This window comes from Kaistella jeonii, from assembly GCF_000812865.1.
Classification (GTDB): Bacteria; Bacteroidota; Bacteroidia; order Flavobacteriales; family Weeksellaceae; genus Kaistella; species Kaistella jeonii.
The window spans coordinates 173,015-230,685 of the sequence record NZ_JSYL01000004.1 but is presented as its reverse complement, the minus strand read 5'-3'; the positions used below and the strand labels follow the sequence as shown (position 1 = coordinate 230,685).

The window sequence follows — 57,671 nt, the reverse complement described above, 5'->3', positions numbered from 1 at the left end:
CTCATTCTTTTAGACATTAAACCCGGTGATTTTGTAATTTGTCAAAGTCTCACCTTCTCAGCCTCCGCAAATCCTATTATTTATGTTGGTGCAGTTCCTATTTTTGTAGACAGCGAAAAAGATACATGGAATCTCTGTCCAAACGCGGTAGAAGATGCCATCAAATTTGGAATATCAAAAGGCAAAAAGCCCAAAGCAATTATCACGGTAAGTCTATACGGAATGCCTCATAAAGTGGACGAAATTGCAGAGATTTCTGCACGCTACGAAATTCCGATCATCGAAGACAGCGCCGAAGCGTTGGGAAGCACTTATAAAAATCAGAAATGCGGAACTTTTGGCGATCTTTCTGTCATCAGTTTCAATGGAAATAAAATTATTACTACTTCAGGTGGAGGTGCTTTAGTCGTAAAGAATCAGGAATTTAAAAATAAAGCTGTGTTTCTCTCTACACAGGCGAAAGATGATGCTCCTCATTACGAGCATACCAATATAGGTTACAATTACCGCATGAGTAATATTTGTGCCGGAATTGGGAGAGGCCAAATGGAAGTCCTGGAATTGAGGGTGCAGCAGCGAAGACAAAATCATCTTTTTTACAAGGAACTCTTAAAAGATGATCCGCGGTTTATTTTGCATACAGAGCCTAATTCAGATTATTTTTCTAATCACTGGCTCAATTTAATTTATATAGAACCCGGCCAGGATTACAACCGTGAAACGATCAGACAAAAATTTCTAGTCAATAATATCGAAACCAGACCTATCTGGAAACCGATGCACCTGCAACCTATTTTTAAGGGATCCTATTACTTTGGAGCAGATCTGGCGGAGAAACTTTTTCAAAACGGTTTATGTCTTCCTTCCGGTTCCAACATGACAGAAAATGATTTTTACAGAATCTCCTCGACTTATAAGGAACTCGACTATTTAAGGTAATAACAAACCATTACCGCTATTTTTTTTTGTAAATTTGCAGAATATTGAAAATACAAAAATGCCATGCAAAAAGTTGATTTTAACTTCAACGGTCAATTAATCTTCCCTTTATAATGGGTTATCGCAAAAGCTTAAATAGCGTAATTTACGGTGGGGATAATATGGTAAATCTTTCCGATGTAAGATATCTGCCAAGGTGGATTATTTTAATGATCGATATTTTACTCATTTTTAGTGCTACTTTTTTTTCCTGTTATATTATAGAAAAATTAAATTATAATACGAAAGTTTTTTATAATAATGTACACATGTACACTCTGATTATGGGAGTAAATGTAGCGTTCATGTACATTTTTAAAACCTATGCGGGAATCATCCGTCACTCTACATTTATTGATTTATTCAAATTATTGCTTTCTACCTTTTGCAGCACATTTACCGTTGCAGTAATTAGTTACAGTTATTTTTTAATTTCGGGTTTTAAGTTGATCAGCGCGCACGTACCGTTTTTAACGATTTTCTTTGCCTCATCCTTCATGATCTTATTCATGTTCCGACTTTTTGTAAAGGAGTTTTTTCATATTATAAGAGAGTTTAGAAGAAGTACGCTGAAAAAAAGAATTTATGTATTAGGAATTGATGAAACTTCTATTGCAGTAGCAAGAGCGGTTTTAGATAATCCAAATTTACCCTATCAGATTGTGGGTTTTCTTACCCAGAGAAATGACTCTCGCAGAGCTCAACTTTTGGGAAAACCAATTTTCAGTAAAGAAAAGGTTGAAAATAATACAAAAGAGAATTTAGCCTTAGATGGAGTTTTGATCATCAAAGAAATGATGTCGAAAGAAGAAATGAATTGCTGGGTGAACCTTTTTCTGGAAAAAGACCTTCAAATATTTAAATCGCCTTCCGTACAGAAACTTCGGGACAGTGATTTGGTTGGATCCATTAAAAATCTACAGATCGAAGATTTGCTCAACCGCAAGCCTATTAAAATAGAAAGCGTGGAAGTGAGCAGCAGACATCACGGTAAATCAATTTTGATCACGGGTGGAGCGGGCTCTATCGGAAGCGAAATTGTGCGGCAGGTTTCACAGTTCAACCCAGAATTGATTGTGATTTTGGATCAGGCTGAAACGCCACTTTATGAAATAGAAAATGAAATGCGTGATAAATATCCGCATATCAATTTTAAATTTGTTCTTGGTGATATTTCTAACCGCCACCGGATTGAGCCTTTATTTCAGAAATACCAGTTTTCAATGGTTTATCATGCTGCGGCGTACAAACATGTCCCGTTGATTGAAGAAAACCCGCATGAAGCGGTTTTGGTGAATATTCTCGGAAGCAAAAATCTCTCGACATTAGCAAGTAAATATAAAGTGAACCGGTTTGTGATGATCTCGACGGATAAAGCCGTGAAACCGACCAATGTGATGGGGGCTTCTAAAAGAGCTGCGGAGCTTTTCGTACAGGCACTCCAGAATTCGGAAAATAATGTGACCAAATTTATCACCACAAGATTTGGGAATGTGCTTGGTTCGAATGGTTCTGTAATTCCACATTTCAAAAAACAGATCGAAAATGGTGGTCCGGTTACCATTACGCATCCCGATATTGTAAGATATTTTATGACCATTCCAGAAGCCTGCGAACTCGTACTCCATGCAGGAACCATGGGGAATGGTGGTGAAATCTTTGTGTTCGATATGGGGGAACCGGTAAAAATTCTGGATCTTGCTAAAAGGATGATCAAGCTGTCGGGATTTGACTCTGCGACTGATATTAAAATAATATACACAGGTCTTCGTCCCGGGGAGAAACTCTATGAAGAACTTCTAAGCGATGATGCTAAAACACTACCAACTCACAACGAAAAAATAATGATCTCTAAAGATGCTAATATGGAATTTAAGGATATCGAGAAATTTACGAATCATATCATAAGAGCTGCTATAAAAGGAGAGAAAATAGAAGTAGTACAAATTCTAAAAAATATCGTCCCAGAATTCAAAAGCAACAATTCAATTTACGAAATTTTGGATAAGTAATATAGAATTGTATATTTGCAAACTTCTTTTTCTAAATGATTACAATGAATAAAAACATATTCCTCCTAATTCTTGGTGTTCTCTTTTTTTTAAGTTCGTGTAAGACGAAAGAAAAAACGAGCGAACTCAATTATATGCAGAACGTAGAGCAAATTGCTTACGAAGCATCTATCAATAATTCAGTTTCTACGATCCAAAAAGGAGATCAATTGCTTATTTTTGTTTCCGCAAAAGATATGGATGTGGTAAAACCTTTCAATCAAACCTATTATTCTTCGCAAAATAGTATTACCAATTCTGCATCTACACCTTCTTCTGCAGAAAAAACTTATATTGTAAATCCCGAAGGTACTATCGATTTTCCAATTTTAGGGGTTATTCAAATTAGTGGGAAAACATTGGAAATGGTGAAAAGTGAACTTACAGAAAGGGTTTCTGCTTACGTTAAAAAGCCTACAGTGACCGTAAAATTGTCTAATTTCCGAATTACAGTTTTGGGAGAAGTTGATAAACCTGGACAGTATTATGTTTCTGAAGGACAAGGAACACTATTGAATGCATTAGGTTTAGCAGGTGATCTTACTATTTATGGAAAAAGAGATGATATTTTGGTCATTAGAAATGAAAATGGTAAAATCATGAAAGAGCATGTGAACTTAAAGGATGCTAATTTCATTAATTCTCCATTTTATGAACTAAAACAAGGTGATGTAATATATGTTTCTGCAAATAGAACCCAAGATAAAGCATCCCGTTTAGATCCAAGTATGCCGATTTACATCTCAGTTGCAGGTATTGTTGTAACAATATTAGCGTTAGTATTCAAAAAGTAATAAATTTTAAATGAATAATTCTTCTTCAACACCTGAATCGAAGCAATCTGAAATTAGTCTTAATGAAACCATCAAGCCCTATCTACAAAGATGGTTATGGTTCATATTATCTTTGTTTTTGGCAATAGCAGTAGCATTTTTTTATATAAAAAAGTCCACTTCAGTTTACAGTATAAAATCTACCATTTTAATCAAAGATGCAAAGAAATCTGGTGGTGAATTTGCAGTGCTATCTGATCTTTCTGGGCTTAATTCTATGGGGACAAACAGCATAGAAAATGAGATCGAGGTCTTAAAGTCTAAAAAAATGATGCGGGACGTTGTTACAAGACTAGGATTGCAAACAAGTATTTCAGCAAAAGATGGCTTGAAACAAAAAGAATTGTACAAAGAAACCTCGCCCATTATAATTCAGCTTGTAAACGAAAAAAAATATGATGATACCATATTTCCCGTTGAGATTGTAATTAATAATGACAAAATTACGCTCAGTTCAAATAATTTCAAATCTGTGTTGACTTCTTCATTTAACAGAACAATTAATTTACCGTACGCTAATATTATTATTCAAAAGAATCTTAATTATATTCCTTCAAAAAAAGAAGAACTCGAAGATCTTTCTTTCGCTTATAATTCTACCGAAGCCACAGTAAGCAGTTTTCAAAAGATTACAAATATTAAGCTGGTTAATAAGGATGCAACAGTTATTGAATTATCAATGAATTATCCAAATAGGGTAAAAGCGAAAGACGTCATTAACAAACTTGTACAAGTTTACAATGATGATGCAATTAATGATAAAAATTCAGAATCAATGAAAACGAAAAATTTCATTGATGACAGAATTTCTATTATTGCTAATGAATTAGGAGAAGTTGAAGGGCAAAAAGAACGCTTTAAAGTTGCGAATAAAATTACAGACCTCTCTGCGGAAGCTTCTATAAACCTAAGTAATTCAGCCAGCGCAAGAGCTCAACTTTTGGAAATAGAAACACAATTGCAACTTTCAAGTGATCTCGCTTCCTATCTTTCAAAGCAAGGAACAGGTCAAACGTTGCCTTCAAATATTGGACTGAGTAATCAAACTGCAGGATCAAATATAATTACGTACAATCAACTCGTTTTAGAGAGAAATAGACTGTTAGAGAATGCTACAACTCAAAATCCACTTGTAGAAGATTTGACGAAGCAGATTAGTGTTTTAAGAAAATCAATTTCCGATGGGCTTACGAAAAGCAGAGATGCACTTATATTAACGAGAAATCAAATACAAGATCAGCAAAATATCGTTAATGCTAAAATTACGAAAATCCCAACGCAAGAAAAATTGTTCAGAAGTATCGAAAGACAGCAGCAGATTAAAGAAAGTCTTTATCTATTGCTGCTCCAAAAAAGAGAAGAAACTGCAATTGCTTTAGCGGTTACGGCTCCGAAAGCAAAAATTGTAGATTATGCTTTTAGTTCTGATAGTCCGGTATCTCCAAAGAAATTAATGACCTTACTTGTAGCGATGTTTTTCGGTTTAGCCCTTCCTTTTGCCTATATTTATGTTAAAGAATTATTAAGTAATAGAATACGTTCGAAGAAAGATATTGAAAAACTCTCTAATATTTCGATTATCGGTGAGCTACCGAAAATTGGAAGAGGGGATGCAGAATTGGTGGGTAAGAATGATATTTCCTCTATGTCTGAAGCGTTTAGAATATTAATTACCAATATGAATTACATGTTGCCTAAAAAGGACACCAGTAAAATAATTTTCGTAACCTCAACTGTTAAAGGGGAGGGTAAAACTTTTGCTTCCGTTAATTTAGCGCTTACTTTAGCAAATGCCTCTCGAAAAGTAGTAGTAATTGGCTCGGATATTAGAAACCCACAATTGCAGCGGTATGATCCTAGCAAGAAAAGATCAATAGGACTTTCAGAATTTTTGTATGACGACAGTATTAAGTTAGAAGATATTTTGCATTTATCATTTTTTAATGATCACTGTGATGTTATTTATTCGGGAAGTATCCCTCCCAATCCGACAGATCTGCTTATGAACGGAAGATATGAAAAATTGATTGATCAGTTAAAGTTAGATTACGATTATATTATTTTAGATACGGCACCATTGATGTTGGTAACAGACACTTTCCTTATCTCTCAAATGGCAGATGCCACGTTGTATGTAGTGAGATCTGAATTTACAGAAAAGACATTGATTGATTTTGCCAACAAACAAGTTGACGCCAAGAAAATTAAAAATGTAGGATTTGTTTTGAATGATGTAAGTAAAAACAATTTCGGATATGGTAACAAATATGGTTATGGTTATGCTGCCACTGAAAAAAGTTTTTTTCAAAAATTAAAAGATAGGTTTTAATTAATAGTATGAATATTCTTAATCTAATTGGAAGAACAAAAGGCTTATTTGATGAAGATATCCTTACCCACGAAAAGGAAATTAAAGAAATTGTATCCTCCTCTTCCTTCCTTGTTATTGGTGGAGCAGGTTCCATTGGCATGGCAGTAACTAAGGAAATTTTTAAAAGAAATCCAAAGAAGCTTCATGTAATAGATATCAGCGAAAATAATCTTGTTGAGCTGGTACGGGATATAAGAAGTTCCAAAGGATATATTGATGGTGATTTTCGAACGTTTGCCCTGGATATTGGATCAGATCTTTACGACGCCTTTATCAAAAGTGACGGTAAATATGATTATGTTCTCAATTTATCTGCTCTAAAACATGTTCGTTCTGAAAAGGATCCATTTACCTTGATGAGAATGATTGATGTAAATATCTTTAACACCGATAAAACTCTACAGCAATCTATCGAAAACGGGACTAAAAAATACTTTTGTGTTTCTACAGATAAAGCCGCAAATCCCGTAAATATGATGGGAGCTTCAAAAAGAATAATGGAAATGTTCTTGATGAGAAAAAGTTCAGAAATTACAATTTCTACGGCCAGATTTGCAAATGTGGCATTTTCTGATGGTTCTTTACTTCATGGCTTTAACCAGAGAATACAGAAAAGACAACCAATTGTAGCTCCAAATGATATTAAAAGATATTTCGTAACTCCAGAAGAATCTGGTCAGCTTTGTTTAATGTCAACTTTATTTGGGGAAAACAGGGATGTCTTCTTTCCAAAACTAAGTGAGAATTTGCATCTCATTACCTTTGCCGAAATTGCTGAAAAATATTTAGAACAAATAGGGTACAAACCTTATATTTGTGAATCTGAAGACCAAGCCAGAGAAATGGTTGAGGAATTAGCAAAACAAAAAAAGTGGCCGTGTCTTTTTGCGAAAAGTGATACAACAGGAGAAAAAGATTTTGAGGAATTTTTCACAGACACTGAAGTTTTAGATATGGATCGATTTCCTAATTTAGGAATTATAAAAAATGAATTAAATATCGAAACCAATCAAATTCTGTCTTTTGAATCCAAAATCGCCGCAATGCGTTATCAAGGAACATGGGAAAAAGAAGAGATTGTAGAATTATTTAATAAAATGATTCCTAATTTCAGCCACAAAGAAACAGGGAAATATTTAGACTCAAAAATGTAAAATAATGGATATCATTGACAAAACTATTTCGTTTATCCAAAATGTTTTCCAAACCAAAGATTTTATTCCCCTTCATGCCCCTTATTTTGGCGGTAATGAAAAAAAGTATCTGAATGAAACTATTGATTCAACTTTCGTTTCTTCAGTAGGTGCATTTGTAAATAAATTTGAAGAAGATTTTGCCAAATATACTGGCGCCAAATTTGCCATTGCTTGTGTCAATGGAACCAATACGCTTCATATTGCCTTAATCTTGGCTGGAGTAAAATCTGAAGACGAAGTTTTATCCCAAGCGCTTACTTTTATCGCTACTGCAAATGCGATTAGTTACATCGGTGCAAAGTCTGTATTTATTGATGTTGATAAAGATACCATGGGAATGTCTCCGCAATCTTTAAGAATATTTCTCGAAAATTTCGGTGAAAAAAGAGAAGATGGTTTTACGTATAATAAATCTACCGAAAAAAAAATAGCAGCTTGCGTCCCAATGCACACCTTCGGATTTCCGCTCCGAATTGTAGAATTAGCAGAGATTTGTAAAGAGTGGAATATCTTTTTAGTAGAAGATGCCGCAGAATCTTTAGGAAGTTACTACAAAGGGCAACATACCGGAACTTTCGGAAAAATAGGTATTTTTAGTTTCAATGGTAACAAAACCATTACTTGCGGTGGAGGTGGAGCTCTAATCACTGATAATGAAGAGCTTGCAAAAAAAGCAAAACATTTAACCACACAGGCAAAAGTTCCCCATCCCTGGAAATTTACTCATGACGAGATTGGCTATAATTACAGAATGCCCAATCTTAACGCTGCTTTAGCTTGTGCACAATTGGAGCAGCTAGACCAAATTTTAATAAATAAAAGGGAACTGGCCGAGAAATATAAGTCCTTTTTTTCAGGCACTTCTTATCATTTTGTTACAGAACTTACAGATACTAAAGCAAACTATTGGTTAAATGCACTTATCTTACCCAATGAAACGGAAAGAGATGAGTTTTTGACAAGAACCAATGCAAATGGTGTCATGACAAGACCAATTTGGGATCTTATGTCTAGTTTGGCCATGTTTGAAAATTGCCAGAATGACGGACTTGAAAATAGCAAATGGCTTGAAGATAGAGTAGTTAATATTCCAAGTAGCTTCAGACCTTCTAATGAATAAAATCAGAAAAAATATCGTTCTTATTGGTGGTGGAGGTCATTGCAAATCTTGCATTGAGGTCATAGAATCTACTGAAGCTTATAATATTATCGGTATTTTAGATCTTCCTGCAGAATTCGGGAAAAAAGTATTGGATTATCAAGTAATTGGAAATGATGATGACTACGAAAAATTTCATTTAGCGGGTTGCTGTTTTCTGATCACAACAGGACAGATAAAATCTGCTGAAGTAAGAAAGCGAATTTTCAGTCAATTAAATATACTTCATGCAGAAATCGAAACGGTAATTGCTTCCACGGCCACAGTATCTAAATACTCAATAATTGGTAAGGGAACCATTGTAATGCACCATTGTTTTATAAATGCAGGGGCACAAATCGATGAAAACTGTATTATCAATACCGCTTCCGTGATAGAACATGATGTGGTGATAAAAAGTCACTGTCATATTTCTACAAAAACAATTATTAATGGTGATTGTAAAATCGGTTCCGAAACATTTATCGGGAGTAGCAGTTGCGTTTCAAATGGAGTTAATATTACCAATAATGTTATAATAGGAGCAGGAAGCTTGGTCTTAAATAAAATTGAGAAATCAGGCACCTATTTTGGAAACCCTGTTGAAAAAAAATAAAAATGAGCAAAGTTCTGATTATTGCTGAAGCCGGAGTCAACCATAACGGAAGTATCGAAAATGCTTTTAAATTAGTAGATGCAGCAGTGGAAGCTGGTGTAGATTTTGTTAAATTTCAAACATTCAAGGCGGAAAATCTTGTTTCTAAATCTGCTAAAAAAGCAGATTATCAAATTGAGAATACAAAAAATGCAGAAGAATCGCAGTTCGAGATGCTGAAAAAATTAGAATTAAGCCACGAACAACATGAAGAATTGATTCGGTACTGTAATCGTAAAAATATAAATTTTTTTTCAACAGCTTTTGATTTAGAATCTTTACAATATCTTAAAGACATTGGTCTTGAAATCGTTAAAATACCTTCCGGAGAAATTACGAATTTACCTTATTTAAGGAAAGCTGCGAAACTTTTTAAAGAGGTGATCATTTCCACAGGGATGTCAACTTTAAAAGAAGTTGCAGAAGCAGTAGATGTTTTTAAAATAGCAGGAACTTCAGTTAATAATATTACGATTCTGCATTGTAATACTGAATATCCGACGCCTTTTAAAGATGTAAATTTATTGGCAATGCTGCAACTAAAAAAAGAATTTAAGACTGAGGTCGGCTATTCTGATCACACTTTAGGCATCGAGATTCCCATTGCCGCAGTAGCACTTGGAGCCACCATTATTGAAAAGCATTTTACGCTTGATAAAACGATGAAAGGTCCAGATCATGCTGCATCTTTGGAGCCTGCTGAACTTAAAAATATGGTTACAGCCATCAGAAATATAGAATTGGCTATTTCCGGAAATGGATTAAAAGAACCTTCCGCCTCCGAAATCAAAAATATAAATATTGCACGCAAGAGTATTACTACGAAAACAAATATTAAAAAGGGAGATTTATTTACCGAAGATAACATCACGGTGAAAAGACCAGGCCACGGCATTTCACCCATGAGATGGGATGACGTTTTAGGAACAGTTGCAGTACGTGATTTTGAGGAAGATGTTTTAGTAGAATTAGAATGAAAATTACAATAGCAACAGGTACCCGTGCTGAATATGGTTTGCTAAAACCCTTATTGACAGCGATAAAAAAAGAACCAAACTGGCTTCTGCAGATTTTGGTAACAGGGGCCCATCTTTCCCCAGAATTTGGTTTAACCTATAATGAAATTGAGAAAGATGGGTTTGTTATTGACAAAAAAGTAGAAATGCTACTTTCCGCAGATACTCCGGCTTCTGTTGTAAAATCAATGGGACTTGGAATGATCGGTTTTGCAGATGCTTTACAGGATTTAAAACCAGATCTTCTTATTATTTTGGGAGATCGTTATGAAATGCTTTCTCTTGCCTCGGCTGCCCTTATTTTTAATATTCCGATTGTTCATCTTCACGGGGGCGAAATTACAGAAGGTGCGTATGACGACGCAATCCGGCATTCTATTACGAAAATGAGCCATCTGCATTTTGCTTCTACTGATGATTATCAAAACAGAATTATTCAGTTGGGAGAAAATCCTCAAAATGTGTACAATGTTGGAGCAATAGGATTAGACAGTGTTAAAAATTTAGAACTACTGTCTCGGGAATCTCTGGAAAAAGATCTAGATATTCAATTTAAAAAATACAATTATCAAATCACTTTTCATCCTTCAACTTTAGATATTGAAACGCCGGAAAAGCAGTTTGAGATCCTATTAAAAGCGATCGATCAGCAACAAGATAGTTTCTTTATTTTTACAAAGAGTAACGCAGATTCCGGCGGAAGAATTATAAATCAGATGATCGATTCCTATGTCGCAAAAAATAAAGATAAAGCGAAAGCTTTTAGTTCATTAGGGAATTTAAGGTTTTTATCGGTAGTTAAAATGTGTGATGCTATTGTAGGAAATAGTTCTAGTGGAATACTCGAAGCACCTTCGTTACAAACTCCCACCATTAATATTGGCGACAGACAAAAAGGAAGAATTCAGGCGAAAAGTGTTATTAATGTAAAAGTAGACGGAAGCGAAATACTGGAAGCCTTTAAAAAAGTGAGATTGAAAGATTTGAACAGTGAAACAATTCGTTTTTTCAATCCTTACGGCGACGGAAATACTACTGAAAAAATAATAAAAATACTTCGATCGGTTGATTTAAAAAACTTTAGGACTAAACAGTTTCATGATTTGAAAAATTAAATATGGAGTCATTTACAGAATATATAATTTTACACAATCAAAGTGTTAGAGATGCTTTGATTAAGTTAGATAAACTGTCATCGGATGCAATTTTATTTGTAGTAGATGACGAAAACAAACTTATCGGCTCCTTGACGGACGGCGATCTTCGAAGAGGATTTATTCGAGGTCTCGATTTCGAAAATTCCATCACTGATTTCATTCAGCCTAATCCAAGATTTATTTATGAAAATGAATTTAATCAGGAAAAACTAAATGATTTCAAAGAGAATTTATTCAAAATCATACCTATTCTCAACCAGAAAAATCAAATTGTTGATGTTCTGAATTTCAGGTTCAGAACTACTTTACTTCCTTTAGATGCTGTATTAATGGCAGGTGGACAAGGGAAAAGATTGAGGCCTTTAACCGAAAATATACCAAAACCACTGTTAAAAGTAGGTGATAAACCCATTATTGAATACAATATTGATCGCCTTGCAAAAGTAGGAATTGAAAATATTTTTTTAAGTATCAATTATCTTGGTGAACAATTAGAAGACTTTTTTGGAAATGGCGAATCTAAAAAGCTAAAAATAAAATATCTCAAAGAAAACAAACCTCTTGGTACAATTGGGTCGGTTTTGTTGGTAAATGATTTTGAACATGACAATATTTTGGTGATGAATAGCGATTTATTAACTAATATCGATTTTGCAGATTTTTACAAAACTTTTATTGATTCCAATGCAGATATGGCAGTTGCTGCAACATCTTATCACGTAGATGTTCCGTACGCAGTTTTAGAATCCGACGAAAATCAAAAAGTGCAAACCTTAAAAGAAAAACCGCGATATACCTATTTTTCCAATGCAGGAATTTATATTATCCGGAAAAAATTGTTATCCATGATCCCCAAAGATCAGTTTTACGACATCACAGATTTAATGGAAAAGGTCATCGAAATGGATTATCATCTAATTACCTATCCTATTAATGGATATTGGCTGGATATTGGGACCCATGCAGATTTCAAAAAAGCACAAGAAGACATTAAGCATATTAAAATTTAAAAATGGCAGATATTTTAATTACGATTTGTGCAAGAGGAGGCTCAAAGGGTATTCCTGGAAAAAATATAAAAATGCTCAATAATAAGCCATTAATCTATTATTCATTACAGGTAGCGCAGCAGTTTGCGAATAAAAAGGGAAATACTCAAATTGTACTTTCTACCGATGATGCAGAAATTAAAAACGTGGTGAAGGAACTTTCTGCGACAACAGATATAGAATATTCACGACCGGAAATTTTAGCTAATGATACCGCCGGAAAATTAGATGCGATCACCGATGCGAAAAATTATGCAGAAGAGAAGTATCAGAAAAAATATGATTACGTCATTGATTTAGATGTAACCTCACCGCTGCGAAACTTGCAAGACCTGGAAAATGCGCTCCAGTTATTAGAGAGGAATTCTGAGGCTTATAATATCTTTTCTGTAAGTCCCGCCAATCGGAATCCTTATTTTAATATGGTTGAAGAAAATGATAATGGGTATTATTCGCTCTGCAAAAAAGGACTTTTTTTAACCAGACAATCTGCTCCAAAAGTCTTTGATATGAATGCGTCTTTTTATATTTTCAAAAACAATTTTTTCAGTACAGGAAATAAAACAGTCATTACAGAGAAAAGTTTGGTTTATGAAGTTCCTCATATTTGTTTCGATTTAGATCATCCCATCGATTTCGAAATCATGTCTTTTCTAATTGAAAATTCTAAACTGAATTTTGATTTTATACAAGAATGAAAATTTTAATCGTCGGTTTAGGTTCCATCGCAAAAAAGCATATTTCTGCAATCAGAAAGTTGACAGAGAATGTAGAACTTTACGCTTTGAGATTCTCCAAAAACTCACCAGTTTTCGAGGATATTACCAATTTATTTACGCAGGATCAAATCGCTGAACATGCATTTGACTTTGCGATTATCTCCAATCCGACCAGTGAACACAAAAATGCTATTTCTAGATTGTTATCGTTAAAAATTCCTTTGTTTATTGAGAAACCTTTGTTTGAAAAAGTGGGATCAGAAGAAACTGAAATTTTGAACCAAATAAAATTATTGCAGATCCCTACTTATGTTGCCTGTAATTTGAGATTTTTAGATAGCATTCAATTTATTAAAAAGAGAATCCAAGATAGCAGGATCAATGAACTAAATATTTATTGTGGTACTTATCTACCCGATTGGCGTCCTGGCGAAGATTTCAGAAAAAATTATAGTGCAAATAAAGAAATGGGAGGTGGTGTTCACATCGATTTGATTCATGAGTTAGATTATACATTCTGGCTTTTTGGTGTTCCTTTGAATACCGATTCTATATTCACTAATTCATCTTCATTGAAAATATCAGCCTTTGATTATGCCAATTACAGATGGCAATATGAAGGATTTACTGCAAGTGTCATCTTAAATTATTACAGAAAAGATGCAAAAAGAACAATGGAAATTGTTTGTGATGAAGGAACCTATGTTGTTGATCTGCTAAAAAATGAAGTGCGCTTCAACGGAGAAGTTGTATTTATATCAGAACAAAAGATTGCAGATACTTACGATAATCAAATGGATTTTTTCCTGAAGAATATGGGATCCAAAAATAATTTACATTTCAATACGGCTTCTGAAGCATACCAAATATTAAATTTATGTTTACATCAATCTTAAAAAATAAAGTAATCATCGTAACTGGTGGAACTGGGTTAATTGGAAAGCATATTGTAGAAAGTGCGGAAGCTTCTGGTGCAATAGTGATCAATGTTGATATAAGCAATCATCACGATATAGAAAGTGGAAAACTTAATTTAGATATTACAACCGAATTTGGGATTCAGGACTTGTTAGATGCCGTAATTTTAAAATATGGTAGAATCGACGGATTGGTAAACAATGCTTATCCACGAACTGCAGATTGGGGTAATAAAGTTGAGGATATCAAGTTCAACTCTTGGCAGAAAAATATAGATTTGCAAATGAATAGTGTATTTCTACTTTGCCAAAAAACGCTGGAAATTATGAAAGAACAAAATTCCGGGTCTATTGTAAACATCGCTTCAATTTATGGAGTAGTTGGTAATGATTTTACATTGTATGAAGAATATGGTGGTACTTCTCCAGCTGCTTATGCTGCAATTAAAGGTGGTATTGTCAATTTAACAAGATATTTGGCGTCTTATTTCGGCAAGTATAATATAAGAGTTAACTGCGTTTCTCCAGGAGGCGTTTTAGATGCAAAACAACAGCATCCTTCTTTTATCGAGAATTATTCCAAAAAATCACCCCTGAAAAGATTAGCAAATCCGGAAGAAATAGCGCCATCGGTGATTTTTTTACTTTCAGATTTAGCTTCTTACATTACGGGACACAATTTAATGGTTGATGGTGGTTGGACTGCAATTTAGATAACAATAGAATAACAAAGCATATCGTTATATTATAAGTTTGTGCCTCTATTTATTTAATTTTTGAAATAAATATGTTGATATTAAAATTAACTGATAATAATGAAAAATGTCGATTTATTTCCCGAATATTGTCGCTTGTAATTTTAAGATGTAAATCTTTTATAAACTAGAAATAGAATCAAAGTAGTTGAATTTAATACTAAATAAAATTTTTAAAATATGAAATATTGTACCAAATGTGTAATGCCCGATACAAGACCAGGTATTACTTTCGATGATAAAGGAGTTTGTTCAGCTTGTCAATCTTTCGAAAGAAGAAAAAGCACCAATTATGATGCAAGATTCGAGGAGCTAAAAAAATTATGTGATCAGCATCGTGGTAGAAACGGCGAGAATGGGTACGATTGTATGATTGCTGTAAGTGGAGGAAAGGATAGCCATTTTCAGGTTCACATGTTTAAAGAAGTTTTAGGAATGAATCCTTTATTGGTGACTGTGGAAGATAACTTTCCCATGACTGATGCCGGAAATCATAATATCAAAAACATTTCTGAAGCATTCGGTTGCGATATTATCAGCATGAAACCAAATATCAAAGCGCAGAAGTTAGCAATGAATTACACTTTTGCTAAATATGGTAAACCTACTTACTTTGTGGACCGGTATATTTATACGTATCCGCTGCACATGGCAGTAAAATTCAATACCCCTTTACTTGTTTACGGAGAAAATGTAGGCTATGAATATGGTGGAGATAATGCAGTTGAAACTTTTTCTGCGAAAGATCAGATCAATAATGGAGTAGGAACAGGAATTCCGACCGAAGAATTGTTAGCAAACGGAATCAGCATGAAAGATCTTAACTTTTTTGAACCACCTTCCGCAGAAGATATTTCTAAATTAGAACCTATTTATTTAAGCTATTTCGTGGAATGGAACAGTTTCAAAAATTATGAAATTGCCAAAACAAAAGGATTCCACGATTTAACACATGAATGGATCAGAACGCATCACGTTGAAAATTTTGATCAAATTGATACCAGAGCTTATCTTGTGCATTCTTGGATGAAATATCCAAAATTTGGACATGCTTCTGCCACAGATTATGCAGCAAGAATGGTAAGATATGGTTTGATTACCAGAGAAGAAGCTTTTGAACTTGTGAAAAAACATGACCACGCTTTAGATCCATTGGCGGTTAGAGACTTTTGTGATTTTATGAATTATTCCGAAGTAGATTTCTGGAACATCATCGAAAAATCATATAACCACGACTTGTTTGTAAAAAACAAAATGAGTCAGTGGGTTTTGAAAAATTAATTTATGAGGGCATTGCCAGGAAAAGTTAAACATACTTTTATTACTTATAAGACTCCAATTGTCTATGCTTCAAGTTCCATAATTAAAGCATTTGCTACTTTGGTAGCAGGCTTTTTTATCGCGAAATTTATTTCTCCGGAAGATCTTGGATTATGGACTACACTATCGTTATTTATTACCTACGCTTTGTTTTTACAAGGCGGTGTAATCAACGGTTTGAATCTGGAATTGCCCTTGTCTTTTGGGGAAGGAAAAAATAAGAGAGGAAGATTAATGGTAAGTGTAGCGCAAACATTTACACTCTACCTTTCCGTTGCTTTTTTTTTAGTTGGAATCTTACTGTACTTATTCTTTCCATTTGAAAGTGACAAAGTTAAATACGGTGTTTTAGCAGTCTCTTTCATCATTGTATTTACCTTTTATCAGAATCATTTGCTTTCAACATTTCGTTCCAATAATTCATTTTTAAAGTTATCGTATTTACAGATTGTTGATGCTGTTGTAAATTTAATTACAATACTTTTAGTATTTTACTTCTCTTATTATGGGATGTTGCTTAAGGCAGTGATCGTTATCATCCTGTTTGTTATCCTTTTACATATTAACAGACCCATTAAGGTTATTATGAAATGGGATAAAAAAATTTTTTTAAAACTATTTAAAGTTGGATTTCCGATATTTATTTTAGCATATGCAGAATCTTTAGCATTAACTTTTGATAAATTGATGCTTATAAGATTTACAGATCTGAAAAATTTAGGATTTTATTCTTTCGCCCTCTATGCCCTTGTTTTTTCTACTCTATTTTCCAATTCTATTGCGAGTTATATCTATCCCAAAATGTCTTTTCAATACGGAAAGGACAAAAATAAATTGATACTTTGGCAATATGTAAAAAAAATAACAGCCTTATTGCTAATCATTCAAATCCCGCTATTCTTGGTGGGCTATTTTGTAATCCCGAAAGTAGTGACTGATTTTTTTCCTAATTATATTGAAAGTATTGTCCCCATGCAAATTTTATTATTTGCCGGAATTATGAAAGGTTCTGTAATAGGGGTCAATGTGATTTGGAGTATGAAAAAATGGAAGTATATGATTATTTATCAGGCCTCTTATTCGGTGTTGGTCGTGGGATTTATTTATCTGTTTATCCATCTGTACTCCAATAAAATTATAGGTGTTTCTTTCGGTTTAATGTATGCAAATATTGCAAATCTAATAATGGGTGTTTTTCTCTCTTACAAAGCAACACACACCAATTAAAAATACAGAGAACAGTGCATTTCAATCAATTAACCTACCCTGAAATAACTAAAAAATTTTTAAAATTTGAGGAGAAATATAATCTTCTGTTTTTAAAAGTGGACGGCGTATTTCCTTGGCAAATTGCAAGAATTCCTATTTTTTTACACATTGTTGATCAATTGATTCCCGGCAGTACTGCACCAATCAACAAATCGAAAAAGAAACAACTAAAGGATTTGCTACACCGTTTGTTTATTAATGTTCTTTTTTTTAACCCATTTCTGGACTTCAAGCATAAAAAAGTTATCGTTATTGAAAGTGGTAGAAAATATAGAGATGAAGGTTCCTATATCGATATCTATACGGAATATTTATGTCAGCAGTTAGATAAAGATCATGTTACGTACACGCGTTATGAAAATAATTATAACATTGACGATGCTCTTATCAAAAGGAAATTAAATATTAAGCATCTAGACTTTATACTACTTTTTTCTAAGTTAAAGACCAAATTTATAAAATCCAGTTGGAGTGAAATCGATGTTCAGAAAATCCAGGAAATCACTCACGCTCTTGAATCTGAGTTTGGTTTAAAAATAGATCTTCCTCAAATTTTTGACGATGAAATTAGGAGATTTAAAGCGGAAGTAAATCTTTACAGCAAACTTTTCCGTTTAAAAAAAGCGGAAGAGATCTACATCACTAATTCCAGCGAAAAAGCATCCGTCATTGAAGCTGCAAAAAATAATGGAATGCTTGTTAAAGAGTTGCAGCATGGTTTAATGAGTGATAAAGATGTAATCTCTAATTATCCATATACCAATTCTGGAACTTTACGTTATTTCCCGCATCAGTTCTATATTTGGGATAATGTGGATATGTTTTTTGGTAAATTGCCGCTCGAAGAAAAAAATATAATTCCTTTTAGAAATCGACACATTGAAAGATATGTTCAAAAAACAGCAAACATTTTAAAGGAAGACAAGACCATATTAGTGATCTCTCAACCTTATGGATCCGCTGAAATCCAAGAATTTATTAAAAGCAACCACATAATTCTTTCGGAATATTCAATCATTTATAAAATGCATCCTTCAGAAAATGAACAGCTTTTTTCCACCTTCAAAAATGAATTTAGTAAGGTTCCTAATATCCGGTTTGTTAATAATGAAGAGTCGATGTATGTTCTTCTAAAAAAGGCAAAATATGCTTTGGGAATATATTCTTCTTCACTTTTTGAAGCGAAGGCTTTTGATTGCAAAGTTATTCTGCTAAATTTGCCGGGCGTAGAAATGTCTTTCCCCTTGTTAAGAAATAGAGAAAATAAATTAATTGACATTAACCAAAAAGTTTCAGATATACTGATCTAGAAAAATTATATAAATGACATTAATTCTTATTATTTTTTCCGTATTATTTTTATTATTGTTAAAAAACAAATCGTTAGCGGTGCTTTTGATTGTTGTTCAATTAGTATCAATTATCGGAACCTATTTTTTGGGTCGGGAAATGAAGGTTGAGACAGGAAGTGATTATGGCTGGCTTTTTTTAATGCTCTTGCTTCTCTTATTGATTATACTACCGTGGAAATATTACTACAAAACCAAAGATATTGTTGATATTGATCCCAAAAAATTAAAAATAATAACCTACTTTTTAATTGGAATTAATTCAATAGTCTTCGTTGTTTTTTTAATTGCCGCAATCACTGTGCAAACAACGGTTGAAGACATAAATGAGTTCAAATATGCAGAGGGTGTTTCGGTCGATTTTTACTATAACAAACTTCCTTTCCCGCCAGTTTTTTTTAATTTTGCAATTATTTTTTATTATTTCTCCTATTTTATCCTCCCATTGCATTTTTATTATTTGTACAAAAAGAAAGTCTGGCTTTCGGTGATTTGTTTTCTTCTCTCCTTCAATATTGTTTTATATGGACTTACGTTTTTTTCCAGAGCGGTGGTAGTTCAATATGCATTGTTATACATTTCTTTTTTATTTTTATTATATGGAACTTTAGCTCCACGATTTAAAAGAATTTTAAAGTTTTCACTCATTTTTCTAGGGCTCATCGCAACAGCTTATTTCATCAATATTTCCCAACAGCGGTTTGAGCAGGATGTTAAATCATCGAAAACTTATTCGAAAGGTATTCCTGTTGAAGCCATCACGCAAGATCCTGTAGTTTATGGCTATCTAGATTACACTTCTCAAGGGTTTTTCAATGGTTATGAAGTACTTCAGTTATATGAAGGAGAAGGTTTTGGAGGTACATTGACTTTTGAAAGCATTCTTGGCTTTGTTTCTACCCCAATGCAAACTTATGAACGAAATAAATACAGGGCAAAATTATGGCCGCGACATTATTCTTATAGTTTTAATGGGTTTCCCGCATATACTGTTTATGATTATGGGATTATAGGCAGTATCATTTTTTGCCTACTTTATTTCGTTGTGGTTAAAAGAATGAGACCAAAAGAAAATGGAATCAAGTTAAAAAATCTTTTTTTAATCGTGTTGCTGATACAAATTCCATTAATGTCTATTTTTTATAGTCAGGTAGGTGGTTTGTTGATATCATTTATATTGTGGATTCCGCTTTGGATTTATCTTAACTTAAAAATAAAGCGATGAAAATTTTAGTTGTCGGGATATTCCTAGAGAGCGGTTTAATCGAAAAATATAATCAAATATCGGATGAAAATGCTAAGATTTCAGTGGCTGCAGTTAAATACTCTAAAATGATTAAAGCAGGTTTTGAAGAAAATTTGGGCCCAGATATTGACCATGTTTTTTTAGCTCCGATCGGAATGTATCCTCGATGTAAAACCTTGAGATGGAACCGACGAAATATTGATGGAATTCAATATTTAAAGTTTATTAATATCTTTTTCTTAAAACAGTTGACCATCGCATTTGATCTAGTATTAATGATGATAAACTGGAATCGAGAAAATAAAAATCAAAAGAAAATTGTAGTCTTTACATCGATCTATTTGCCATTTCTATTTGCGATCATTCCTTTTAAAATTTTTAGTAATATTAAATTTGTTTCGTTCGTTCCAGATCTTCCTGCTCACAGTTTTTCATATACGACAGACGGGAGTTTTCTGAAACGGAAATTAATACCCGCCTATATTTATTTAGCAAATAAATTAAATGCTTTAGTTGATTATTACGTATTTATCACCAAGTATATGAGTGATATTTATCCTAATAAACCTTTTACAATTATAGAGGGATTCGTTGACGTAAAAAAAAAGACAGTTGAATTACCTCACAAATCTTTTCCAAAAGCCGTCTTATACTCTGGTTCACTTTTTGAGAAATTTGGTATCAAAAATCTACTGACTGCTTTCACGCAAATTGAGGGAGATTATGAATTATGGCTCTTCGGAGGAGGTGATATGACTGCTGACATCATTGATTATGCGACGAAAGACAAACGGATAAAATATTTCGGGAACCGACCCAATACTGAAATTTTAAATTATCAGAAAAAAGCGACATTACTTATTAATCCGCGTTTTAGTCACGAAGAATTTACGAAATATTCTTTCCCTTCTAAATTAATGGAATATTTATCTTCTGGTACAGCAATTCTTACGACAAGACTTTTGGGGATTCCAGATGACTACCAAGATAAATTTTATTTTATAGAGGATGAATCTGTCAGTGGATTTAAACAATCAATAGAAAATTGTTTGAAAAAAAATACAGACGAATTAGAAACATTTGGTAACAATGGAAAGAATTTTGTAATGAACAATAAGAATTATATTTCGCAAATCAAGAAATTAATAATTGATCTTAAAGACTTTTTTAAAATAAATGATTAAATATATTTTTATTTCGTTTTTTGTGGTGTTTTCAAGCTTCGTAGTTTTTAATTGTATGGGAAATAATCTTCCTAAATTAAATACTGAATCTGATACTTCGCACAATAAAATTATTAATATTGAGCAATTTCAAGTTTTTCCTATCAAAGGATCTTCAGAAACCGATGAAGTTAAATATGAGCGCTGGCTTAATATTAAAAAAGCTTTCGAATATTGTATTGAAAATAAATATGATCTTTATTTCCCCAAAGGAACTTATGATGTAGGGGTTAGAAACTTTCCATTTCGACAAGAAGAAGGTAAAGGAAACCAAATGAAGGATTGTAAATCAATAACTATTTTTGGCGACGGGCGAGGAACTATTTTAAAAACGGCTTCAGTATTTGGAGCAGATGTTCTACAACTCAATATGGTGAAGAATCTAACAATCAAAAATTTTGATATTACTGCGAAATTGTCTTCAACAAAAAAAGCTGGTTCCAATGGCATTTCGATCACCAATGGTTTTGATAATATTGTGTTAGATAATATTTACATTTATAATCTTCCTGGAATCGACAAGGGGAATTATATCGACGGTGGAAAAGGATTGACTTTGCAATTCGATCCGAATATTGATAGCGTCAAAGGAAGTTTACTCGCTACCAACATCAAAGTGAAAAATTGTGCTTATGGATTTAGGTTTGATGCAGTTTCTGTGAGTGATATACTAAAAGGAAATATCAACATAAAACTTCAAATGGAAGCAGATCGAACATTCCAAGGCTTTTCAATGAGTTTTGGCGTTCCCACAGAAAATGTGAAACCAGGCTCTAAGTTAGTAATGGATGTAGATGCAGTATTAACAAATTCGCAGCAATACGTTTCTTTCTCTAGAGTTATTGGGGGTAATTACCGTTTTACTTTAGATAAAACAATTGATAATAAATATATCAATAAAGATCAGAACAATAAAGTTTGGTACAAAGCAGATCCGTTGTTTTTTGCATTTCTATCCAACTATTCCAAAGATACCAATACTACTATTAGAGGAAATGTTGGTGCGGTAGATACTAAAATTTGGATGGGTGCCGTGGGAAGTGTTGTAGAACCTTTAAACTTAAAAAATAGAACAGAGAACAATATTTTTAATTTTGATATTGCGGGTATTTCTTCTGATGAAGATTTTAAGCTAATAGAATATCAGGGTAACTCAATTAATAATTCGAAAATTAATTTTACTCCGCGAACATTAAAAAAGAAATTAACTTTTGAAAAAATAAAAAAGAACAATTCAATTATTATAAAATAATAATTCAATTGTTCTAGGACACTGGACAGATTTAACGGTAAATAGAACTTACTCAATATTATCCTTAACTTTCTTCAAATCAAATGTTTAGTTATAGAATATGAATTTTGTAAAAAATAATTTATAAATGCCAGCAGAGATAAGGTGCTCCTCGAATTTTTAGCTGATAGCATAGAAAAAGAGAATATCAATTGCTAATATTTATTTTAGGAAACACCATCCAAGGGTGATTTTTATTTTATTCCAGGTGATAGGTAAAAATTCCTTACGGCATTACTATTCAATAGACATCGTTTGTAATATATAATAAATTAAAATTTGCAGTGCTTTTAATCACTTATTTTCACAATCGTTTATTTTTAGATAATTCGAAAACAGTTTCCCTTTTCAACAATATGAAGATTGAGGTTATTAGCGGTTATCTTCGAAATATTTTAAAATCAAAACATTGTTGATTATTTTAACTTAAAGGGCTTGAAGATTTATCAGGTCATTTGAAATAAACAAAAAACAAATAATATATAGTATTTTTGCATTTTTAAATTTTTGATTTTCTTAATCTTTAAGATTTAATGAAATCTATAAATATTAAGAAAATCTGTAGGCAAACACAATAATATGTTAAAATTAGTTTATAGTGATAATAATCTTATTAAATTGAATTTTAATATGAAGGTTAACTTGCTTTTTTTTAATATTGCATAACTTAATTTAGTAATGAGAAATGAACTACTTATTGATGCAATGTACATCAATAACAGCGGCGGAAAAATACTATTAGATTACCTTTTGGTTGAGTTAGAAGCTTCTGGAAAAAAATGCTTTTACCTCCTTGATAAAAGAGTTGAAAACACCGTTCCCTATCTGAAAAATACAAAAAATGAAGTCCTTTTTTTAGAAGCTTCATTGGTAAAGCGTCATCAATTCTATACCAAATATCAGGATCGCTTTACTTCAGTTCTTTGTTTCGGAGACTTACCTCCCAATATTAGATTAAAAGCAAAAGTTTATACCTATTTTCATCAACAACTTTATATCAGTGTCCCACAAGATATGCATGTTGTTCACAAATTTTTGTTTTCTTTAAAAAGGAGTGTCTTAAAAATTCTTTTTAAAAATTCTGATTTTTGGATCTTGCAGACGGAAGTGATTAAGAAAAACTTTCAAAATAAATTTAAGGTAGATGATGACCAAATCCTGATTCTTCCTTACTATCCAGAAATAATAAATAACGCACAAGTCAAAAGGGAAAAAAATTCTTTTGTATATATAAGTAATGCGACTCCGCATAAAAATCATAAAAGACTGATTAATGCCTTTTGTAAATTTTATGATGAAAACAAGTGCGGAAAACTTATTATCACTGTAAATACGGATTTTGAAGAATTATGTAAATTCATTGAAGAGAAAAAACAATTAAATTATCCTATAGAAAATATCGGTTTTGTTGATCGTGATTCTTTGGGAGCAATTTACCAGTCGTGCGAATATTTAATTTATCCGTCTTTAGCAGAAAGTTTCGGATTGGGTATTGTAGAGGCAATTGAAAACGGCTGTAAAGTTATTGGCGCTGATTTACCTTATTTATATGCAGTTTGTGAACCAAGTTTAATTTTTGATCCTCTCGACGAAAAAGCCATAGAGAGTGCTTTTCAGGAAGCAATTACTACTGAAACAGCCGCCTCGAAATCATTGGTAAAAAATAACATAGATGAATTGTTAAATATTTTGTAGCCGTTATGATTATTTTAAACTTATTCAAAAAAAATGTAGCAGAAAATATAATTAATATGAAACGAGATTTTGAATATTATCATTTATTTCGAGAAAAAAAGACAATTCTTTAAATCTGGTTTTACACCGATAATAAAAATATTTTTAATGACCATTATTTTCTACATTCTTATTATTTCCATTGTCATCATTCAGAAGATTTTCTTGCGGTTTCAGATTACGGAATTGAATTCGCTTCCGCTGTTCATCATCAAAATAAATTTGGCGTTCAGTTTCATCCGGAGAAAAGTCACCATTTCGGGGAGATTTTATTGCATAATTTTGCAAAATTGTAAATTACATGCTTAGACCCAGAATAATTCCCGCCCCTTTAATTCAAGATAAAGGTTTGGTGAAAACCGTCCAGTTTAGCAATCCGAAATATGTAGGAGATTCAATTAACGGAGTGAAAATTTTCAATGAAAAAGAAGTTGATGAACTCGTAATTTTTGATATTGACGCTACCAAAAAAGGTTTGGAACCAGATTATAATTTATTAGAAGAATTGCAAATCAGTCCAGAATGCCGTTATGGAGGAGGCGTGAAAACAGTGGAACAGGCGCAAAATATTTTCGGTTTAGGAATAGAGAAAATTGCCTTAAGTTCTGCAGTTTTGCAAAATCCCAATTTAATTACCGAAATTGCAGAAAGAGTAGGTTCCCAAAGTGTCATTGTGGTTTTAGATGTCAAAAAAAATTATTTGGAGGTTATGAAGTTTTCACACACAACGGGAAAAAATCAACCGGCATCGATCCTATAGATTTTGTTGTTCAAGCTCAGAATTTGGGAGCCGGTGAAATCATTATTAATTCAATCAACCAAGATGGAATGATGAGGGGATTTGATATGAATTTAATTGATAAAATAAGAGAGAAAATTTCGCTGCCATTGACGGTTTTGGGTGGTGCAGGTTCTCTGGAAGATATAGAAAAAGTAATAAAAAGACACGGAATTATCGGAGTTGCAGCGGGTAGTTTTTTCGTATTTAAAGGAATTTATAAAGCGGTATTAAATAGTTATCCGTCAAAATTAGCAAAAAAAAATATTATTAAATGAGTATAGAAATTAACGGCAAAATCCTCCTAATTACTGGAGGTACTGGTTCATTTGGAACTGCGGTTCTTAATAGATTTTTAAAAACAGACCATTTCAAAGAAATCAGAATTTTTTCCCGTGATGAGAAAAAACAAGATGACATGAGAAATCTCTACAAAGACAGCAAAATAAAGTATTATATTGGTGATGTCCGAGATTATGCAAGTGTAGAAACTGCAACCCGTGGAGTGGATTATATTTTTCATGCCGCAGCTTTGAAACAAGTTCCATCTTGCGAATTTTTCCCTATGCAAGCGGTAAAAACTAATGTTGAAGGAACTCAAAATGTAATTCGTGCAGCTGGTTACAATAAAGTTAAAAAAGTAATTTGTTTGAGTACGGACAAAGCGGCGTATCCTATCAACGCAATGGGAATTTCTAAAGCGATGATGGAAAAAGTTGCCGTTGCAGAATCCAGAAATTTGAGCGATACTACTGTTTGTTTAACAAGATATGGAAATGTGATGGCGTCGCGTGGTTCTGTAATTCCTTTATTTTTAAATCAAATTCAGAAAGGAGAAGAAATTACGATTACCGATCCTAATATGTCTCGATTTTTTATGTCTCTGGAAGATGCAGTAGATTTGGTTTTATTTGCTTTTGAAAACGGAAATGCCGGTGATCTTTTTGTAAATAAAGCTCCTGCAGGAACAATTGGTGATCTGGCAAAAGCTTTAGTGGAACTTTCTGGCAAGGAAACTCCAGTGAGAATCATCGGAACGCGACATGGTGAGAAACTGTATGAAACACTATGTACCCGAGAAGAAATGATGAAAGCAGAAGATATGGGCGATTTTTACAGAGTTCCAGCAGATAATAGAGATTTGAATTATGCCAAATATTTCTCGGAGGGAGAAAAAGATATTGCAGTAATTGAAGATTACCATTCCCACAATGCTAATCAGCAAGGAGTAGAAGGATTGAAAGCACTAATTTCTACATTACCACTCATCCGAAAAGAGATTTTCGGCGAAGATGTTCAGCAATATCCGTATTAAAAATAGTTATGAAAGCAAAAATCATTAGTGGCAATCGACATCAAGACGATAGGGGAACAATTTGTTTCAATAATGATTTCAATGCATTAGGAATCAAAAGAGTTTATACCATACAAAACGTGGACAGCAATTTTATCCGAGGTTGGCAAGGTCACCAAATAGAACAACGCTGGTTTTCAGCTGTTTCGGGCTCTTTCAAAATTAAATTAATAGAAATTGATTCTTGGGAAAATCCTTCTAAAGATTTAAGGGTTTTAGAATTTATCCTGTCTGCAGAGAATTTAGATGTTTTGCATATTCCACAGGGTTTTGTGACATCTATTCAAGCCATTGACGACCAGTCGAAATTATTAGTTTTTGCAGATTATGAATTGGGAGAAGTACAAGATGAATTTAGATTTCCAGCAGATTATTTTAATTAAAAAAATTGATTCATGAAAAAGATAGGAATTACAGGTCAAAACGGTTTTGTTGGATCTCATTTATATAATACCTTAGGTTTAAAACCTGAGGAATTTGAACGAATAGATTTTCAAAAAGAATATTTTGAGCAACCTGATCAATTAGATAATTTTGTAAAACAGTGCGATGTGATTGTACATCTCGCTGCCATGAACCGGCATCCTGATCCCGAAGTTATTTATCACCAAAACGTAGAATTGGTTAATCAACTGGTTTTGTCTTTAGAAAGAACTGGTTCAAAAGCACACCTTCTATTTTCGTCTTCATCTCAGGAGGAACGTGATAATTTGTACGGAAAATCCAAAAAATTAGGCCGATCTCTACTGGCAAATTGGGCAAAACTTAATGGCGGTAAATTTACCGGAATGATTATTCCCAATGTTTTCGGACCTTTCGGGAAACCTAATTACAACTCGTTTATTGCTACATTTTGCTATAAATTAACGCATGGTGAAAATCCGACCATCGATGTTGATGGTGAAGTGCGATTAATTTATGTTGGAGAATTGGTGCAGGAAATCATTAATCAAATTCAAAGTGGCGAAACAAAAGAACAATATGTTGTGCCATTTACCACCGCTATAAAAGTTTCTGAAGTTTTAGATAAACTAGAGAACTATAAAAAATTATATTTTGATGCGGGAGAAATTCCAAAGTTGATCACTGGTTTTGATTATCAGCTCTTCAATACTTTCCGCTGCTATTTTGATATTGCGACTCATTACCCAGTAAAATTCACTCAAAATATTGATCCAAGAGGAGCTTTTGTGGAAGTCATCAGATTAGGAATTGGTGGACAATGTTCTTTTTCAACCACCGTTCCCGGAATTACTCGTGGAAATCATTTCCATACCAGAAAAATAGAAAGATTTGCTGTTATCAAAGGAAAAGCACTTATTCAGTTAAGAAAAATTGATTCCGATGAGGTTTTAGATTTTTATTTAGATGGTACTGAACCAGCTTATGTAGATATGCCGATCTGGTACACGCACAACATCAAAAATATTGGCGAGGAAGAATTACTGACCATTTTTTGGATCAATGAACCTTACAATGCAGAAGATGCAGATACTTATTTCGTGGAAGTTTAAAATTAAAATGTATAGAAATTCTATTATCTAATCTTATAATTTGGTTTAAAAATCAAGCAAATGCCTCTTTTAGTTAATGAAAAATCTTATTTTTGCAAATATTAAAAAATATGAAGAAACTAAAGGTCATGACAGTCGTCGGAACCCGTCCCGAAATTATAAGATTATCGAGGGTTCTTATTGCATTAGATAATTCTGAAGCCATTGAACATACCATTGTTCATACTGGTCAAAACTATGATTATGAGCTGAATCAGATTTTTTTTGAAGACCTTGGTTTGCGAAAACCAGATTATTTTTTAGAGGCAGCCGGAATCACCGCAACCGAAACAATAGGTAATATTCTCATTAAAATTGATCCACTTTTAGAAGAATTACAACCTGAAGCTTTTTTAGTTTTAGGAGATACCAATTCTTGTCTTTGTGCAATTCCTGCGAAGAAAAGACAAATCCCAATTTTCCACATGGAAGCTGGAAACCGTTGTTTCGACCAACGCGTTCCAGAAGAAACCAATCGAAAAATTGTAGATCATACTTCCGATGTGAACTTAACCTACAGCGATATTGCTCGTGAATATTTGTTAAGAGAAGGCCTTCCTGCAGACAGAATCATTAAAACCGGTTCACCAATGTTCGAAGTTTTAAATCATTACCTCCCGGAAATCAAAAAATCTGATGTTTTATCGAGACTCAATTTAGAAGAGGGGGAATATTTCGTAGTAAGTTCTCACCGTGAAGAAAATATCAATTCTGAGAAAAATTTCAATGGTTTAATTGAAAGTTTAAATCTCATCGCTGAAAAATTTGGCTATCCAATTATCGTTTCTACGCATCCGCGAACCAGAAATATGATTGATAAAATGAAAGTAGTCGTTCGTCCCGAGATTCAGTTTTTAAAACCTTTAGGTTTCCACGATTACAACGCTTTGCAAATGCGCAGTTATGCAGTTTTATCCGATTCAGGAACTATTTCTGAAGAATCTTCTATCTTGAATTTCCGAGCTTTAAATATTAGAGATGCTCACGAAAGACCGGAAGCAATGGAAGAAGCCAGCGTAATGATGGTTGGAATGAATCCAGAAAGAATTATGCAGGGTTTAACGCAATTGCAGCAACAAAATATAGGTACAGAAAGAAATTACCGTCGTGTTTCCGATTATTCGATGCCGAATGTTTCTGAAAAAGTAGTACGAATTATTTTAAGTTATACCGATTATGTGAACAGAGTGGTTTGGAGTAAAGCATGAAAATTTTAATTGTTACTCAATATTACTTCCCCGAAAATTTTAAAAGCAACGACCTTTCTTTCGAACTTCAAAAAAGAGGGCACGAGGTCACTGTACTAACTGGATTACCCAATTATCCGGAAGGTAAAATGTACGATGGGTACGGAATTTTCAAAAATAGAAGACAGGAAATTAATGGCGTTAAAATTATTCGCTCACTTCTACTTCTGCGCGGAAAAGGTGGTGGAATTAGACTTTTTCTGAATTATTTTAGTTTTGCTTTCTTCGCATCTATTAAATCATTTTTCCTAAATTTTAATAATAAATATGATGCGGTAATCGTACACGAACCTTCGCCGATCACGCAGTTTTATCCGGCACTTTTATTAAAAAAATTACAGAACGTTCCCGTTTATTTTTGGGTGATGGATCTTTGGCCAGAAAGTTTAGAAATTGCGGGCGGAGTTAAAAATAAATCAGTTCTTGGTTTCTTTGAAAAGATGGTCATCAACTTTTATAAAAATTCAGAAAAAATATTAATTACTTCCAAAGGTTTTAAAAAATCAATTTTAGAAAAAGGAGATTTTGAAAGTAAATTAGAATATTTTCCGAATTGGGCAGAAGATTCGATTTCGCAAGGTGATCAAAATTTTCCTGTTCCCGAATTACCAGACGGTTTCAAAGTGATGTTTGCTGGGAATGTTGGTGAAGCACAAGATTTAGAAGCAATAATTAATGCCGCTTTAGAGCTTAAAAATAATCCGGAAATTAAGTTAGTTATCGTGGGCGATGGTCGAAAAATGTCTTACGTTCAGGAATTTATCGAGAAGAATAGTTTACAAAAAACAGTTTTCACCGTTGGTCGATTTCCCGTAGAAGCAATGGCGAGTTTTTTTGCAAAAGCGGATGTCATGTTGGTGAGTTTAAAAGATGATAAAATTTTTAATCTTACCGTTCCTGCGAAAGTTCAGGCGTACATGAGTGCATCGAAACCTATAGTAGCAATGCTTAATGGCGAAGGTGCAGAAATTATAGAAGAAGCGAAATGTGGTGTGGTTGTTTCTGCTGGAGATTCAAAAAAATTAGCGGAAACAATTTTGAAAATGGCAACTTTATCCAATTTGGAATTAAAGCAAATGGGTGAGAATAGCAGAAATTTCTTTCTTGAAAATTATCAACTTTCCAGCTGTATCGATAATTTGGAAAGGATTTTAAAATTAAAAACTGTTCCAGAAAAAAAATAGGACTATTAAATATCGGATTAATTAAATTTTAAACCGGTCAAAACAAAAACAAATGAATATTACCATCACAGGAATATCGGGTTTCGTTGGTCAAAATCTATCAAAATATTTGAGAGATCACGGAAACATTGTCGATGGTTTATCTCTCCGACATGAAAATTGGAGTCTGGATAAAAATGCAGAAGCGATTATTCATTTGGCCGGAAAAGCACATGATACAAGTAATTCTTCCGATCCTGAATCTTATTTTAAAATAAATAGAGATCTAACAATCACTCTTTTTAAACAATTCTTAACTTCCGATAGCAAAGATTTTTTTTATTTCAGTTCAGTAAAAGCGGTCGCAGATACCGTTGATGGTATTCTTGAAGAAAATTTCACTGCCAATCCTCAAACTCCTTACGGTCAATCAAAACTGGAAGCTGAAAACTATTTGCTCAGTCAAAATTTGCCTTCTGGAAAAAGATTGTTTATCATTCGACCTTGTATGATTCATGGTCCTGGGAACAAAGGGAACCTGAATTTATTATACAAAGTTGTTGAAAAAGGAATTCCGTGGCCTTTAGCAGCTTTTGAAAATCAGCGTTCTTTTCTAAGTATTGACAATTTAAATTTTTTAATTTTAAAGATGCTTCAGAATGAAAAGATGGTCTCAGGAATTTACAATTTTGCAGATGATAATGCTTTGTCAACTAATGAACTGGTGAAAATTATTGCGAATATTTCTGGTAAAAAAGAGAAGTTATGGAAATTGAATGCTAATTTGATTTCAGGTTTTGCAAAAGTTGGCGATTTAATAAAACTGCCGCTTAATTCAGAACGGTTAAAAAAGTTGACAGAAAGTTACGTCGTTTCTAATGCTAAAATAAAAGACTCTTTACGAATACTATCGCTTCCTATTTCCGCAAAAGAAGGTCTGGAAATAACCATCAAAAGCTTTAAGAAATAATGATATATATCATCATAACCGTCGCTTTTTTTCTACTGATACTGGTTTATTTTAAAATAGCCGACAAGTATAATATTATCGATAAACCTAATCATAGAAGCGCTCACACAGAAATAACGCTTCGAGGTGGCGGAATAATTTTCCCGATCGCGTATGTTTTTTTCATGGGATTTGAAATGTTTATTAAAAATGATGGTTTTAGTGAGTCAATATCTCCAAATTACTGGATTTTTGGTTTAGGTTTATTGCTCATTTGTGGTATCAGTTTTATAGATGATATGATGGATTTATCCAGCAAAATTCGCTTGGTGTTCCATTTTGCAGCAGTGACACTTTTGCTTTATTTTATAAATGCTTTTCAGCTTTTACCTTTTTGGGCGATTCCAATTTGTTATATTTTGATTATTGGAATTTTGAATGCCTATAATTTTATGGATGGAATTAATGGAATGTCGGGAATTTATAGTTTGGTAGTATTAAGTTCATTGTGGTACGTTAATCAGTATCTGGTTGAATTTGTTACTGCAGATTTCATTATTTATCCGATGATCGCTGCGTTGGTTTTCCTCTTTTTTAATTTCCGAAAAAAAGCAAAATGTTTCCTCGGAGATATTGGTAGCATGGGAATCGCATTCTGGATTATTGCGCTATTGGCTTTATTAATGCTAAAAACAGAAGACTACAAGTGGTTTCTTTTTTTAGCAGTTTATGGTGTAGAAACAATTTTAACCATCATGGAAAGATTGAAATTAAAAGAAAATATTTTCGATGCGCACCGTCGTCATTTATATCAGCTTTTTGCAAATGACAAGAAAGTGTCTCATCTCGTGATAAGTTCGGTTTATGCTTTGATCCAGCTTTTGATGAACGTTGTTGTGATCTTTTCACATTGGTCTGACTGGGTAATTTTTTCAGTGATTTTACTTCCATCGATTTTTTGTTACTTGATCCTAAAATCTAAATTGAAAAGACAAATTTTAATTACTAAATAATTCAATTGATGAAAATTAAAGAAACACCTCTCAAAGACTGCTATATCATAGAAACTACAATTTTCGAAGACGAGCGTGGCTACTTTTACGAAAAATTCAATGAAAAAAAATTTGAAGAACTAACGAGTTTGAACGGTCATTTCGTTCAGGATAATATCTCTAAATCATCATATGGTGTTTTGAGAGGTCTTCATTTGCAGAAAGGCGAACACGCTCAAGCGAAATTAGTTTCTTGTTTAGAAGGTAAAGTTTGGGATGTCGCGGTAGATTTAAGAAAAGGCTCCCCAACATTTGGAAAGTGGTTTGGATTAGAATTAACTCCCGAAAATAAATTACAACTATACGTTCCGAGAGGTTTCGGACATGGTTTTTCAGTTTTAAGTGAAACTGCGATCTTCGCGTACAAGTGTGATAATTTTTATGATAAAGGTTCGGAAGGTAGCGTTATTTACAACGACAAAGATTTGAATATCGACTGGAAATTACCTTTCGATAAAATCATCCTCTCCGAAAAAGATGCTGCATTACCTGCTTTTAAAGAACATAATTTTTAAAGAAGTCTTATGAAAAATATTATCATCACCGGTGGAGCTGGATTTATAGGTTCGCACGTTGTTCGGGAATTTGTGAAAAATCATCCAGACAGTAAAATCATCAACCTAGATGCTCTAACCTACGCCGGAAATTTAGAGAATTTAAAAGATATCGAAAACGAACCTAACTACGTTTTTGAAAAAGCAGATATTACTAATGTTGACGAACTCCGAAAAGTTTTTGACAAATATAATCCAGATGCGATCGTACATTTAGCAGCAGAAAGTCATGTGGACAGAAGCATTGAAGATCCAAGTGCATTCATCAATACAAATGTAAATGGAACGGCGAATCTATTGAATTTGGCAAGAGAATTCTGGACTTTGAACCCAGATCATCAACATGGAAATTTCCCCGATGAAACGCGAAAAAATTTATTCTATCACGTTTCTACTGATGAGGTTTACGGAAGTTTAGGTGAAACTGGTTATTTTACGGAAGAAACTTCTTATGACCCAAAATCTCCTTATTCCGCGAGTAAAGCTGCCTCCGATCATTTGGTTCGAGCATACGGAAATACCTATGGAATGCCATTTATTATTTCTAACTGTTCCAATAATTACGGTCCCAATCATTTCCCGGAGAAATTAATTCCGTTATGTATTTCTAATATTTTGAATGGAAAACCGCTTCCAATTTATGGAGACGGAAAATATACGAGAGACTGGTTGTATGTGATCGATCATGCAAAAGCAATTCATCAGATATTTTTTGAAGCAAAAACCGGCGAAACTTACAATATTGGTGGTTTTAATGAATGGAAAAACATTGATCTCGTAAAAGAACTCATCAAACAAATGGATGAAAAACTCGGAAATCCAGAAGGTCATTCTGAAAAGTTAATTACCTACGTTAAAGATAGACCAGGTCACGATTTACGTTATGCCATCGATGCTTCAAAACTCAATAAAGAATTAGGTTGGAAACCATCAGTAACTTTCGAAGAAGGTCTCGGAAAAACAATCGATTGGTTCCTTGAGAACAAAGAATGGCTGGATCACGTTACAAGCGGTGATTACCAAAAATATTACGACAAACAGTATAATTAGTAATTGAGTTCTTGGATCATTGAGTTTTTGAGTTTTGAACTGTAAAAATTTTGATTATGACTTTTGTGAAATTCCATAAAGATTTAATTGTTTATCAGAAAGCATTTTCTGCGGCAATGGAGATTTATGCAATTTCTAAAAAATTCCCTTCAGAAGAAAGATACTCATTAACTGATCAAATAAGAAGATCATCTCGTTCTGTTAATGCGAACATCACTGAAGCCTGGAGAAAAAGAAGATATGAAAAATCGTTCATCAGCAAACTCAATGACGCAGATGGTGAAGCTGCCGAAACTCAAAATTGGTTAGATTTTGCATTTGCTTGCGGATATATTGACAAAGAAATTTACGTAGATTTATATAAAAAATACGATGAAATTCTGGGTATGATTGTATCAATGACTATCAATTCTAAAAAATGGACATTTACTGAACCCAAAATCTCGAAACCACAATAACTCAATAACTCAAACACTCAATCACTCAAAAATGAAAGGAATAATACTCGCCGGCGGTTCCGGAACCAGACTTTATCCATTAACAATCGCTGTAAGCAAGCAACTCATGCCTGTTTACGACAAACCGATGATATATTATCCGCTATCAACATTACTTTTGGCGGGGATTAAAGAGATTCTTTTAATTTCTACACCGCATGATATTGATGGTTTCAAGAAATTATTAGGTGACGGTTCATCAATCGGTTGCAACATTCAGTATAAAATTCAGCCTTCACCAGATGGTTTGGCGCAGGCTTTTATTTTGGGTGAAGAATTTATTGGCGATGATTCAGTAGCTTTAGTTTTGGGAGATAATATTTTTTACGGAGCAGGTTTACCACAACTTTTGTCGAGTAAAACCAATGTAAAAGGTGGCTGCGTTTTCGCTTATCAAGTTTCTGATCCCGAAAGATATGGTGTTGTAGAATTTGATGAGAATCAAAAAGCCATTTCGATTGAAGAAAAACCGACAGAACCAAAATCAAATTTTGCAGTTCCAGGATTGTATTTTTACGATAATTCAGTGGTAGAATATGCTAAAAATCTGAAACCTTCCCCAAGAGGAGAATTAGAAATTACAGATATCAATAAAATTTACCTAGAAAAAGGAAACTTAGAAGTTGGCGTTATGAGTCGCGGAACAGCTTGGTTAGACACCGGAACTTTCGATTCGCTACATGAAGCTTCTGAATTTGTGAAGGTTTTGGAGAAAAGACAAGGTTTCAAAATTTCCTGTATCGAAGAAATTGCTTACAAGAAAGGATTCATCAATGAAGAACAACTCCTGAAATCTGCCGAAAAATATGGCAAGAGTGGTTATGGTGAATATTTGAAAAATTTAATAAAATAAATTACCGCAATATATAATAAGGAGAGTCAAAAAAAGACTCTCTTTTTTTTCTTCAAAAATTAAAAATTGTTTTTTAGTACTTCAGTTTTTAATGCAATCAACAATTTTGAACGACTTTCAAAAAAGGTTTAAAATCGATTTTATATTTTTTTTATATATTTACTTTATGGCTGAAATGTTTATTATTGGGATTTGTGTGATTTTATTGGTCTCTTATATTTTTGATATAACTTCAAAATTTACCAAAGTTCCCTCTGTAATTTTCTTACTTGCAACAGGTTGGCTTTTGAACCAAGTTGGTGGACTTTTCAATATTATTATCCCAAATCTTAATGTCGTACTTCCGGTTTTGGGAACAATAGGATTAATTTTAATTGTTTTGGAAGGCTCGCTGGAATTGGAACTCAATCGATCAAATCAAAGCGTAATAAAAAAATCTGCATTAATTGCATTGTTGCCACTGGTAATAATCGCCATCGGATTTTCTCTTTTTTTATATTATGAATGGGAAGTACCTTTCAAACAAAGCTTGATCAATATTATTCCTTTTTGCATTATAAGCAGTTCCATCGCCATTCCAAGTGCCATTAATTTAACCAAAGATAAGCGCCAGTTTATAACTTACGAAAGCAGTTTGTCAGATATTATTGGAGTTGTTTTCTTTAATTTTGCCACTTTCGGCACCGCAATCACTTTGAGTGGTGCATTTCATTTTGTAGGTCAGTTTATGTTAATGCTTGTGATTTCCCTTGTCGCATCACTTGTCCTCGCTTTTCTTCTGGCTAAAATTGATCATCACATAAAATATGGGCCGATTATTATTTTGAATATTTTAATTTACGAAATTTCCAAAATTTACCACCTTCCAGCTTTGATCTTTATTTTATTCTTCGGTTTGATATTGGGGAATATTGATGAATTAAAACATCTGAAATTCCTTAGAAATGTACGTTTCACAAAACTTAATTCGGAGGTTAAGCATTTTAAAGATGTTGTCGTAGAAGCAACTTTTATCGTACGAACACTTTTCTTTATTGTTTTTGGCTTCGTCTTGAAAACTGAAGATATTATTAACACCGATTCTTTGGTGTGGTCTGTTTCGATCGTAATTGCAATTTATCTCTTACGAGCAATTTTCTTAAAATTAGGGAAAATGGATATGCAGCCGCTTTTTTACATCGCTCCGAGAGGTTTAATTACCGTTCTTTTATTTCTAAGCATTACGCCTGAAGATCGTTTTCCGTACTTGAATGAATCCGTTGTAATCCAGGTTATTTTATTGACCACTTTTATCATGATGATTGGACTTGTTTTCGAGAAAAAAGTGAAACCTGAAATGTTGCGATTTCCTAATTTTAAAAAAGACAGACACCCAGAAGAATAATTTTTAGTTTTTATATCTTACCTTTGCGCCCAATTAATTTTATAATGCGCACAAAATCAGTAGGAAAAAAGAAAATCAATATCGTCACTTTGGGTTGTTCTAAAAATGTGTACGATTCTGAAGTCTTGATGGGGCAGTTATTAGCCAACGGGAAAGAAGTAGTACACGAAGATAAAGGAGATATTGTGGTTATCAATACTTGTGGATTTATTGATAATGCAAAAGAAGAGTCTATCAATACGATCTTAGAATATGTTGAAGCTAAAAATCGCGGCGAAGTAGAGAAAGTTTTTGTAACAGGATGTCTTTCTGAAAGATACAAACCAGACTTGTTGCGTGAAATTCCCGATGTTGATCAATATTTCGGTACGCGTGATCTTCCTTTGTTATTGAAACATTTAGGAGCTGATTACAAACACGAATTGGTAGGAGAAAGATTACTTACCACGCCAAAACATTACGCTTATTTAAAAATCTCAGAAGGTTGCGACCGACCTTGTTCATTCTGCGCAATTCCCTTAATGAGAGGTGGAAATATTTCTACACCAATTGAAAATTTGGTCATTGAAGCTGAAAAATTAGCTAAAAAAGGCGTCAAAGAATTAATTCTTATCGCACAGGATTTAACCTATTACGGATTAGATCTTTATAAAAAACGCGCTTTAGGAGATTTACTTTTACGTTTGGTGAAAGTGGAAGGAATCGAATGGATTCGTTTACATTACGCCTTTCCAACAGGATTTCCGGAAGATGTTTTAGAAATTATTAAGAACGAACCAAAGGTTTGTAATTATATCGATATTCCATTGCAACACATCAATTCTGATTTGTTGAAAGCCATGAAACGTGGAACTTCCCATGAAAAAATAGATGCTCTTTTAGCGAAATTCCGGGAGAAAGTTCCAGATATGGCGATCAGAACGACTTTGATCGTAGGTTTTCCAGGGGAAACAGAAGAGAAATTTCAGGAAATGAAAGAGTGGGTTCGTGAACAAAGATTCGACCGATTAGGTTGTTTCACATATTCTCACGAAGAAAATACGACTGCTTACGTTTTAGAGGACGATGTTCCACAAGAAGTAAAAGAAGCAAGGGTAGAAGAGATCATGGAATTGCAGTCTCAGATTTCCTGGGAGAAAAACCAGGCGAAGATCGGACAAACCTTCCGTTGTATTTTCGACCGAAAAGAAGGAAACTATTTTGTCGGACGTACAGAATTCGATTCGCCGGATGTTGACAATACCGTTTTGGTTCCTGCCGAAAATATTTATTTATCGATCGGTGAATTCGCAGATATCAAAATAACTTCTGCAGAAGAATTTGATCTGATTGGCGAACTCGTTTAGTAAAAACTTAAAAAAATCGTTGATTTTTGATTATAAATCAATAGAATTTAATACAAAAAACTTCCATCTAATATGGAAGTTTTTTTATGCTCTAATGATTGATTATCAGCATGTTTTAGCTTAATTTAACAAGATGGTATGCATTGGTTTGTTAATAAAATTAACATTTGGGAGGTAATTTTAACACGTTTTAAGAACCTTTGTGAACTCCTATGATTAGTGAATGTACAGTTAATCTTAACAAAACCTTAACAATTCGTTAAGACAGTTTAACACAGTGAGTGTTGCAAGTGATGATTATGGAATAAATTTGCAGAGTCAAAACCAATAAAAATAATTCAAAATGATGAAAAGAGGAATACTCCTAATCATAATGATGATTTCAACACTCGGTCTATATTCATTTAACAAATATAATGCCGATGATGCGAAGACAAGTATTGCATCATTTTACCACGATAAGTTCAACGGTAGAAAAACAGCAAGCGGTGAAATTTTCAGTAATGCAAAAATGACCGCAGCAAACAGAACGCTTCCTTTCGGCACCATGCTAAAGGTAACCAATTTGAGATCAGGAAAAAGTGTAATAGTAGAAGTTAATGACCGTGGTCCTTTTCATTCTTCCAGAGCCATTGATCTTTCCAAAGCAGCGTACAAATCAATAGGGGACACCAAAAAAGGTACAATGCCCGTTGAATATGAAATTATCGATATCGACAACGATTAACATTACGTTTAAAAAACAGAAAAGCCGATTCATTTGAGTCGGCTTTTTTTATGATTTTTTTTGGGCGAACATTTCCGCCTTCCGTTCCCGCTTTTTTGTTCCACTATGTTCCACAAAAAGAGCTCCACTCAAGTCGGGTCGCACGAAGTTTTTAAAAACAAAAACTATATTTAAATAAGAATACTAAAAACTAAAATTCACGTGTTCAAAAACCTTGCACCGCTTGCTAAGTGAAACGCCTTTGCGTTCGTACATTTATTAACTAAAAGAAAAATCTTTGCGTTCCTTGCGTTAAAATTAAATAACCTCTACGAAAGCTCAACAAGAACAGGACAATGATCCGAATGCACCGCTTCCTTTATAATCACGGCTCTCGAAAACCTTTCCTTTAAAGCATAAGACACGAAATTATAATCCAGTCTCCAACCTTTATTATTGGCTCTGGAATTTTGTCGATAACTCCACCAAGAATAATGATCTGGTTGAGAATTGAAATACCGGAAACTGTCGATCAATTGACATTCCTCTATAAATTTCGTCATCCATTCTCTTTCCATCGGAAGAAAGCCAGAAGTGGTAGCTAAACCTTTCGGATTGTGAATATCAATTGCTTCGTGACAAATATTAAAATCACCGCAAATAACCAAGTTAGGAATCGTTTTCTTCAGGTCTTTAACATAATCCAGGAAATCATAACAGAATTTCATTTTAAAATCAAGTCTACCAATATTAGAAGCGGATGGAACATACACCGAAATCACCGATAAATCTTCAAAATCAGCGCGCATAATTCGTCCTTCGCTATCGTAGTTTTCAATTCCACAACCGTATTCTATGTGTTTTGGTTTTACTTTTGACGCAATCCCCACGCCGGAATATCCTTTCTTCTGCGCAGAATGCCAGGAACTGTGATAACCACTTTTTTCCAGACTTTCGATGTCGATCTGGTCGTTTCCAGCCTTGCTTTCCTGGATGCAAATGACGTCGGGATCAGCAACTTTTAACCAACCCAAAAAATCTTTTGTAAATGCGGCTCTAATTCCGTTGACGTTATAAGAAATAATTTTCATTAAAGTTAATTTTCTCAAAAATACGAATTTATAAGAAGCTTAAAAAGATGAATAATCCAGATTTATAAAATAAATGGAGAGACAATGAATAAGATTTAGAAATAAAATTCCTGTAAGGTAAATTCAAATAGAAAAGGCGGGAAAAATCAAAGATCTTTCCCGCCTGATAGAGCCCAAAAAAAATAAACTATGAAAACAAACTATTTGGGTTCTAATATGCAAATCGGTATGATGACCTCTTCCAAAGAAATCCCACCATGTTGATAAGTTTCTTTGTAATAATTTACAAAATGATTATAATTTTTTGGATACGCCAAAAAGATATTATTCTTCGCGAATATATATTTTGAACTTAAATTCCCTTTCGGTAAAAACAATTTTTCGGGGTTAGAAACCGCCCAAACATCGCTTTTTTCGTAGGTTAAACTTCGTCCTGTTTTGTAGCGAATATTAGTTGAAGTTTCTCTGTCACCAACAACTTTGCTCGGTTTCTTCACGTAAATTGTTCCGTGATCGGTCGTTAATACGAGTTTAAAACCGTTTTCAGCCGCTTGTTTAATGATCTTTAATAAAGATGAGTTTTCAAACCAGTTGTAAGTTAAAGATCTGAAGGTCTTATCATCTCTGATCAATTGATTTACAATAACATTATCGGTTTTTGCATGAGACAGAATATCGATGAAATTATAAACAATCACCAGTAGATCATTGTTTTTATGTTGATTGAAATCATCTAAAATTTTTCGCTCAAAGTCTGAATTCAAAATTTTCAGATATTTCATGCTTTTGCCTGACAATCCGAGACGCTTCATTTGATCTTCTAAAAAATCACGTTCATGTTCATTTTTATTTCCTTCTTCATTATCATTGATCCAATAATCGGGGAATCTTTTTTCAATTTCTGACGGCATTAATCCCGCAAAAAAAGCATTTCTTGCATATTGCGTTGCCGTTGGCAAAATACTATAGTAATAATCTTCGGAAGTTTTATTGTAAAACCTTGTGAAAAGAGGTTCGATGACTTTCCATTGATCGTATCGAAGATTATCGATCATCAACAATAAAACTTTTTCTTTCTCAACTTCTGGCTTTACTTTTTCCTTAAATAGAGTGTGACTCATCAGTGGTTTATCACTGGAATTCAGCCAGTCTTCATAGTTGTTTTCAATAAATTTAGAAAACTGAATGTTCGCTTCTTCTTTTTGAGACTGCAACAATTCTGAAAATTCGCTGTCGAAAACCTTGTCAAATTTTATTTCCCAGTTCAGGATTTTCTTATAATATTCTGCCCAATCTTGGTACGTTCTCAAGTAAGAAAGTTCCATAGAAAGATTTCGGAATTCCTGTTGATATTGCAAAATCGTTTTTTGCTCTACCAAAGTTTCTTCCTGCAAGTTTTTCTTTAACGACAGTAAAACCTGGTTAGGATTTACCGGTTTCAATATGTAATCTGCGATCTGAGAGCCAATCGCTTCTTCCATAATTCGCTCTTCTTCATTCTTCGTTACCATCACAATTTTGATGGCTGAATCTATGTTTTTGATCATAGGAATTGCTTCCAGACCAGAAATTCCGGGCATATTTTCATCGAGCAAAGCCAATACGAAATTTTCTTTTTCTATCATTTCAAGGGCTTCGTTCACGTTATTTACAGAAGAAACTTGGTAGCCTTTGTTTTCTAAAAATACAATATGAGGTTTTAGTAAATCTACTTCATCATCAATCCAAATCAATTTTGTCATACAAAAAATTCAATATTTAAAATTAAAGTTCAATGTTTTTGAACTTTGTTTAATGCATCAAAAATACAACCAAATGTTCTTAAATTTTGCCCAAAACTTTCCTCAATAAAGTTAAACTTGAGTTAATGAACTGTTGATAAATCTCGAAATTTCTGAATATTTTAAATAAATTCTCTGCTTTTTCGATCGTTTCTTATTTTGTAAGATGATTAACTTAAATTGAATTTTCCGCAATACTTTTTTTAATTGATAAGATTGGTAAGAACTTTGTTTTATTATAATTAATTTTGTGCTTCCTCAAACATTTAGTTTCAAAAAATGACCAATAAGCTTAAAATTATCAACGATCCGGTTCACGGTTTTATCAAGATCCCTTCAGAAATTATTTTTGATGTCATCGAACATCCTTATTTTCAGAGATTGCGCAGGATTTCCCAGACGGGGTTACTCAATTTAATTTTTCCGGGCGCAACTCATACCAGATTTCATCATGCTTTAGGTGCTATGCATTTGATGTTTACAGCTTTGGAAACTTTAAAATTAAAAGGAATTGAAATTTCGAAAGAAGAGGAAAAATCTGCTTTACTGGCAATTTTGCTGCACGATGTTGGTCACGGTCCTTTTTCACATGCCTTAGAAAATATGTTGATGGATGATTGGCATCACGAAAAGTTGTCGCTTTTGTTCATGAATAAGATGAATGTTGAATTTAATGGAGAACTTTCAATGGCAATCGAAATGTTTCAGGGAAAATACCATCGAAAGTTTTTTAATCAGTTGATCTCCTCCCAGCTCGATGTCGATCGTTTGGATTATTTAAAAAGAGATAGTTTTTATACCGGTGTTTCTGAAGGGAATGTAAATACACAGCGAATTATTTCGATGATGAACGTTTCTGAAGATGAACTCGTCATTGATGCAAAAGGAATTTATTCGATTGAAAATTTTCTCACGGCCCGAATGTTTATGTATTGGCAGGTTTATTATCATAAAACTTCGGTTTTGGCTGAACATCTTTTAATCAAAATTTTGGAACGTGCTAAATTTTTAATTTCAGAAGGAAAAGATTTGCCTGCATCTGAGAATTTAAAATATTTTCTTCATAAAAATCATTTTGAAAGTGCGACCGAAGAAGACATCCAAAGGTTTACAGATCTTGATGACAATGATCTCATCCAGGCAATGAAATTTTGGTCAAAAAATGAAGACCTCATTCTTTCTTATCTCTGTAAGTGCGTGATCAGGCGCGAATTTCCGAAAACCATCATCTCTTCACAACCTTTTGATCCTGAATTTATTAAAGATAAAATCAATAAAACCAATCTGAAATTTAACATTAAAAATGGTGCTGAATTGGTTGATGAGATCTCCAGAAGTTTGCTGCCTTATAATAAGGACATACAGCCCATTTACTTGCTCCAGAAAAATGGCAAAAAAATCACGCTTGAGAACTCTGAAAATCAGATCCTTTCTTCTTATATCAATCAGCTGAATACCAAGTATATTTTATCCTTTCCAAGGGAAATCGAGTAGAATATTTTTCACTGAAAAGGAATTGACATAATTGGGAATTTCTTATATTTGCAAGATATGGAATTTACAGCATCTCAGATTGCAAGTTTTATTAACGGAAAAATCATAGGCGATGAAACTGCGACGATCAGTGGAGTTTCACCTATTGAAAGTGGCGAAAAAGGCCACCTTTCTTTCGTTGCACAAGAAAGATTTGCAGATCATATCGAGACTTCAAAATGCTCAGTTCTCATCGTTTCAGAAAAATTATTAACAAAAGACTCTTATCCTACAACCGTTATTGCCGTAGAAGATGCCTATCTTTCTTTTCAGATTTTAATGAATCTTTATAAAGAAATGCAGGGCAGAAAATCTGGTATTGAGGACGGTGCAGTATTTCACAAAACTGCAGAAGTGGGTGAAAATGTATATGTTGGAGCTTTTACATGTGTTTCTGAAAAAGTGAAAATTGGCGATGAAAGTCAAATTTACCCTCAGGTTTTTATAGGGAAAAACGTGAAAATTGGAAAAAACTGCGTTATTTATAGCGGCGTAAGAATCTATGATTACTGCGTGATTGGCGATAATTGCATCGTACATTCTAATACGGTAATTGGTTCAGACGGTTTTGGTTTTCAACCCACCAAAGATGGCTATCAGAAAATCCCGCAACTCGGAAACGTAATATTAGAAGATGACGTAGAAGTTGGTGCAAATTGTACGATTGATCGCGGAACTATTGGTTCGACGGTCATTGGCAAAGGAACCAAAATCGATAATTTAATTCAAATTGCGCACAACGTAAAGATCGGTCAGAACAATGTAATTGCTGCACAAACAGGAATTGCAGGTTCTACTGTAATTGGGGACTGGAATCAAATTGGTGGTCAAGTTGGGATTGTGGGTCATATTACCATAGGAAGTCAGGTGAGGATTCAAGCCCAAAGCGGTGTGAATTCAAGCGCGAAGGATAGCGAGATTCTTTATGGTTCACCGGCGATTAATGCCGGAGAATACAGAAGAAATTATGTTCATTTTAGAAATTTTAGCCAGATCGTGAAAAGAATCAATGACCTAGAAAATAACTCAAAAGATAAAACTAATGAGTGATAAGCAAAAAACTCTATCTGAAGAGATTTCTCTCTCAGGAATAGGACTTCATACCGGAAAGGAAGTAAAATTAACAATTAAACCAGGGAAGGAAAACTCAGGTTTTATATTTGTAAGAACTGATCTTGAAGGTCATCCTCACATCGAAGCTGATGTGAATTATGTTACCACTACAGAACGAGGAACAACACTTGAGAAATTGGGTGTAAGAATTCATACTTGCGAACATCTACTTGCCGCATTGGTAGGTTGTGATATCGACAATGCAATTTTGGAAATGAACAGCGCTGAACCACCTATTTTAGATGGATCATCAAAGTTTTTCGTAGAAGCAATTGAGAAAGCCGGTATCAAAGAACAATCCGCTGTCAGAGAATATTTGGTGGTTAAAGAAGTTCTTAGTTATGTAGATGCTGCGACCGGTTCTGAGCTTACCATTATTCCTTCAGATAATTATGAAGTGACGACCATGGTAGATTTTGGGACCAAAGTTTTAGGAACTCAAAATGCTACTTTAAAGGATATCGCAGATTTTAAAAATGAAATATCCTCCGCAAGAACCTTCAGTTTTCTTCACGAATTAGAAATGCTTTTAGACGCAGGTCTTATCAAAGGCGGTGATATTTCGAATGCGATTGTTTACGTCGATAAAGAATTAACTCCGGAAACTGCAGAAAAGTTGAAGAAAGCTTTCGGTAAAGATGATATTTCAATCAGACCGAACGGAATTTTAGATAATCTGACCTTAAATTACCCAAATGAAGCGGCACGTCACAAATTGCTTGATGTGATCGGTGATTTAGCTTTGGTCGGCGTAAAAATTAAAGGAAAAGTAATTGCCAACAAACCGGGACATTTTGTGAACACACAGTTTGCAAAAAAACTGAACCGACAGTGGAAATTACAAAGAAGAAAAAATGTTCCGGATTTTGATCTATCCAAAGAGCCGGTTTTCGATATTAATGGGATCATGAGGTTATTGCCACACAGACCGCCATTTTTATTGATCGATAAAATATTAGAATTGTCAGACAGTCATGTCGTTGGATTGAAGAATGTTTCGATGAACGAGCCATTCTTTGTAGGTCACTTTCCGCTGGAGCCAGTTATGCCGGGCGTTTTGCAGATAGAAGCAATGGCACAGGCAGCTGGAATTTTAGTTTTGGCAAGTGTTCCTGACCCCGAAAATTATTCTACCTATTTTATTAAAATTGATAAAGTAAAATTCAAGAAGAAAGTAGTTCCTGGCGATACTTTATTATTTAAAATCGATTTGCTGGAACCGATCAGAAGAGGAATTGTTCACATGCAGGGTTATGGCTATGTACGCGACAGTGTTGTAGTAGAAGCAGAATTGATGGCACAGGTAGCAAAAAGAAAAGTAACGGAATGATACATCAATTAGCTGCAGTAGATAAACGTGCGAGCATTCATAAAAATGTAATAGTAGAACCTTTTACAACAATTGCAGGTGATGTAGAAATTGGTGAAGGAACCTGGATCGGATCTAATGTAACCATTATGGATGGTGCAAGAATCGGTAAAGATTGCCGTATTTTTCCTGGGACGGTCATCTCTGCAGTTCCACAGGATCTGAAATTTGACGGTGAAGATACTCAGGTCATTATTGGTGACGGAACAACTTTGAGAGAATGTGTTACTGTAAATCGCGGTACAAAAGCACTCGGTTTTACCAAAATTGGGAAAGACTGTTTAATTATGGCGACTTCTCATATTGCGCATGATTGTATTCTTGGTCACAACGTAATTATTGCAAATGGTTGCGGAATCGCCGGACATGTAGAAATTGGTGATTATGTTGTAATGGGCGGACTTTCTGCCATTCAGCAATTCGGTAAGATCGGAAAACATGCTATGATTTCTGGCGGATCACTTATCAGAAAAGACGTTCCACCTTATGTAAAAGTAGGTAGAGATCCTATTTCTTACGCCGGAATTAATTCTGTAGGCTTAAGAAGAAGAGGATTTACGAACGATAAAATTTTCGAAATACAAAAAATTTACCGCGCTATTTTTCAAATGAAAATGAATGTTTCACAAGCATCAAGTTATATTGAAAAGGAAATGCTTCCAACGGCAGAAAGAGATGAAATTTTAGAATTCATCAAAAATTCTCCAAGCGGAATTGTGAAAGGGTACGGAACCGGAAAAGATTAAATAAATTTAAAAAATAACGAGTAGAAATTAATTTTTCAACTATCAACTATCAAAATAAATGGCAACAAGCAACGATATAAAAAAAGGAATGTGTATCGAATTCAGCAACGATATTTTCAAGATCATTGAATTCATGCACGTTAAACCTGGAAAAGGTCCAGCTTTCGTAAGAACAAAAATGAAATCTGTAACCAACGGAAAAGTCTTAGATAATACTTTTTCTGCAGGTCACAAAATTGATGAAGTTAAAGTAATTACCAGAAAATTCCAGTATTTATATGAAGATGACAACGGATTTCACTTTATGAATAATGACGATTTTTCTCAAATATATATTGATAAAAATATGATCGAAAACGCTCAGTTTATGAAAGCGGGCGAAGAAGTGACGATCATTTTGAAAGACAGCGATGAGTCTCCACTTTCTGCGGAAATTCCACCAACTGTTTATTTGGAGGTTATCGAAGCTGATCCAGGAGTAAAAGGAAATACAGCGACAAATGCTTTGAAAAATTCAATCGTTGAGACAGGAGCAAGAGTAATGGTTCCTTTGTTCATCGAAGCTGGAGATAAAATTAAAGTCAACACCGAAGACGGAAGTTATCTGGAAAGAGTAAAATAAATCGAGTTAGATATTTCTTGCTGCAAGTTTTTAATAATTTGAAACTAGAAATTTTTAATCGAAAATCTAATATTTATGAACTTTACAAAACCACAGACGCTAAAAACCATTTCAGAGATTATCGGAGCCAAAATGATTGGTGACGAAAATTTTCCTGTTCTGGGAACCAATGAAATTCATCGGGTGAAAAGTGGCGAAATTGTATTTGTGAATCATCCAAAATATTACGATAAAGCCCTGAATTCTGCTGCAACCATTATCTTAATTGATAAAGAAGTTGACTGTCCGGAAGGAAAAGCGCTTTTGGTTTCCGATGATCCTTTTCGGGATTTCAATAAGATCAATACGCATTTCAGAAGAATTTACAGTTTCACCGAAGAACTTCATGATCTTGAAGTGGGCGACGGAACAAAAATTCATCCTTCGGCAGTGATCGGTAATGAGGTGAAAATTGGTAAGAACTGTTTGATATTTCCAAATGTGGTGATTGGTGACGGAACCATTATTGGCGATAATGTCATCATTCAAAGCGGAACTGTTTTAGGCGGCGATGCTTTTTATTACAGAAAACTCGATGGGAATTTCGACCGGTTGATTTCTGTCGGAAATGTCATCATTGGGAATAATGTAGAAATTGGTAATAATTGCACGATCGATCGTGGTGTTACCGATTCAACCATCATTGGTGAAGGTTCAGTTTTAGATAATCAAATTCAAATTGGTCATGATACCATTATCGGAAAGAGATGCATGATCGCTTCTTTGGTCGGAATTGCAGGTTGCTGTATTCTGGAAGATGAAGTCACCGTTTGGGGACAGGTCGGAATGGCATCCGGAGTTCGTGTGGCGAGTGGAACCGTGCTTTTAGGAAAAACGGGCGTAAATAAAGATCTGAAAAAAGGAACTTATTTTGGACCTTTAGCAGAAAATTTCAAAGATTATTTGAAAAAAGAAATTAAAATTAAAAATCTTAAATAGATTTTGATCAAATAAAGAAGCAAATATTATTAAGTAATTTTGTATTCAGAAAAATATTTAAATAAATTTAAAAAATAAAAGATGTCAGTATTAGTAAACAAAGATTCTAAAGTAATTGTACAGGGATTTACCGGAAACGAAGGAACTTTCCACGCAGGACAAATGATTGAATACGGAACCAACGTTGTTGGCGGTGTAACTCCTGGAAAAGGTGGTTCAGAACATTTGGGTAAACCAGTTTTCAATACCGTTGCAGAATCTGTTGAAAAAGCAGGTGCAAATGTTTCTATTATTTTCGTTCCGCCAGCATTTGCTGCAGATGCGATCATGGAAGCTGCTGAAGCGGGAATCAAAGTAATTGTTTGTATTACAGAAGGAATTCCGGTTGAAGATATGGTAAAAGTGAAAGCTTATATCGCTGACAGAGATTGCAGATTGATCGGGCCAAACTGCCCGGGAATTATTACTTCTGACGAAGCGAAAATTGGTATCATGCCAGGTTTTGTTTTCAAAAAAGGAAGAGTAGGAATCGTTTCTAAATCAGGAACTTTAACATATGAAGCTGCAGATCAAGTTGTAAAAGCAGGTTATGGAGTTTCTACCGCGATCGGAATCGGGGGTGATCCAATCATCGGAACAACTACAAAAGAGGCTTTGGAACTTTTCATTAATGATCCAGAAACTGATGCGGTTGTAATGATCGGTGAGATCGGTGGTAACTTAGAAGCTGAAGCTGCAAGATGGTACAAAGCAAGTGGTTCTAAAAAACCAGTTGTAGGATTTATCGCAGGACAAACTGCACCAAAAGGACGAACAATGGGTCATGCCGGAGCTATTGTTGGTGGTGATGAAGATACTGCTCAAGCTAAAATGGCGATCATGAGAGAAAATGGCATCAACGTAGTAGATTCTCCAGCGGAGATCGGCGCTACGGTTGCCAAGGTATTAGGATAAAAACACAACACAATATGAAAAAGATTTTAATCAGTACAGCACTTTGCGCAGCTACATTTTTATCTGCGCAGATTGATTTGAGCAGTACCCGATACGGAGTAACTGCAGGTGGAACTTACTCCCGGGTAAGCAACGCGCATAATCCGTCGGGTCCGTTATATTCTTTTTATGGTGGTTTCCTGGCGATGATCCCGATTGGTCAAAACAACCAGTTTTTTATTCAGCCCGAAGTTGAATATTTAGGAGCCGGTGAATCGGGGAAAGACAAAGATGCAAAAGGAGCAGTTGGATATGATGCGGTTTATGGCAACAATTACATCAGTATCCCTCTTTATTTTAAAGGGTATTTCTCTGAAGCAGAATCTGAATTCTTCGCAATGGCAGGTCCGAAATTTAATTTTCTGATCAATCAAAATGTAAAAGATGCACCTTTAAGATATACGGTAGAAGGAGATCCTGTAACTGGTGTAAACGGTAAAGCAGCCACTTTTAATTTTGCAGTTGGTCTTGGTGTAGGTTATTCTTACAAAAGACAGCTCGAACTTACTGCGCGTTATGATTTAGGTCTCAGTAATACTTACCCCGGTTTAGAGAACGAAAAGGGAAGTGATTCTAATATTCAAAAGAAAAAATCTGAACAGGTTTTTAGCGTAGGTTTAAGTTATGTTTTCCAATAAAATAGAACTTTTCATTTATACAAATCCCATCAATTTTATTTGATGGGATTTTTTTTAGTTTAAATTTTCTGAGTTCGTGGCAGATTATTTTTCCTGGATGTCAGATAATTCTCTTTGCGGGTGGTAGTATTCTCTTTGCGGGTGGTAGTATTCTCTTTGCGGGTGGTAGTATTCTCTTTGCGGGTGGTAGTATTCTCTTTGCGGGTGGTAGTATTTACTTTGCGGGTGGTAATATTCTCTTTGCAGGTGGCAGTTCCCCTTTAATAGTAATACTTTGTTACCAGGAGTTTTTTTAGTAATTTTCTTCTCGAATTTCTAAATTATTTTTTTCAATGAAATTATATCCAATGTCGTAGATTTTAGTTCCATATTTAAAGAATCTCCCATTAGTTTTGATAACGATATCCTTGTCTTCATCTCCAAAAATCGTTAAATTGAAATTCTCTTTAAAATTTAATTCTACTTGTTTTGCATTAAGAATTTCATTTAAAAGTAGAAACCTTTCTGAATCTGCGAGGAATAAAGTTTTTTTTCTTTTATCAATGCGAAACATTGTTGAAAGTGGAAAGTCTTTTTCGGTTTTGAATTGTGATAATTTCAGATTTTGATATTTGTATAATGCCTTTCTGTAAGCCATCACTAGTTCAGAGGGCGCTTGACTTCCATAATCAGAGATCGTCTTTATTATTTTATTGTTTTTTACAAATGTTATAGTTATCGTGTTCAAGTCTGTCACGCGAGCGTAATAATTATTTTTAAGTTTGTTAATATTGGCTTTTTTAAAAGAATTTTCAATTTTATTGTATTCAATATTTGAAATTGTAGATTTATAAAATCCATTGATAGTATTGTATTTTTCTCCATAATAAAATACTTTTCCACTTCTATCGAATTCAATACTGTTAATCGCACAAGTTCCATAACATCCAGAAGATGAAATAATTATTTTGTCAAAAGTTTCATCTGCATTTAATTCATATTTAGGTTTAAAATATTTTAAATAATAGCCATCATGCTTTTGGAGTTTTAGAGTATCTTTTGTAATAGATATAATTTTATAATTACTCCAAGAATTTTTTATTGGGTCAAGAATTTTTAAACTGTCATTATCAAGTTTATAATCTGTCGAATCTCCTTTGTATGTTATTTTTCTTTCTTCTCTTGATTTTCCTTCATTGAAATCAAAAAAACCTATTTTATCAATTACGGTTCCGTTATCTTTAAAAATAAAGCCTCCTAAATTTGCAAAAAAAGGTGAAGGAGGTTCTTCAATTATTTGACTGTCGTCCACATGTTTTTTATATTCTACCTGTTTATCGTAGTTCCATTCTCCAACAATATCTTTTTCAAATTGTTTTTGTTTTTCAGATTTACACGAAACTAAAATTATAAACAACAATGATATTTGGAAAACTGACTTCATAGAATTACGGCTAAGGTTGGCTATTTCTGCAGGCGGGATCAAAATACGAAAACTTTCTACTTGCTTAAAACTTAATTAATCTCTAAAATCCTCGATGAAAACTTCAGACCCACTTGTATAAATAACGTGTTAGCAGAAGTTTTTATTTGTAGTTTATTTTGTGATTTAATTCAATTGGATTATTTTCTTGTAAAATATTATTTTGCATTTCTTTATTCTTTATAGAAATATCCACTGTATTACCTTTCGGGTCGGTAAATGTAGCGTTTTTCCACCCTTTTGAATTTATATCAAATGGATCATTAAAATATGATTTTGCAAGTGTTTCATATTTTTTCCAATCAATTTTTAGTGCTTTTGTACGTGCGTCAAAAATATTCCCGCCTTTTTTGACTTCTATCAAATTAAATGAATATTCATTGTTTGAATCTTGAATAGAAACAATCAACCCAGGTAAACCATTGAAAATATATGGACCATCACTGAAAGGTAATTCTGTTGTAAACCAAGCAATCCAGTTTCTTCCTCCATATGTAGTTACTGCTTTTTGAGATTTATATTTTCCAATCATTTTTTGTTCGGAAGTTATTTTCCAATTTAAGATTTCCTCAATTGGAAGAAGATAATCTGTTCCCAAATAATTTATTACTTTTTCAATTCTTTTTTGAGCGAGATTCTTTTTGACATAGAATTTGTTTTCAACACCCATATTATACCTTCCGTTTCCATTATTCAACTTTATTGAATCATTTTTTTTGTCTAGTGAATCTCTAAAAATTGAAATATTATTTTTTAAATCCAAAATCATATTCTCGGAATAGACATCATCTTCTTTTTCTGAATTCAGTTTGTATTTTGTTTCGTAAATAAAATTAAATTTTTGCGAGAAGCAAAAGGTAGAAATTCCAAGAAAAAATATAATAAATTTCATTAGTGAAGATTGTTTGTTTAAAATTTCTGCTAACGGTTGGGTATTTATGCAGGCGGGATAAAAATACAAAAACTTTCTACTTGCTAAAAACTTAATTAATCGCTAAAATCTTCGATGAAAACTTCAGACCCGTTAGTGTAAATACCACGTCAGCAGGATTTTTTTTAGTCGGTAAATTTGAAGTCAGATAATATAATTGAGTCGATAGGATCTTGCCATTGTTCAACAGAAAAAACGTGAGGCGCTTTTTGAACAATTGATGTTTCTACATATTCATTATTTCCTTTTATTCTAATTTTTGCTTTGAAAATAATTGGTTTAGTGAAATTTTGTACTGTCGTTAAAATTACCAATTTTGAACCCATAAAATCTGCTTGCGAAAATTTAAAATCTATATCGTCGGAAACAATTTCTTTTTTTTCAATTTTTTCCAGAGTCGACATCATATCGATTGGGTTTGTAATTTTTGATTCACTAATAATTTTAAAATTTGAAAACTTTCCGTTGTTTTCTTTTACGTTTAGTTTTAATTCAGTGCCTATTGGAATTGTTATTTCATTATTTTTTGCAACTGATTTTTCATTTTGTGCTTGAATTTTAAAACTCAATAATAATGTAAAGAATATATAAAAAGAATATTTCATAATTAATTGATTTGATTACGGGTTTGTTTAAAATTACTTCTAACCGTTTGCGGCTTTGCGATGGTGCGGCTTAAAATGCCAAATCATTCTATTATAAACTAATCTTCGGAAAATGTAAAATCTTTAAACTTGGCGAAATCCCGCACTATTGCAAAACCGCTGTTAGCAGAAGTTTTTTTTAACTCAAGAATATTGAAAGAATAAGTATAACTAGTAAAAATATTATAAAAATATAACTTGTTCCTCCTTTTTTAGCGATATATTCTTTCTGTTTTTCAATTTCAGAATATTTTACTTCAGCATTTTTTAATGTTCTTTTCGCTTTTTTGATATATAAATTATTTCCAACAATTCCTAAAGTCATTAAAAGAATAATTGTAACAGAAAAATTCACAACTTTTGTTTGCTCAATTCCAATAAAATTTGTTAAAACTACATTTTCAAAAATTGTTTCCAAATAATAAAAAATGAAAATGATAAAAAATTCCAGATACATTTTTCTATATAGAAACCAAAAAACACCAAATATTACAGCAGAATAATTAAATCTCCATTTTTTTCCTTGTTCGTAGTATTTTAGTTGTTCATGATAATAAGAATTACTTTTTTGAAAGAAAATTTCGTAAAGTTGTATTTTGTCCATGTACTTATTTAGTGATTTTTCGTTAAATTTTATCTGGTTTCGATTTAATGCGAATGTTTGTTTAAAATTTCAGCTAACTTGCTTATATATCACTCTATGATGTAAATACAACCAAATCTGTAGAGATAGGTATCATTAGTGTGATACTTTATTTAATCGCTAAAATAACAAAAATTCCTTTCAAATCATCGAAAGGAATTTTTATGGGTATTTTTTAAGTAAAGATCCTACCATCAATTAACTAAGACCTGATCCATTTCCAAAGTTCTTTTGCAGTCGCTTTATTTCCGTACATTAAAATTCCAACTCTGTAAATTTTCGCCGCCAGATAGATCATGAGCAGCGTAGAAGCGATTAATAAAAACATCGACAATGCAATTTGCCACGCCGGAACTCCAAACGGAATTCTAGCAATCATCGCAACGGGCGAAGTAAATGGGATCATCGAAAGCCAGAAACCAAGCGGACCTTCCGGATTATTCATGATGGTGAAACTTCCGTACATTCCTAACATCAAAGGAATTATTGCAAACAAAGTAAATTGCTGCGTTTCCGTTTCGTTATCAACTGCAGAACCGATTGCTGCGTACATCGAACTGTAAAAAATATAGCCGAGTAAAAAAAAGACAATAAATACGAAAATAATGAGCGGAAAATTCAAGTCTAAAAGAATGTGGGAAACTTCCGTCGCAGTCTGTTTGAAATCAAATTTCTGCATCATTTCCGCCGACTGTTCACCACCCGGAATCTGTTTCTGCATGGCTGAAAATCCTGTATTCAAAAATAATGCGCCAATGACCGACATGGTGATCCAGATGCTGAACTGGGTTACTGCAACCAAAGTAACGCCCAAGATTTTTCCCATCATTAATTCAAAAGGTTTCACCGAGGAAATGATGATTTCTACAACACGATTGTTTTTTTCTTCCAAAACGCTTCGCATCACACGAACACCATAAATGATTATGAACATGAAAACGGCGTACATGAGAACCATGCTCAAACCCGATTTTACGCCAAAATCCAGATCAGAATCGCCTTTGTTATTATCGACAATATTTTGGGTGTTGAGGTCGAAATTTTTATCCAAATTACTCAATTGATCTTGAGAAATACCGAGTGTTTTTATTTTTTCTTTCTTGATGATTTTTGAGAGATCTGCTACAACACTTGATTTGGTGTCGAACCCAATTTTTTTATTAATGAGCAATTGAGAATTTTTTTCCAGGTTATCGAAATTATTATTTTCCAATTTTGGAATGATCAATAATCCTTCAATTCCGGTCATATCTTTCAAAGTTGCGGTTAGGGCCCGTTCGTTTTCCTGAGGAACAAAAACATATTTGATGGCTTTTGTACTTTTCAAATTTCCTACGAAAAGTCCGCTTTTATCAACTACATTAAAGGTGCTTGAACTTTCATTGGCTTTAAACATGAAGGCAATTAAAAGTCCGAAACCGATCATCAGAATCGGCGCTAAAAGCGTAAGAATGACAAAAGATTTTTTCTTTACCTGCGTGAGATATTCTCTTTTGGTGATGAGAAATATATTTTTCATAAGTTATAGTTGATTGTTGATCACTGATAATTGATAGATGATGTTATTAACTAAACAAGCCATCAATGATCATTTATTGTTGTACGGCGTTGATAAAGACTTCGTTCATGCTCGGGATTTTCTCGTCAAACGATCTTATTTTCCCGATTTTCATGAGTTCATTTAATAGTAAATTCTGGTCGTTATCATTTTTTAGATTAAAGGAAACCAGCTGATTTTCGGTCGAATAATCATTAATTTGAAACTGATTTTTAAAGAGTTCAAATTTCTCCTCATTCACTTCGGCAAGCGTAATTCCAAAAATATTCTTCTTGAATTTTTCGCGAACATCAAATACTTTTCCGTCTAGAACTTTCTTTGCATTGTCGATCAGTGCTACGTAATCGCACATTTCTTCCACGCTTTCCATTCGGTGAGTCGAGAGAATAATGGTCGTTCCGTTATTTTTTAATTTCAGGATCTGGTCTTTAATTAAGTTCGCATTTACCGGATCGAAACCTGAAAAAGGTTCGTCTAAAATCAACAACTTCGGTCGGTGCAAAACGGTGACTACAAACTGAATTTTTTGCGCCATTCCTTTGGAAAGTTCGCTCAGTTTTTTCTTCCACCACTGATCGATCTGTAATTGTTCGAACCAATATTTGGCTTGCGACAGTGCATCGCTTTTACTCATTCCTTTTAGCTCCCCAAAATAAAGGATCTGGTCGCCAACAGACATGTTTTTGTATAAACCACGTTCTTCCGGCATATAACCGATCTGTTTGATGTGTTCGGGATTCAGCTTTTGATTATTGATATAAACTTCGCCAGAATCTGCCTGCGTAATTTGATTGATGATTCGAATGAAAGTCGTTTTTCCGGCGCCATTCGGACCTAATAATCCGTAAATACTGGCTTCAGGAACATCGATAGAGAAATTTTCGAGCGCCAGCTTTTTCCCGGCGTTATAAGTCTTTGTTACATTTTCTGCTTTAAGCATCCAATTAATTTTATAGATTAGTCTTTAAATAACACTGAAAGTTACGGAAATAATGATAAATATTAGAAAACTTCATTTAGGTTTTTCCCAGATTCAGCGGTCTTGATTTTACCCTTTTAAAAATTTAAGATGCTTTCAAATAACAACTCAAATTGATGGAAAGTTTTATAATTGTATTTGAAAATTCTTCCTGCTCGTGCTAACTAATGTTTGTGTACATTTATTGAAATGAATTTCGAATAAAAAATTTGATCTGTATGAAAAAAATATTTTTACTATTTTCAGTTTTATTTTTCACTAATGCTTTTGCTCAGAAAGCAGATCTCATTAATCCAAAAGGAAAATGGTATTTGGGTGCAGAAACGGGCGTCAATATCATCAATGAATATGCTGTAGATCAAAAAGATGTTTCACTTCAAGGAGGAGTTTTGGCAGAATATTACATTGGAAAACAGTGGAGTTTGTCGGCAAGATTAAAATATTTTAAAACTGGACTCGCTTTTTACAGACCAGATACGCACAGTGGAAGTTGGCTTGATCTGGGAAGTGATGAATCTTTTGGCACTTTTCGGGGAGCTGTAATTTCAATGCCGGTCGATATAAAGTGGGAATTTAGATTATATAAAAATCTTCGCGCTAATTTAAAATTGGGAGTTGCTTATAATATTGAAACCAAAAGTGAATATAATTATTCGGAAAATCTAAGTACTGATTATGCAAAGCAATTCGCAAGTTTAAATTCGGGAATAGGATTAAACTACTTCGTTGATGAAAAACTGGCAATTTATGCTGATTACGAATATTATTTATTGGGCGGTTACAAAGGTTCTACCCATTTTATTATTTTAAATGGAGGTTATTATCCACAGAATGCGCTGCTTAATTTTGGTGTAAAATATAATTTTAAAAAGTGATTTTTGAAGAACTAGATCAGTAAATCTCGACTGAGCTTTTCAACCCTATTGATAAATATTTAAAAAGCTTTAAACACTCAAAAACTCAATAACCAAGATTCAAACCTGGCTCTTTTTACTTTTTACATAGCTCTTTTTCTAACTGGAAAATTCAAAATCCTTGTAAAAGGCGTCAGCTTCTGCGATCACAACATCCATTTCCTCCAGAGTAAAGACTTCTAAAAATTTACGTCGGAAATCTTTAAAATGAGGGATCCCACGGAAATAATTGCCGTAATGTTGACGCATTTCGATGAGTCCTAATCTTTCACCTTTCCATTCCATACTCCATTCTGCGTGTTGACGAACAGCTTCTAATCTCTGGGTAAGGGTAGGTTCGGGTAGAATTTCTCCCGTTTTGAAAAAATGTTTGACTTCATTGAAGATCCAGGGATAACCAATTGCGCCGCGACCGATCATAATGCCGTCGCAGTCGTATCTATTTTTGTAATCCCAGGCTTTTTGAGGAGAATCTACATCGCCATTCCCGAAGATCGGAATATTAATTCTGGGATTGTTTTTTACTTTTGAAATGTAGTTCCAGTCCGCTTCACCTTTGTACATTTGAGCGCGGGTTCGGGCGTGAATCGTTAAGGCTTTTACGCCAACATCCTGAAGTCTTTCAGCAACTTCCATGATATTAATGGTTTCTGTATCCCAACCTAAACGGGTTTTTACGGTCACCGGCAGATCGGTAGAATTTACAACGGCTTTTGTAAGGCGGATCATGAGATCAATATCTTTTAAAACTCCAGCACCGGCTCCTTTGCAAACCACTTTTTTTACGGGACATCCAAAATTAATATCAACAATATCCGGGTTTACTGCGGCTACGATCTTGGCAGAAAGCGCCATTGCTTCTTCATCACCACCGAAAATCTGAATTCCAACCGGTCTTTCGTAATCGAAAATATCGAGTTTTT

The 57,671-nt window shown here is 33.7% G+C and carries 55 protein-coding genes (2 of these 55 running past the window's edge); 46 read left to right on the top strand and 9 right to left on the bottom strand.

Features of this window, described 5'->3' with window-relative positions; genetic code table 11:
* From OA86_RS08700 to OA86_RS08525, 37 genes are all read left to right on the top strand, one after another.
* Positions 1-939 carry the 3' portion of a DegT/DnrJ/EryC1/StrS family aminotransferase gene (locus OA86_RS08700; RefSeq protein ID WP_039351740.1) on the top strand. It extends 198 nt beyond the left edge of the window, so 939 of the gene's 1,137 nt are visible here — the last part of the coding sequence; its start codon lies beyond the left edge, outside the window; its stop codon occupies positions 937-939.
* A gap of 113 nt (positions 940-1,052) precedes the next feature.
* Entirely contained in the window at positions 1,053-2,990 is a 1,938-nt protein-coding gene (locus tag OA86_RS08695; protein ID WP_039351738.1) for a polysaccharide biosynthesis protein, read from the top strand.
* 44 nt (positions 2,991-3,034) lie between these two features.
* Positions 3,035-3,823, top strand: a complete 789-nt coding sequence (locus OA86_RS08690; protein WP_039351835.1) for a polysaccharide biosynthesis/export family protein — start codon at positions 3,035-3,037, stop codon at positions 3,821-3,823.
* Positions 3,824-3,833: 10 nt separating this feature from the next.
* Positions 3,834-6,191: a GumC family protein gene (locus tag OA86_RS08685; RefSeq protein ID WP_039351737.1), complete on the top strand. Its 2,358-nt coding sequence runs from the start codon at positions 3,834-3,836 to the stop codon at positions 6,189-6,191.
* A gap of 8 nt (positions 6,192-6,199) precedes the next feature.
* Positions 6,200-7,387: a UDP-N-acetylglucosamine 4,6-dehydratase gene (locus tag OA86_RS08680; protein ID WP_039351735.1), complete on the top strand. Its 1,188-nt coding sequence runs from the start codon at positions 6,200-6,202 to the stop codon at positions 7,385-7,387.
* 4 nt (positions 7,388-7,391) lie between these two features.
* On the top strand, positions 7,392-8,549 hold the full coding sequence (locus tag OA86_RS08675; RefSeq protein WP_126340495.1) for a LegC family aminotransferase: 1,158 nt from the start codon (positions 7,392-7,394) through the stop codon (positions 8,547-8,549).
* Positions 8,542-9,183, top strand: coding sequence for an acetyltransferase (locus tag OA86_RS08670; protein WP_039351733.1), 642 nt, complete (start codon positions 8,542-8,544; stop codon positions 9,181-9,183). Before OA86_RS08675 ends, OA86_RS08670 begins: the two co-directional genes overlap by 8 nt.
* Before the next feature lie 2 nt (positions 9,184-9,185).
* Positions 9,186-10,199, top strand: a complete 1,014-nt coding sequence (gene neuB, locus OA86_RS08665; protein WP_039351731.1) for an N-acetylneuraminate synthase — start codon at positions 9,186-9,188, stop codon at positions 10,197-10,199.
* Positions 10,196-11,353 carry a UDP-N-acetylglucosamine 2-epimerase gene (gene neuC / locus OA86_RS08660; RefSeq protein ID WP_039351729.1) on the top strand — a complete coding sequence of 386 codons (1,158 nt, stop codon included), beginning with the start codon at positions 10,196-10,198 and terminating at the stop codon, positions 11,351-11,353. Before neuB ends, neuC begins: the two co-directional genes overlap by 4 nt.
* Positions 11,354-11,355: 2 nt before the next feature.
* A complete protein-coding gene (locus tag OA86_RS08655) occupies positions 11,356-12,405 on the top strand; it encodes a nucleotidyltransferase family protein (RefSeq protein ID WP_039351727.1) in 1,050 nt (349 codons plus the stop codon).
* Between the two features lie 2 nt (positions 12,406-12,407).
* Positions 12,408-13,142 (top strand): acylneuraminate cytidylyltransferase family protein, encoded by a 735-nt coding sequence (locus OA86_RS08650; RefSeq protein ID WP_039351725.1) that lies wholly within the window; start codon positions 12,408-12,410, stop codon positions 13,140-13,142.
* Entirely contained in the window at positions 13,139-14,059 is a 921-nt protein-coding gene (locus OA86_RS08645; protein ID WP_039351723.1) for a Gfo/Idh/MocA family protein, read from the top strand. The genes OA86_RS08650 and OA86_RS08645 overlap by 4 nt, the downstream gene beginning before the upstream one ends.
* Entirely contained in the window at positions 14,041-14,793 is a 753-nt protein-coding gene (locus OA86_RS08640; protein WP_039351721.1) for an SDR family oxidoreductase, read from the top strand. The genes OA86_RS08645 and OA86_RS08640 overlap by 19 nt, the downstream gene beginning before the upstream one ends.
* A 222-nt stretch (positions 14,794-15,015) precedes the next feature.
* Positions 15,016-16,116 carry an N-acetyl sugar amidotransferase gene (locus tag OA86_RS08635; protein WP_039351720.1) on the top strand — a complete coding sequence of 367 codons (1,101 nt, stop codon included), beginning with the start codon at positions 15,016-15,018 and terminating at the stop codon, positions 16,114-16,116.
* A gap of 3 nt (positions 16,117-16,119) precedes the next feature.
* The gene (locus OA86_RS08630; protein ID WP_039351717.1) at positions 16,120-17,382 is read left to right on the top strand and encodes an oligosaccharide flippase family protein; all 1,263 of its coding nucleotides are present in this window, start codon (positions 16,120-16,122) and stop codon (positions 17,380-17,382) included.
* A gap of 98 nt (positions 17,383-17,480) precedes the next feature.
* On the top strand, positions 17,481-18,734 hold the full coding sequence (locus OA86_RS08625) for a polysialyltransferase family glycosyltransferase (protein WP_126340496.1): 1,254 nt from the start codon (positions 17,481-17,483) through the stop codon (positions 18,732-18,734).
* Between the two features lie 13 nt (positions 18,735-18,747).
* Complete coding sequence (locus OA86_RS08620) at positions 18,748-19,998, top strand: O-antigen polymerase (protein WP_074781398.1); 1,251 nt, start codon at positions 18,748-18,750, stop codon at positions 19,996-19,998.
* Positions 19,995-21,203, top strand: coding sequence for a glycosyltransferase (locus OA86_RS08615; RefSeq protein WP_039351711.1), 1,209 nt, complete (start codon positions 19,995-19,997; stop codon positions 21,201-21,203). The genes OA86_RS08620 and OA86_RS08615 overlap by 4 nt, the downstream gene beginning before the upstream one ends.
* The gene (locus tag OA86_RS08610) at positions 21,196-22,494 is read left to right on the top strand and encodes a hypothetical protein (protein ID WP_143071372.1); all 1,299 of its coding nucleotides are present in this window, start codon (positions 21,196-21,198) and stop codon (positions 22,492-22,494) included. The genes OA86_RS08615 and OA86_RS08610 overlap by 8 nt, the downstream gene beginning before the upstream one ends.
* 717 nt (positions 22,495-23,211) lie before the next feature.
* Positions 23,212-24,228 (top strand): glycosyltransferase, encoded by a 1,017-nt coding sequence (locus OA86_RS08605; RefSeq protein ID WP_039351707.1) that lies wholly within the window; start codon positions 23,212-23,214, stop codon positions 24,226-24,228.
* A gap of 113 nt (positions 24,229-24,341) precedes the next feature.
* Positions 24,342-24,563: a glutamine amidotransferase-related protein gene (locus OA86_RS15865; RefSeq protein ID WP_221404077.1), complete on the top strand. Its 222-nt coding sequence runs from the start codon at positions 24,342-24,344 to the stop codon at positions 24,561-24,563.
* A gap of 5 nt (positions 24,564-24,568) precedes the next feature.
* The gene (locus OA86_RS15990; protein ID WP_198410764.1) at positions 24,569-25,027 is read left to right on the top strand and encodes a HisA/HisF-related TIM barrel protein; all 459 of its coding nucleotides are present in this window, start codon (positions 24,569-24,571) and stop codon (positions 25,025-25,027) included.
* A 23-nt stretch (positions 25,028-25,050) separates the two neighbouring features.
* On the top strand, positions 25,051-25,323 hold the full coding sequence (locus OA86_RS15985; RefSeq protein WP_375600434.1) for a HisA/HisF-related TIM barrel protein: 273 nt from the start codon (positions 25,051-25,053) through the stop codon (positions 25,321-25,323).
* The gene (locus tag OA86_RS08590) at positions 25,320-26,360 is read left to right on the top strand and encodes a polysaccharide biosynthesis protein (protein ID WP_126340497.1); all 1,041 of its coding nucleotides are present in this window, start codon (positions 25,320-25,322) and stop codon (positions 26,358-26,360) included. The genes OA86_RS15985 and OA86_RS08590 overlap by 4 nt, the downstream gene beginning before the upstream one ends.
* 8 nt (positions 26,361-26,368) lie before the next feature.
* On the top strand, positions 26,369-26,782 hold the full coding sequence (locus tag OA86_RS08585) for a WxcM-like domain-containing protein (protein WP_082017310.1): 414 nt from the start codon (positions 26,369-26,371) through the stop codon (positions 26,780-26,782).
* 12 nt (positions 26,783-26,794) lie between these two features.
* Complete coding sequence (locus tag OA86_RS08580; protein ID WP_039351701.1) at positions 26,795-27,913, top strand: polysaccharide biosynthesis C-terminal domain-containing protein; 1,119 nt, start codon at positions 26,795-26,797, stop codon at positions 27,911-27,913.
* Between the two features lie 110 nt (positions 27,914-28,023).
* Entirely contained in the window at positions 28,024-29,160 is a 1,137-nt protein-coding gene (wecB, locus tag OA86_RS08575) for a non-hydrolyzing UDP-N-acetylglucosamine 2-epimerase (RefSeq protein WP_039351699.1), read from the top strand.
* Entirely contained in the window at positions 29,157-30,383 is a 1,227-nt protein-coding gene (locus OA86_RS08570) for a glycosyltransferase family 4 protein (protein ID WP_039351697.1), read from the top strand. Before wecB ends, OA86_RS08570 begins: the two co-directional genes overlap by 4 nt.
* Before the next feature lie 52 nt (positions 30,384-30,435).
* Positions 30,436-31,332, top strand: a complete 897-nt coding sequence (locus OA86_RS08565; protein ID WP_039351695.1) for an NAD-dependent epimerase/dehydratase family protein — start codon at positions 30,436-30,438, stop codon at positions 31,330-31,332.
* On the top strand, positions 31,332-32,324 hold the full coding sequence (locus OA86_RS08560) for an MraY family glycosyltransferase (RefSeq protein ID WP_039351693.1): 993 nt from the start codon (positions 31,332-31,334) through the stop codon (positions 32,322-32,324). Before OA86_RS08565 ends, OA86_RS08560 begins: the two co-directional genes overlap by 1 nt.
* 8 nt (positions 32,325-32,332) lie before the next feature.
* Positions 32,333-32,878 (top strand): dTDP-4-dehydrorhamnose 3,5-epimerase, encoded by a 546-nt coding sequence (rfbC, locus tag OA86_RS08555; protein WP_039351692.1) that lies wholly within the window; start codon positions 32,333-32,335, stop codon positions 32,876-32,878.
* Between the two features lie 9 nt (positions 32,879-32,887).
* Positions 32,888-33,967, top strand: a complete 1,080-nt coding sequence (rfbB, locus tag OA86_RS08550; protein WP_039351690.1) for a dTDP-glucose 4,6-dehydratase — start codon at positions 32,888-32,890, stop codon at positions 33,965-33,967.
* 56 nt (positions 33,968-34,023) lie between these two features.
* Positions 34,024-34,425 (top strand): four helix bundle protein, encoded by a 402-nt coding sequence (locus tag OA86_RS08545; protein ID WP_039351688.1) that lies wholly within the window; start codon positions 34,024-34,026, stop codon positions 34,423-34,425.
* Positions 34,426-34,456: 31 nt separating this feature from the next.
* Positions 34,457-35,317 (top strand): glucose-1-phosphate thymidylyltransferase RfbA, encoded by an 861-nt coding sequence (rfbA, locus tag OA86_RS08540; RefSeq protein WP_039351686.1) that lies wholly within the window; start codon positions 34,457-34,459, stop codon positions 35,315-35,317.
* A 166-nt stretch (positions 35,318-35,483) separates the two neighbouring features.
* Complete coding sequence (locus tag OA86_RS08535) at positions 35,484-36,701, top strand: cation:proton antiporter (protein WP_039351829.1); 1,218 nt, start codon at positions 35,484-35,486, stop codon at positions 36,699-36,701.
* Between the two features lie 44 nt (positions 36,702-36,745).
* The gene (rimO, locus tag OA86_RS08530; RefSeq protein ID WP_039351684.1) at positions 36,746-38,047 is read left to right on the top strand and encodes a 30S ribosomal protein S12 methylthiotransferase RimO; all 1,302 of its coding nucleotides are present in this window, start codon (positions 36,746-36,748) and stop codon (positions 38,045-38,047) included.
* A gap of 343 nt (positions 38,048-38,390) precedes the next feature.
* Positions 38,391-38,774, top strand: coding sequence for a septal ring lytic transglycosylase RlpA family protein (locus OA86_RS08525; RefSeq protein WP_039351682.1), 384 nt, complete (start codon positions 38,391-38,393; stop codon positions 38,772-38,774).
* Positions 38,775-39,082: 308 nt separating this feature from the next.
* Here the strand turns inward: OA86_RS08525 and OA86_RS08520 are convergent, their stop codons facing one another.
* Positions 39,083-39,844 (bottom strand): exodeoxyribonuclease III, encoded by a 762-nt coding sequence (locus tag OA86_RS08520; RefSeq protein WP_039351681.1) that lies wholly within the window; start codon positions 39,842-39,844, stop codon positions 39,083-39,085.
* A gap of 200 nt (positions 39,845-40,044) precedes the next feature.
* On the bottom strand, positions 40,045-41,586 hold the full coding sequence (porX, locus tag OA86_RS08515) for a T9SS response regulator signal transducer PorX (RefSeq protein ID WP_039351679.1): 1,542 nt from the start codon (positions 41,584-41,586) through the stop codon (positions 40,045-40,047).
* Between the two features lie 318 nt (positions 41,587-41,904).
* Between porX and OA86_RS08510 the strand changes: the two genes are divergently transcribed.
* The 8 genes from OA86_RS08510 to OA86_RS08475 all read left to right on the top strand — a co-directional run bounded on the left by OA86_RS08510 (position 41,905) and on the right by OA86_RS08475 (position 49,617).
* Complete coding sequence (locus tag OA86_RS08510) at positions 41,905-43,119, top strand: HD domain-containing protein (protein WP_039351677.1); 1,215 nt, start codon at positions 41,905-41,907, stop codon at positions 43,117-43,119.
* A 57-nt stretch (positions 43,120-43,176) separates the two neighbouring features.
* Positions 43,177-44,208, top strand: coding sequence for a UDP-3-O-(3-hydroxymyristoyl)glucosamine N-acyltransferase (gene lpxD / locus OA86_RS08505; RefSeq protein ID WP_039351675.1), 1,032 nt, complete (start codon positions 43,177-43,179; stop codon positions 44,206-44,208).
* Positions 44,201-45,601, top strand: a complete 1,401-nt coding sequence (locus tag OA86_RS08500; RefSeq protein ID WP_039351673.1) for a bifunctional UDP-3-O-[3-hydroxymyristoyl] N-acetylglucosamine deacetylase/3-hydroxyacyl-ACP dehydratase — start codon at positions 44,201-44,203, stop codon at positions 45,599-45,601. The genes lpxD and OA86_RS08500 overlap by 8 nt, the downstream gene beginning before the upstream one ends.
* Entirely contained in the window at positions 45,598-46,386 is a 789-nt protein-coding gene (gene lpxA, locus OA86_RS08495) for an acyl-ACP--UDP-N-acetylglucosamine O-acyltransferase (RefSeq protein ID WP_039351671.1), read from the top strand. The genes OA86_RS08500 and lpxA overlap by 4 nt, the downstream gene beginning before the upstream one ends.
* A 58-nt stretch (positions 46,387-46,444) precedes the next feature.
* Positions 46,445-47,008, top strand: coding sequence for an elongation factor P (gene efp / locus OA86_RS08490; protein WP_039351669.1), 564 nt, complete (start codon positions 46,445-46,447; stop codon positions 47,006-47,008).
* Between the two features lie 75 nt (positions 47,009-47,083).
* Complete coding sequence (locus OA86_RS08485; RefSeq protein WP_039351667.1) at positions 47,084-47,986, top strand: LpxD N-terminal domain-containing protein; 903 nt, start codon at positions 47,084-47,086, stop codon at positions 47,984-47,986.
* A gap of 81 nt (positions 47,987-48,067) precedes the next feature.
* A complete protein-coding gene (sucD, locus tag OA86_RS08480) occupies positions 48,068-48,940 on the top strand; it encodes a succinate--CoA ligase subunit alpha (protein ID WP_039351665.1) in 873 nt (290 codons plus the stop codon).
* Between the two features lie 14 nt (positions 48,941-48,954).
* Positions 48,955-49,617, top strand: a complete 663-nt coding sequence (locus OA86_RS08475; protein WP_039351663.1) for a porin family protein — start codon at positions 48,955-48,957, stop codon at positions 49,615-49,617.
* Between the two features lie 292 nt (positions 49,618-49,909).
* On the opposite strand, the gene OA86_RS08470 is transcribed toward OA86_RS08475, so the two are convergent.
* From OA86_RS08470 to OA86_RS08445, 6 genes are all read right to left on the bottom strand, one after another.
* A complete protein-coding gene (locus OA86_RS08470; protein ID WP_039351660.1) occupies positions 49,910-51,013 on the bottom strand; it encodes a DUF6438 domain-containing protein in 1,104 nt (367 codons plus the stop codon).
* 169 nt (positions 51,014-51,182) lie between these two features.
* Positions 51,183-51,971, bottom strand: a complete 789-nt coding sequence (locus OA86_RS15325; RefSeq protein WP_074781399.1) for a GLPGLI family protein — start codon at positions 51,969-51,971, stop codon at positions 51,183-51,185.
* Positions 51,972-52,135: 164 nt separating this feature from the next.
* Positions 52,136-52,615: a hypothetical protein gene (locus OA86_RS08460; RefSeq protein ID WP_039351658.1), complete on the bottom strand. Its 480-nt coding sequence runs from the start codon at positions 52,613-52,615 to the stop codon at positions 52,136-52,138.
* Positions 52,616-52,793: 178 nt separating this feature from the next.
* A complete protein-coding gene (locus tag OA86_RS08455) occupies positions 52,794-53,258 on the bottom strand; it encodes a DUF2628 domain-containing protein (RefSeq protein ID WP_039351656.1) in 465 nt (154 codons plus the stop codon).
* A gap of 241 nt (positions 53,259-53,499) precedes the next feature.
* Positions 53,500-54,816, bottom strand: a complete 1,317-nt coding sequence (locus tag OA86_RS08450) for an ABC transporter permease (RefSeq protein ID WP_039351654.1) — start codon at positions 54,814-54,816, stop codon at positions 53,500-53,502.
* 73 nt (positions 54,817-54,889) lie between these two features.
* Positions 54,890-55,795, bottom strand: a complete 906-nt coding sequence (locus OA86_RS08445) for an ABC transporter ATP-binding protein (protein WP_039351652.1) — start codon at positions 55,793-55,795, stop codon at positions 54,890-54,892.
* Positions 55,796-56,052: 257 nt separating this feature from the next.
* On the opposite strand from OA86_RS08445, the gene OA86_RS08440 reads away from it, so the two are divergent.
* Entirely contained in the window at positions 56,053-56,709 is a 657-nt protein-coding gene (locus OA86_RS08440) for an outer membrane beta-barrel protein (protein ID WP_052257456.1), read from the top strand.
* 138 nt (positions 56,710-56,847) lie between these two features.
* Here the strand turns inward: OA86_RS08440 and dusB are convergent, their stop codons facing one another.
* Positions 56,848-57,671: the 3' portion of a tRNA dihydrouridine synthase DusB gene (gene dusB / locus OA86_RS08435; protein ID WP_039351650.1), read on the bottom strand. Its footprint extends 172 nt past the window's final position; only the last 824 of its 996 coding nucleotides appear in the window; its start codon lies beyond the right edge, outside the window — the gene reads right to left on this strand; the stop codon is at positions 56,848-56,850.

Bases quoted from the DNA above. Each gene is read 5' to 3' on its own strand.
- OA86_RS08695 (WP_039351738.1), top strand. From the start codon at position 1,053: ATGGGTTATCGCAAAAGCTTAAATAGCGTAATTTACGGTGGGGATAAT.
- OA86_RS08690 (WP_039351835.1), top strand. From the start codon at position 3,035: ATGAATAAAAACATATTCCTCCTAATTCTTGGTGTTCTCTTTTTTTTA.
- OA86_RS08685 (WP_039351737.1), top strand. From the start codon at position 3,834: ATGAATAATTCTTCTTCAACACCTGAATCGAAGCAATCTGAAATTAGT.
- OA86_RS08680 (WP_039351735.1), top strand. From the start codon at position 6,200: ATGAATATTCTTAATCTAATTGGAAGAACAAAAGGCTTATTTGATGAA.
- OA86_RS08675 (WP_126340495.1), top strand. From the start codon at position 7,392: ATGGATATCATTGACAAAACTATTTCGTTTATCCAAAATGTTTTCCAA.
- OA86_RS08670 (WP_039351733.1), top strand. From the start codon at position 8,542: ATGAATAAAATCAGAAAAAATATCGTTCTTATTGGTGGTGGAGGTCAT.
- neuB (WP_039351731.1), top strand. From the start codon at position 9,186: ATGAGCAAAGTTCTGATTATTGCTGAAGCCGGAGTCAACCATAACGGA.
- neuC (WP_039351729.1), top strand. From the start codon at position 10,196: ATGAAAATTACAATAGCAACAGGTACCCGTGCTGAATATGGTTTGCTA.
- OA86_RS08655 (WP_039351727.1), top strand. From the start codon at position 11,356: ATGGAGTCATTTACAGAATATATAATTTTACACAATCAAAGTGTTAGA.
- OA86_RS08650 (WP_039351725.1), top strand. From the start codon at position 12,408: ATGGCAGATATTTTAATTACGATTTGTGCAAGAGGAGGCTCAAAGGGT.
- OA86_RS08645 (WP_039351723.1), top strand. From the start codon at position 13,139: ATGAAAATTTTAATCGTCGGTTTAGGTTCCATCGCAAAAAAGCATATT.
- OA86_RS08640 (WP_039351721.1), top strand. From the start codon at position 14,041: ATGTTTACATCAATCTTAAAAAATAAAGTAATCATCGTAACTGGTGGA.
- OA86_RS08635 (WP_039351720.1), top strand. From the start codon at position 15,016: ATGAAATATTGTACCAAATGTGTAATGCCCGATACAAGACCAGGTATT.
- OA86_RS08630 (WP_039351717.1), top strand. From the start codon at position 16,120: ATGAGGGCATTGCCAGGAAAAGTTAAACATACTTTTATTACTTATAAG.
- OA86_RS08620 (WP_074781398.1), top strand. From the start codon at position 18,748: ATGACATTAATTCTTATTATTTTTTCCGTATTATTTTTATTATTGTTA.
- OA86_RS08615 (WP_039351711.1), top strand. From the start codon at position 19,995: ATGAAAATTTTAGTTGTCGGGATATTCCTAGAGAGCGGTTTAATCGAA.
- OA86_RS08610 (WP_143071372.1), top strand. From the start codon at position 21,196: ATGATTAAATATATTTTTATTTCGTTTTTTGTGGTGTTTTCAAGCTTC.
- OA86_RS08605 (WP_039351707.1), top strand. From the start codon at position 23,212: ATGAGAAATGAACTACTTATTGATGCAATGTACATCAATAACAGCGGC.
- OA86_RS15990 (WP_198410764.1), top strand. From the start codon at position 24,569: ATGCTTAGACCCAGAATAATTCCCGCCCCTTTAATTCAAGATAAAGGT.
- OA86_RS08590 (WP_126340497.1), top strand. From the start codon at position 25,320: ATGAGTATAGAAATTAACGGCAAAATCCTCCTAATTACTGGAGGTACT.
- OA86_RS08585 (WP_082017310.1), top strand. From the start codon at position 26,369: ATGAAAGCAAAAATCATTAGTGGCAATCGACATCAAGACGATAGGGGA.
- OA86_RS08580 (WP_039351701.1), top strand. From the start codon at position 26,795: ATGAAAAAGATAGGAATTACAGGTCAAAACGGTTTTGTTGGATCTCAT.
- wecB (WP_039351699.1), top strand. From the start codon at position 28,024: ATGAAGAAACTAAAGGTCATGACAGTCGTCGGAACCCGTCCCGAAATT.
- OA86_RS08570 (WP_039351697.1), top strand. From the start codon at position 29,157: ATGAAAATTTTAATTGTTACTCAATATTACTTCCCCGAAAATTTTAAA.
- OA86_RS08565 (WP_039351695.1), top strand. From the start codon at position 30,436: ATGAATATTACCATCACAGGAATATCGGGTTTCGTTGGTCAAAATCTA.
- OA86_RS08560 (WP_039351693.1), top strand. From the start codon at position 31,332: ATGATATATATCATCATAACCGTCGCTTTTTTTCTACTGATACTGGTT.
- rfbC (WP_039351692.1), top strand. From the start codon at position 32,333: ATGAAAATTAAAGAAACACCTCTCAAAGACTGCTATATCATAGAAACT.
- rfbB (WP_039351690.1), top strand. From the start codon at position 32,888: ATGAAAAATATTATCATCACCGGTGGAGCTGGATTTATAGGTTCGCAC.
- OA86_RS08545 (WP_039351688.1), top strand. From the start codon at position 34,024: ATGACTTTTGTGAAATTCCATAAAGATTTAATTGTTTATCAGAAAGCA.
- rfbA (WP_039351686.1), top strand. From the start codon at position 34,457: ATGAAAGGAATAATACTCGCCGGCGGTTCCGGAACCAGACTTTATCCA.
- OA86_RS08535 (WP_039351829.1), top strand. From the start codon at position 35,484: ATGGCTGAAATGTTTATTATTGGGATTTGTGTGATTTTATTGGTCTCT.
- rimO (WP_039351684.1), top strand. From the start codon at position 36,746: ATGCGCACAAAATCAGTAGGAAAAAAGAAAATCAATATCGTCACTTTG.
- OA86_RS08525 (WP_039351682.1), top strand. From the start codon at position 38,391: ATGATGAAAAGAGGAATACTCCTAATCATAATGATGATTTCAACACTC.
- OA86_RS08520 (WP_039351681.1), bottom strand. From the start codon at position 39,844: ATGAAAATTATTTCTTATAACGTCAACGGAATTAGAGCCGCATTTACA.
- porX (WP_039351679.1), bottom strand. From the start codon at position 41,586: ATGACAAAATTGATTTGGATTGATGATGAAGTAGATTTACTAAAACCT.
- OA86_RS08510 (WP_039351677.1), top strand. From the start codon at position 41,905: ATGACCAATAAGCTTAAAATTATCAACGATCCGGTTCACGGTTTTATC.
- lpxD (WP_039351675.1), top strand. From the start codon at position 43,177: ATGGAATTTACAGCATCTCAGATTGCAAGTTTTATTAACGGAAAAATC.
- OA86_RS08500 (WP_039351673.1), top strand. From the start codon at position 44,201: ATGAGTGATAAGCAAAAAACTCTATCTGAAGAGATTTCTCTCTCAGGA.
- lpxA (WP_039351671.1), top strand. From the start codon at position 45,598: ATGATACATCAATTAGCTGCAGTAGATAAACGTGCGAGCATTCATAAA.
- efp (WP_039351669.1), top strand. From the start codon at position 46,445: ATGGCAACAAGCAACGATATAAAAAAAGGAATGTGTATCGAATTCAGC.
- OA86_RS08485 (WP_039351667.1), top strand. From the start codon at position 47,084: ATGAACTTTACAAAACCACAGACGCTAAAAACCATTTCAGAGATTATC.
- sucD (WP_039351665.1), top strand. From the start codon at position 48,068: ATGTCAGTATTAGTAAACAAAGATTCTAAAGTAATTGTACAGGGATTT.
- OA86_RS08475 (WP_039351663.1), top strand. From the start codon at position 48,955: ATGAAAAAGATTTTAATCAGTACAGCACTTTGCGCAGCTACATTTTTA.
- OA86_RS15325 (WP_074781399.1), bottom strand. From the start codon at position 51,971: ATGAAATTTATTATATTTTTTCTTGGAATTTCTACCTTTTGCTTCTCG.
- OA86_RS08460 (WP_039351658.1), bottom strand. From the start codon at position 52,615: ATGAAATATTCTTTTTATATATTCTTTACATTATTATTGAGTTTTAAA.
- OA86_RS08455 (WP_039351656.1), bottom strand. From the start codon at position 53,258: ATGGACAAAATACAACTTTACGAAATTTTCTTTCAAAAAAGTAATTCT.
- OA86_RS08450 (WP_039351654.1), bottom strand. From the start codon at position 54,816: ATGAAAAATATATTTCTCATCACCAAAAGAGAATATCTCACGCAGGTA.
- OA86_RS08445 (WP_039351652.1), bottom strand. From the start codon at position 55,795: ATGCTTAAAGCAGAAAATGTAACAAAGACTTATAACGCCGGGAAAAAG.
- OA86_RS08440 (WP_052257456.1), top strand. From the start codon at position 56,053: ATGAAAAAAATATTTTTACTATTTTCAGTTTTATTTTTCACTAATGCT.